The organism is Monashia sp. NPDC004114, from assembly GCF_053603855.1.
The window spans coordinates 56,591-106,080 of sequence record NZ_JBSGGK010000019.1; the positions used below are offsets into that span (position 1 = coordinate 56,591).

The window sequence follows — 49,490 nt, forward strand, 5'->3', positions numbered from 1 at the left end:
TGGCGATGCCGCCATCGTCGCTGTCCGGGTCGACCGGCGACTTCAACGGGGACTGGAAGAACGACGTCCTCGCGCGGTGGACCTCCTCCGGCGTGCTCAAGCTGTATGCCGGGAACGGCGCAGGCAGTCTCTCGCTCGGCACCCAGATCGGCACCGGGTGGGGTGGCTTCAGCGCGATCGACACGGTCGGCGACTTCAGCGGCGACGGGGCGCTCGACCTGCTGGCCCGAGAGGCCTCGACCGGGGACCTGTGGCTGTACCGCGGCAACGGCAAGGGCGGCTGGATCCTGCCGCGGGTGCGGGCCGGCACCGGCTGGCAGGTCATGAACGCCATCGTCGGCGTGGGCGACTTCGACGGCGACGGCCGGGCTGACACCGTCGCGCGCGTCGCCTCGAACGGCGACCTCTACCTCTACGCGGGCAACGGCACCGGTGGCTTCCTTCCGCGGGTGCGGATCGCGACCGGCTGGAACCGCTACGACATCGTGCTCGGCGCCGGCGACGTCAACGGCGACGGGCGGTCGGACCTGGTCGCCCGGGAGCGGTCGACCGGACGGCTCTGGCTGCATACCGGCAACGGCGCGGGCCGGATCGCGACGTCGACTGCGATCGGATCGGGCTGGAACGGGATGACGGCGATCATGGCCCCCGGCGACTTCACCGGCGACCGCGTGCCCGACATCCTGGCGCGTGATGGGGCCGGCAACCTCTGGCTCTACCCGCGGACGGCGACCGGCGGCTGGTCCGCCCGCTCGCGCGTCAGCACCGGCTGGAACATCGTCAACGCGATCTTCTGACAATGCCTCGCGCTCCGATCTGCGTGCACTCTCCCGCGAGATCACCAGCCTTCACGTAGCGCACTCCCAGTGCGACCGGGCAGGATCCGACTGTGAGGACCTTGGTCCGGCTCGGGGTGATGGCTGCCGTGCTCGTGACCAGCACGGCCCTCGCGGCCTGCACGCCGAGCGCTCCGGTCGCCGGTCCGATGGCACGGCCGACCGCGACGCCCTCCGCCGCCACGGGCACGCCGACCACGACAGGCCCCGGGACGGCATACAGCCCCACACCGGGCACGCTGCCCTACGCGCACGACGGCGTGAACGACCTCACCGGTGCAGCCGTGCACGCCCGCCACCTCGTCTACGTGCCGAACCAGGTGTCCGGCACTGTGCAGGTCATCGACCCCCGGAGCTACCGGGTCGTGGCGACCTATCGCGTCCCGGCCTCTCCCGAGCACGTCGTGCCGTCGTGGGACTTCACCCGGCTGTGGGTCAACTCCGACAAAGGCAACGCCCTGACGCCCATCGACCCGCGCACCGGCCGGGTCGGGCGCCCGGTGGCCGTCGCCGACCCCTACAACCTCTACTACACCCCGGACGGCAGGTACGCCCTCGCGATGGCCTCACGCGACCGGGCCATCAACGCCCTCGACCCGCGCACGATGAAGCGCGTCCGCTCGCTCGAGGTGCCGATGTGCGCCGGCGTCAACCATGCGGACTTCACCGCCGACCTGACCACGTTCGTCGCCAGCTGCGAGTTCAGCGGACGCCTCCTCGTCGTCGACGCCCAGGCGACGCACGTCCAGAAGGTCATCGATCTCAACGCCGTGAAGACCCCGGGCGCGACGACACCGGGGATGGGCTCGATGAGCGGCCCTCGAGCCGGACTCGTCCGCGGCGCGTCCTCCATGCCCCAGGACGTCCGGCTCACGCCTGACGGTCGCTGGTTCATGGTGGCGGACATGCTGCGCAACGGCGTGTGGTTCATCGACGCGTCGACCTTCACCGTCGACCACTTCGTGCACACCGGCCTCGGGGCGCACGGGATCTACCCCAGCCGCGACGCCAGACGGGTCTTCGTCAGCAACCGGGACGCGGGGACGATCACCGTCTTCGACGCGACGTCCAACCGGCCCGTCGCCCTCTGGCGCCTCCCGGGCCACGCCACGCCCGACATGGGCGGCGTCACGGCCGACGGGTCGCAGCTGTGGCTGAGCGGGCGGTACAGCTCCGAGGTCTACGTCATCGACACAAGGACCGGCCGCCTTCTGCACCGGATCCGCACCGCGGCCGGGCCGCACGGCCTGCTCGTGTGGCCCCAGCCGGGGCGGTTCTCGCTCGGACACACCGGCAACACCCGCTGAGCGGCATACGGCTGGGTCCTACCGCCGGGCCGACGCGTTCGGCGCACTCTCATCGGACATCCAGGCAGCGGCGGCACGATCGGCCCCATGCCGTTCGAGCCGACGGACCTCCTCACATCGTGGACGGCCGACCCGCTGGGCCTGGCACTCGTCGGCCTGGCCGCCGGCTGGTACCTCTGGCAGGTCTGGCGCGCGCACCGGAGCGGCCTGCGCTGGCCCGCGTGGCGCGTCGCGCTGTACCTCGGCTTCGGGGTCGGCACGCTGGCGTATGCCGTGTGCGGCCCCCTGGCCGTGTACCGGGGCGACCTCTTCTGGGTCGGCGCCCTTCAGGTGGCCACGCTCGCAGCCCTGACGCCCGTCGGTCTCGCGCTCGGCGACCCGGTCACGCTGCTGCGCCGCCTGCACCCGGACCATCCGCACTGGCTCGTACGCGCCCTCGAGGGCGGCGTCGCTCGCGTGCTGATGTTCCCGGTCGTCAGCACGGTCCTTGCCGTCGGGACCCTGCTCGCCGTCTTCTACACGCCGGTCTTCGTCGACTCGACCCGGTCCCGGCTCGTCGAGGCGGGTCTCGACGTGGCCCTGCTCGTCACCGGGCTGCTCTTCGTGCTGCCGCTCATGACCGACGAGCTGCTACCTGCCTGGGCCGGCCCCGGGGTCCGAACGTTCCTGGCCTTTGCCGACGGCCTGTTCGACGCCATCCCGGGAATCCTCATCATGACCTCGGGTGTCGTGGTGGCCAAGGGGTATGCCGGATTCGCCGGCGCGTCCGACCCGCTCCAGGACACCCATCTCGGCGGGGGCGCGCTCCTTGCCGTCGCCGAGTCGGTCGGGCTTCCGGTCATCGCCGTGACGTTCGTGCAGTGGACCCGCAGCGACGACCGAGAGGCGCGTGAGGTCGACGCCCTGCTCGACATCGAGGCGGCCCGACGAACGGCCGCGCAGACCACCCCCACGACCAGGACCGCAGCGCCCGAGGCCGGCACCGGCGCCGGGGCCGGCGCCGAGGCTCGGGCCGAGGCAGGGGCCGAGGCGAGCGGCCTGTGGTGGGAGACGGACCCGCGCTTCGCAGGTCGGTACGGTCCACGTCACGAATGAGTCGACAAAAAGGTCGAGTGGTCACTTCGTTGCGAAGTGACCACTCGACCTGAGTGCGTCGGTCAGGCCTCGACCGGCGCCTCGGACTTCTCACCGGACGCGCCGTCGGTGCCGGCCGCGTCACCCTCCGGGAGGACCGCCGCGAGGCTGAGCTTGCCGCGCGGGTCGATCTCCTTGAGCTCGACCTGAACCTTCTGGCCGACCTTGACGACGTCGTCGACGCTGTCGATCCGCTTGCCGCCGACGAGCTTGCGCACCTCGGAGATGTGCAGCAGGCCGTCCTTGCCCGGCAGGAGCGAGACGAACGCACCGAACGTCGTCGTCTTGACGACAGTGCCGAGGAAGCGCTCGCCGACCTCGGGCATCTGCGGGTTCGCGATGGCGTTGATCGCGGCGCGGGCCGCCTCGGCCGACGGACCGTCGGTCGCGCCGATGAACACGGTGCCGTCGTCCTCGATCGAGATCTCGGCGCCCGTGTCGTCCTGGATCTGGTTGATCATCTTGCCCTTCGGGCCGATGACCTCACCGATCTTGTCGACGGGGACCTTGACCGTGATGATGCGCGGAGCGTACGGGCTCATCTCGTCCGGGACGTCGATGGCCTCAGCCATGACGTCGAGGATGTGCAGACGAGCGTCGCGGGCCTGGGTCAGCGCACCGGCCAGGACCGACGCCGGGATGCCGTCGAGCTTGGTGTCCAGCTGGATCGCCGTGACGAACTCGCGGGTGCCGGCGACCTTGAAGTCCATGTCGCCGAATGCGTCCTCGGCGCCCAGGATGTCGGTCAGCGCGGCGTACTGCGTCTGGCCGTCGACCTCGTCGGAGACCAGACCCATGGCGATGCCGGCGACCGGGGCGCGCAGCGGCACACCGGCGTTCAGCAGCGACAGGGTCGAGGCGCAGACCGAGCCCATCGAGGTCGAGCCGTTGGAGCCGAGAGCCTCGGACACCTGGCGGATCGCGTAGGGGAACTCCTCGCGCGTCGGCAGCACCGGCATCAGGGCACGCTCGGCGAGCGCACCGTGGCCGATCTCGCGACGCTTCGGCGACCCGACGCGACCGGTCTCACCGGTGCTGTAGGGCGGGAAGTTGTAGTTGTGCATGTAGCGCTTGCGCGTCACCGGGGACAGCGTGTCGAGCTGCTGCTCCATCTTGAGCATGTTCAGCGTCGTCACACCCATGATCTGGGTCTCGCCGCGCTCGAAGATCGCCGAGCCGTGCACGCGCGGCAGCACCTCGACCTCGGCACCCAGGGCGCGGATGTCGGCCAGGCCACGGCCGTCGATGCGGACCTTGTCGCGCAGGATGCGCTGGCGCACGAGCTTCTTCTGAACCGACCGGAACGCGGCCGACAGCTCCTTCTCGCGTCCCTCGAACTGCTCGGCGAGCTGAGCCTTCATGGACTCCTTGATCGCGTCGAGGCGGTCCTCGCGCTCCTGCTTGCCCGCGATCGTCAGGGCCGCTGCGGTCTCCTGCGAGACGGCGCCCTCGACGGCGGCATACGCGTCGTCCTCGTAGTCGAGGAAGATCGGGAACTCCTCGACGGGCTTGGCCGCCTTCGCGGCGAGCTCGGCCTGCGCCTCGCAGAGGACGCGGATGAACTTCTTGCTCGCCTCGAGGCCCTCGGCGACGACCTCCTCGGTCGGCGCCTGCTTGCCCTGGCTCTTCACGAGGTCCCACGTCGACTCGGTGGACTCCGCCTCGACCATCATGATCGCGACGTCGTCACCGACCACGCGGCCGGCCACCACCATGTCGAAGACGGACTTCTCGATGTCGGAGAAGTTCGGGAAGGCGACCCACTGGCCGTCGATGAGCGAGACGCGCACGCCGCCGATGGGGCCGGAGAACGGCAGGCCCGAGATCTGCGTCGAGGCGCTCGCGGCGTTGATGGCGAGCACGTCGTACTGGTGGTCGGGGTTCAGCGAGAACACCGAGATGATGACCTGCACCTCGTTGCGCAGGCCCTTCTTGAAGGTCGGGCGCAGCGGGCGGTCGATGAGGCGGCAGGTGAGGATGGCCTCGGTCGACGGCCGCCCCTCGCGGCGGAAGAACGAGCCGGGGATCTTGCCGATGGCGTACATCCGCTCCTCGACGTCGACCGTGAGGGGGAAGAAGTCGAACTGGTCCTTCGGCGTCTTGCCGGCCGACGTGGTCGACAGCAGCATCGTGTCGTCGTCGAGGTAGGCCGTGACGGCGCCGCCGGCCTGCCTGGCCAGGCGTCCGGTCTCGAAGCGGACCGTTCGGGTGCCGTAGCTGCCGTTGTCGATGACGGCTTCGGCGAAGGTGATGTCTGGACCCTCCATGTGGGCCCTCGCTTTCTTTTCTCTCTTGTGCCCACACACATCGTCGTTGTGTGCGTGGTTTCTCTTCTGCCCGTCGAGTGGCCGCTCCGTCACAGCATCCCGAAGGTCATGACCACTGCGCTGCGAGTGCTGTGACGGAGCGGCCACTCGACGGAAAAAAGGCGGTCGCCGCGTCTCGCGGGGACCGCCTTTCGTCACGTGTTCATCGACGCAGGCCGAGTCGCTTGATCAGCGAGCGGTAGCGCTCGATGTCCGTCGCCTCGAGGTAGCGCAGCATGCGCTTGCGGCGACCGACCAGCAGCAGCAGGCCCCGCCGGCTGTGGTGGTCGTGCTTGTGGGCCCGAGCGTGCTCGGTGAGGTCACGGATGCGCTGCGTGAGCAGGGCGATCTGGACCTCCGGGGAGCCGGTGTCGCCCTCGGTCGTGGCGTACTCGGCGATGATCTGCTTCTTCACGTCAGTTTCCAACGGCATGGATGACCGACTCCTTCTTGAATCGTTGCGCGGTGCTCCAGGGCATGTCCACCTGGGCGCTGTATGGTCCGCGGCCGATCGACGGCACCCCCAAGACTAACAGCGGCGTGTCTGCCGCCCTAATCGACGAGCACGGGGTCCGTGCGTCGCTGGCTCCCGTCACCCCACCCTGCGGTCGCATCGCAGCCCGCGCGGACGTCCGGAATGTCCAACAGCCCCACGCGTATGCCGGTGCACTCGGTCCCCGTCGCCCGTTAACTCATGGGTTCGGCGGGGTATGCCCCCTGTGCTCAGGGAAATTCCATCGAAGGAGCCAAACAACACCATGATCATTCTCGGCATCATCCTGCTGCTGATCGGATGGCTGGCCAACATCGGCATCCTCACCACCATCGGCATCATCCTCGTGGTGATCGGCGCGGTCCTGTTCCTCCTCGGCGCCACCGGGCGTGCCGTCGGCGGCCGGAAGCACTGGTACTGATGCGCTCCGGTCAGGGCTCGATCCTCGCCTGACGAGCAAGCCCCTCGCGCGACGCGCGAGGGGCTTGCTCGTGTCCGGGGCCGCCCGGCGACCTGAGGGGCGAACCTGACCGGCGACCTGGGCGGGACCGGTGGTCCGCTCGGTCAGAGGTTGATCATGTGGCCGGCGATGCCTTCGATGGCTTCCTTCATCGCCTCGCTGAGCGTGGGGTGGGCGAAGATGTTGCGTGCTACCTCGTCGGCGGTGAGGTCCCACTGCTGGGCGAGCGTCAGCGCGGGCAGCAGCTCGGTCACCTCGGGGCCGATCATGTGCGCACCGAGGAGCTCGTTGTGCGTCGCGTCCGCGACGATCTTGACGAAGCCGACGCCCTCGGCCATGCCGCGTGCCTTTCCGTTGGCGGAGAAGGGGAAGCTCGCGGTCTTGACGTCGTAGCCCAGCTCCTTGGCCTGCTCCTCGGAGTACCCGAACGACGCGATCTGCGGCTGGCAGAAGGTCGCCCGCGGGATCATGTCGAAGTTGATCTCCATCGTCTCGGCGTCCGCGATGGTCTCGGCGGCGACCACGCCCATCGCCTCGGCCGTGTGCGCGAGCATGAGCTTGCCGGTGACGTCTCCGATGGCGTAGATGCCCGGCACGTTGGTGCGTCCACGGGCGTCGACCGCGATCGCACCGCGCTCGGTGACGCCGACGCCGCTGTTCTCCAGCCCGAAGCCGTCGACGCGCGGGGCAAAGCCGATGGCGGACAGCAGCCGGTCGGCCTCGAGCACCTGCTGGTCGCCACCGGCGGCGGGGCTGACGGTCACACGCACGCCGGAGCCGGTGTCCTCCACACCCTCGACCTTGGTGCTGAGCAGGACGTTGACGCCGAGCTTGCGGTACTGCCGGAAGAGCTCCTTGGACACGTCGGCGTCCTCGGTCGGAACCATGCGGTCGAGGAACTCGACGATGGTCACGTCGACCCCGAAGTTCTTCATGACATAAGCGAACTCGACGCCGATCGCACCCGACCCGGCGATGATGACCGAGCCCGGGAGGTTCGGGTCGAGGATCTGCTCCTCGTAGGTCACGACGTTGGTGCTCACCTTCACGCCGGGCAGCATCCGCGTCACAGAGCCGGTCGCGATGATGAGGTTGTCGAACGAGACGTCACGCGTCGAGCCGTCGTTGAGAGCCACGCGGAGGGCGGTCGGCGAGGTGATCGTGCCCCACCCGTCAATCTCCTCGATTTTGTTTTTCTTCATGAGGTAGTGGACGCCCTTGGCGCTGGCGTCGGCGACGCTGCGGCTGCGCGAGTGAGTCGTGGCGTACGACATCGTCGCGTCGCCCTCGATGCCGAAGGTCTTCTTCTCCTGCGTGATGATGTGGGCGATCTCGGCGTTGCGCAGCAGCGCCTTGCTCGGGATGCATCCGATGTTCAGGCACACGCCGCCCCAGTACTGCTTCTCGACCACGGCGACCTTCTTGCCGAGCTGCGCCGCGCGGATCGCCGCGACGTAGCCACCGGGACCGGCACCGAGCACAACGACATCGAAATCAGCCATGGGCGACAGCCTATCTGGGCGCGAGCGGCCGCCGAGACCACGCCCACGCACGGGTGACACGCGTGCAGAACGGGTATGTCTCACGGTGCGGACCGGCGTCGAAGTCGCTGGCCCACTCGCCCCAATTTCCCGCTTTGCGAGAGTAAGTTTCCGCGACGCACGGCTGGATCAGTCCAGCCCGACCAATGGAGGTCATTGCGTGAGTACAGCTCCGCATCGCCACGACGCACCACCAGCGAACAAGGGCCTCCTGGCCTTCGCCGGCGTGCTCCTGGCCATCCCGATCATCGCGCTCCTGCTCGTCAGCACGTACGCCAAGGACGAGCCGCGCCTCGGGGGGTTCCCCTTCTTCATCTGGTACCAGTTCCTGTGGGTCTTCATCACCGCGGCGTTCACCTACAGCGCGTACCGCGTGGTGCTCAAGGCCCGGCCACACCGGCCGATGAACCCCGAGGGCGACACGTACCTCGACGACTACCCGACCGGGCCGGGAGGTGAGGACCGATGAACACCGGCATCGACTGGGTCGCCCTCACCGTCCTCGTCTTCTTCTTCGTCGTCGTCGCGTGTGCCGGCTTCTGGGCGGCCCGATGGCGACGCCCGGCCAGCATGGAGAGTCTCGAGGAGTGGGGTCTCGGCGGCCGCTCGTTCGGCACCTGGATCACATGGTTCCTGCTCGGAGGCGACCTCTACACGGCATACACGTTCATCGCGGTGCCCGCCGCGATGTTCTCCGCCGGCGCCGTGAGCGGCTTTTTCGCCGTGCCCTACACGATCATCCTCTACCCGATCATCTTCATCTTCATGTCGCGGCTGTGGTCGGTCTCGCACCGCCATGGCTACGTCACGCCGGCCGACTTCGTGCACGGCCGTTCGGGCTCGCGTGGCCTGTCGCTGGCCGTTGCGATCACCGGGTTCATCGCGACGATGCCCTACATCGCGCTCCAGCTCGTCGGCATCCAGGCGGTCCTCGAGGTCGTCGGTGTGGGCAGCGGCGGCAACTGGTTCGCCAAGGACCTTCCGCTCTTCGTCGCGTTCCTCGTGCTCGCTCTCTACACGTACACCTCGGGCCTGCGCGCGCCGGCGATCATCGCGTTCGTCAAGGACATCCTCATCTACATCGTCATCCTCGTGGCGATCATCTACCTGCCCAGCAAGGTCGGCGGGTGGACCCACGTCTTCGACGCCGCGCAGGAGAAGATGGCCAAGCCGACCGCCGCTACCGGCAAGCCCGGCGTCTTCATCCCGGCCAGCGGGCAGTACTGGGCGTACGCGACGCTGGCCCTCGGCTCCGCGATGGCACTGTTCATGTACCCGCACTCGGTGACGGCGAGCCTGTCCGCCAAGAGCCGCAACACGATCCGCAAGAACGCTTCGATCCTGCCGGCATACTCCTTCCTGCTCGGCCTGCTGGCCCTGCTCGGATGGGTCGCCATCGCCGCAGGAACCAAGCCGATCGGGCTCGACGGCAAGCCGAACCCGCAGCTGGTCGTGCCGCAGCTGTTCGAGGACTTCTTCCCGTCGTGGTTCGCGGGAGTCGCCTACGCGGCCATCGCGATCGGCGCCCTCGTGCCCGCCGCCATCATGTCCATCGCCGCGGCGAACACCTTCACGCGCAACATCTACAAGGCCTGGCTGAAACCGCAGGCGACCGTCGAGCAGGAGGCCAAGGTCAGCAAGGTGACCTCGCTCGTGGTCAAGGCGTTCGCGCTGCTGTTCGTCCTCGTCCTCGACAAGCAGAACGCGATCAACTTCCAGCTTCTCGGTGGCATCTGGATTCTCCAGACGTTCCCGTCGGTGGTCTTCTACCTCTACACCAAGTGGTTCCACCGCTGGGCCCTGCTCGTCGGCTGGGCTGTCGGCATGGTCTACGGCACGGTCGCGGCCTACAACGTATCGAACCTGACGACAGCGCATTTCGCAGGATCGACGGCCAACATCCCGGGCATCGACCAGATGGGCTACATCGCCGTCACCGCGTTCGTCATCAACATCGTCGTCGCGGCCGTCCTCACGCTCATCCTCCGTGCGGTCAAGGCGCCTGCCGGCAAGGACGAGACGATCCCGGCCGACTACTTCGCCGATGCGGGGGACCCCCGCGTGCAGAAGATGCCGGTCATGGTGCACGAGACGACGCCCTCCGCCTGACGGGCTGTCGAGCACCACTCCAGGTATGCCGGAGGGCCGGGTCAGCGTGGACCTGGCCCTCCGGTCATGCCAGGACGATCCCCGAGATGTGCGCGCGAGGCAGGTTTGCCAGTGCGACCTCAGCCTCGTGGTCGCTCGCGTGGCAGCGCGGCGACCGCGGCGTCGACGTCCATGCCCGCCACCTGGAGCAGGTCGACGACCGCCGAGCGGATCTGTGCCAGAACGGTCTCCGTAGCCAGACTGTCGGTCCGCGGCACCTCGCCCGTCGCGGTCGCCACCCGCAGCAGCGCGGGCCGGCCGACCTCGGGTGAGGCATTCTCGGCGAGCGCCCGGCCCATGACGTCCGTCGCGTCCGCGAGCTCGAGGATGAGCCGGTCGTACCCCTCGGGCAGCTCCTCCCCACGCCCGACCGCCACGGTGACGCGGCGAACCAGCACCCGAACGCTGCGCATCGCCCGGTCGAGCGGCTCCACGAGGTCGACCATCCGGCGCACCCCAGCGGCGTGCTGCCGCGAGAACGGCGACGACGCGATGACCGAGAGCCCCTCGTCCGCGGCCGAACGGAGCTCGCGCAGAAGGGACTCCGTGCCGCGGGCTGACGCGAGCACCTCCGCGGCGGCCTCGACGTCGCCGTCCTGCGCGCTCGCTGCGGCTCGGCGCAGCAGCTCGCTGATCTTGCGGGTCACCTCCGAGGCCACGACGCGCGGGCGGCGCAGCGGCGCCTGCGGCACGACGGTCGCTGCGACCAGCGCCACGGCGCCGCCCAGCAGTGCGTCGGTCCACCGGGTGAATGCCTGGCCAGGGGTGGGTGCCAGCGCCGCGATGACGATGCTCTGCACGGCCGCCTGCGTGACGAGCACCGGACCGCCGTCGAGGAGGGTTGCCAGCCCCATGGAGACGAGAACGACCAGGGCGATCTGCCAGGGGCCGGTCCCGGCGACGTGGACGAAGAGGTCGGCGGTGAAGACACCGACCGCCACTCCGACGGCCACCTCGAAGACCCTTCGCAGCCGTTGGCCATACGACATCCCGAGGCAGACGACAGCCACGATCGGGGCGAAGAACGGCGTCTTGTGGCCGATGACGTCGGCGGCCAGCCACCAGGCCACACCGGCTGCCACCGCACACTGGGCGAGCTGGAAGTTGCGCGACCAGAGCCGCTGGAACCGGGTCCGGACGCTGAGCCTGCTTCGGTCCCAGGCGCGGTCGAGCGCGTCCACAACGGGCGCGTCACTCCTCAGGTAGTCGTCCACGCGTCGTGCCCTCTCCCAGTCGGACCGCTCTCAGCCGCAAACCCTCGAAGCCTCAGTGCCTCAGTGCCTCAGAGCCCCCAGCGCCGTCAATGCCGTCAATGCCTCGGATCCCTCAGAGGCCCAGAGCCAGGATGGCATCGAAGATCCGGCGGACTGCAGGCGCTGCCACCTTCGATCCACTGCCACCCTGGCTCACGACGACGACCACGGCATACTTCGGCCGCGTCGTCGGTCCGTAGCCGACGAACCACGCCGTGGCTGCCTTGCCGAACACCTCACCCGTGCCGGTCTTCCCCGCGACTGGGTAGCGGTCCTGCGGGAAGCCCGCGAAGGCGCTTCCCGCCGATCCGCCAGGACGCGTGACATCGCCGAGAGCCGCACGGACGTAGGCGAGCACGTCGTGGCGCAGCGGGACGCTCCCGGTCTTGGTCGGTGCGATCGGCGTGGTGGTGCCGTCCGCGGCGCGGTATGCCGCGGCGACCTGGGGCTGCCAGAGGGTGCCGCCGTTGGCGATGGCCGCGTAGACGGTCGCCATCTGAAGCGGCGTCACAGCGGTGTCGCCCTGGCCGATGGCGAAGTTCACCGCGTCGCCGGCGCGGTACTGGTAGCCGGACGTGCAGCTATCCCGGGCGAGCTGGCTCAGGTATGCCGCTCGGTCCGGGTCGGTGCGCGCCACCTCGGGATAGCCGGTCTGGGCCCGACGGCAGCTCTGGTCCTTCGTGGCGAGCCAGTACTGCTCCTTCCAGGCCCGGTCCGGCACCCGCCCCGCCGCCTCGCCCGGGAGGTCGACACCGGTGCGGCGCCCCAGTCCGAACGCCTTCGCCATGGCGGCGAACGGGTCCCTCGCGCCGGCGGGTGCGGCCAGGCCGCCCTGCGCCAGCCACGCGGCATACGCGAGTCGGTAGAAGACGGTGTCGCACGAGACGACCAGCGTCTTGTGGAGGTCGATGAGGCCATAGCCGCGCGACTCGAAGTTGTGGAACACCCGCCCGCCGATGATCAGGCTGGGCGAGCACTCGTAGCGGCCGTCGAGGCGGGCTCCGGCGTCGACCGCCGCCGGCACCGAGACGACCTTGAAGGTCGAGGCCGGTGGAAACGTCTCCGCGGTGAGGCGCGACCGCAGGGGCGTGCCGGCAGCCGGGTCGCTGAGGTGCGCCAGCTCGGCGCTGCTGATGCCCCCGCTGAACACCCCTGGGTCGTATGCCGGGTAGCTCGCCGCCGCTACGACCGCGCCGTTGGTGACATCGACGACGACCGCGGCGCCGGCGTCGGCGGGCTCGTGCTGCGCGCGGGCGCGCTCCACCGCGTCCGCGAGTGCCGCCTCGGTGCGAGCCTGGAGCCGGGCGTCGATGTGGGTCACCACGTCGCGGCCCGGGACCGGCGGTGTCGTCGACACGGTGCGGGTGACGATCCCGCGCGGGTCGACCGCCACGACCGTTCGGCCGTTGGTGCCGCGCAGGACGCTGTCGTACTGCGCCTCGAGTCCGGAGCGCCCGACGCTGTCCTCTGCGTCGACTCGCCCGCCGCTCGATGCGACCTCGTCGGCGTTGGCTCGGGCGACCCAGCCGAGCACGTGAGGCATTCGCACGCCGTCGGGCGCCGGGTAGCTGCGCACAGGCTCCGGCGACACGCCGACGCCCGGGAACTTCTCGGGCTGCTCCACGAGGGTCAGAGCATGCTGTGGGTCGACGCCGCTCGCGACGGGGATCGGGACGTACGGTGACCCGTTGAAGCAGGCCGGCGACGGGGCTGCTCCCGCCGTGCCGCAGAGCGTGGTTTTCGCCCAGACCCAGTCGAACGGCAGGTCGAGGGCGGATGCGACCGACCTGATCAACGCCTGGCCGCCGTCGTCGGCGTCGGCCAGGACCCGACGCTCGACGGTGACGACCGTGGTGGCGGCGTTGTCGACGAGTGGCGTGCCGAACCGGTCGAGGATCCGGCCGCGCAGCGCGTGCTCGGTGATGGTGCGCGTGTCGAGTGCCCGAGCAGCCTCCGCGAGCTGCGGACCCTCGATGACCTGAAGCTGGCCGAGGCGCCCGACCAGCAGCCCGAACAGCGTCACGAGAAGGAGGACGACGATGCCGATCACCCCACCGCGGCGCGGCATCATCCGAGCCTCCGACGCACCAGGGCGCGGTCGACCGCGAGAAACGCGGGGATCGCGAGCAGGCCCACGGCGATGGTCGAGCCGAGACGCCCGAGCCCGTCCGCGAGGTCGACGCTCCCCCCGGCGATGATGGCTGAGGCAAGCCGGACCGCCAGCACGACGACCCCCGCCGCGAGAAGCGCGATCACCGGGCGAGATGTCGAGCGCGACGAGACCTGGCGGAAGAGGCCGGCGACCGCTCCCCCGGCCATCAGGACGAGCGGCGTGAGCCCAAGGGGGCTGCCGACGGGTGGCACGAGCTCGACGACCCAGCCGGCCACCAGCCCCACGAGCGCCCCGTGCACCGGTCCGCGCAGCACGGCGGTGGCCACGACGCCCACGAGGACGAGGTCAGGCACCCACCGAGCGGGTACGCCCAGGCGCGGCAGCAGCGTGGCAGACGCGAGCGCTGCGACCAGCACGTATGCCGTCCGCGTGAGTCCCAGCAGCGTCGGCCTCACGGCATAGCCCCGTCGCTCGGAGCTGTGGAGGGCGAGCGCGGCTGGGTGCGCGGTCCTGGGACGAGCACGGCGACGAGGTCGATGGCGTCGGCGTCGATCGCCGGCCTGACCGTCGCCGTCCGGGTCAGCTGCCCGCGGTCCGGGTCGACCGCGGTGACGGTCCCGACGAGGATGCCTGCGGCATACGGTGAGCCGTTCGTGCTGCCGAGCGTGCGTACGTCGTCGCCGACGACGGGTGTCCCGGGCTGGACGAACGTCAGCGTCAGGGTGCCGCGCGGCCTCGGGTCCCGGTCGCCCGGGCGGGGGGTCGAGACCGTGCCGAGGGTGCCGGCCGGACCGGTCCGCACCCCGACCACCGACCCACCGCTGCCGAGGACCTGGACGTCACTCGTCCACGGCGCCGCGGACACGACGCGGCCCACGAGCCCCTCACTGCTGACGACGGTGGAGTCGACCTGGATGCCGTCTCGCGAGCCGGCGTCGATCGTGACTCCGCGGCCGCCGAGAACGCTGACCGAGGTGGCGACGACGCGTGCGGCGACGACCGAGTGGCCAGACGTCGTCGACGCGTCGAGCAGCTCCGACATCCCGGCGAGCTCGTCGAGCCGGTTGGCCTGGTCGGCGAGCACGGCTCGGAGCCGGACGTTCTCGGCTTCCAGCCCGGCGAGGTCGTCCGGCGGGGCGCCCGAGAGCGCCCTCTGGACCGGCCCGAGGACGACGCCCGCGGCTTCCCGCACGCCGCGCGCCACGCCCGAGCCGGCGAGGTCCGCGGCCAGCAGGGCGACGGTCGCGCAGACGAGGACCACGAGGAGCCGGCGCTGCGCGGTGGCGTTCATCGCGGCTGTCGGTGGTCGCGGACGAGGACCTGCTCGAGACTCGCGAAGTCGTCGACGCACCGGCCCGCGCCGCGGGCGACCGCGCGCAACGGGTCGTCAGCGACCTGGACCGGGACACCGAGCTCGTGCCTCATCCGCTCGTCGAGCCCACGCAGCAGCGCCCCTCCGCCGGTCAGCGTGATCCCGCGGTCGATCACGTCTCCGGCGAGCTCGGGCGGGCACACGTCCAAGGTGGCGCGCACCAGCTCGATGATCTGCAGGACCGGTCCCTCGATGGCGCGCCGCACCTCGGCGGAGCCGACGTGCACCGTCTTCGGCAGGCCGGTCGCAAGGTCGCGGCCCCGGACGCGGGTCGTCAGCTCCTCGCGGAGCGGAAAGACCGAGCCGACCGCGACCTTGATGTCCTCAGCCGACCGCTCGCCGAGCAGGAGCGAGTACTCCCGCTTCACGTGGCTGACGAGCGCGTCGTCGATCTCGTCGCCCGCGACGCGCAGCGTCTTCGACGTGACGATGCCGCCCAGGCTGATGACGGCGACGTCCGTCGTGCCGCCGCCGATATCGACGACCATGCTCGCCGCCGTCTCGTGGACGGGCAGGCCGGCGCCGACGGCCGCGGCCATGGGCTCCTCGATGAGATAGACCCGGCGGGCGCCGCTTCGGGTCGCCGCGTCCTCGAGAGCGCGGCGCTCGACCCCGGTGACCTCGCTCGGTATGCACAGGACCATGCGTGGGCGCACCAGGCGCGACGGGCGGACCTGGTCGATGAACCAGCGGAGCATCCGCTCCGCCTCGTCGGCGTCCGACACGACGCCGTCGCGCAGGGGACGCACGGCTCGGATCGTGCCCGGCGCCCGTCCGAGCATCTCCTTGGCCCGCGACCCCGCCGCCACGAGCCGGCCGGTCGCCACCTCCACCGCGACGAGCGACGGCTCCGCGAGCACCACACCGCGGCCCCTGGCATGGATCAGGGTGTTCGCGGTCCCGAGGTCGATCGCGAGGTCACGGCCCGGAGGTCGCAGTCGCGGGCCGGGGCTCATGCGGAGATTGTGCCCCCGCTAGCCCTGCAGATCGGGGAACCAGATGGCGATCTCGCGTGCCGCGGACCCCGGCGAGTCGGAGCCGTGCACGATGTTCTGTTGCACCGCGAGACCCCAGTCACGCCCGAAGTCGCCGCGGATCGTTCCCGGGAGCGCCTCGGTGGGGTTCGTCGCTCCCGCGAGCGCCCGGAACCCCTTGACGCAGTCGTGGCCCTCGATGACCACAGCAGTGACCGGACCCGAGCTCATGAAGTCGACGAGCGGGCTGTAGAAGGGCTTGCCCTCGTGCTCCGCGTAGTGCGCCGCGAGCATGTCGCGGTCCGGCGTGAGCACGGAGAGGCTCACGAGGACGTACCCCTTGGCCTCGATGCGGCGCAGCACCTCTCCGGTGAGGCCGCGCTGGAATCCGTCGGGCTTGACGAGGACGAGTGAGCGTTCGGTGGTCACGCGGTCACCCTATCGGCCTGCCGGCGACCGGCTGACCGGCCTGGCGCGCTCCGGCCGATCAGGCTTCCGGGGCGCTCTGCGCGGCCTCGCGCCGGGCGACCTCGGCGTCGATCTTGCCGCCCTGGAGCAGGCAGGTCACCCACAGGGCGAGGAAGAACAGGCCGACCACGAGCATCATCGGCACGATGAAGGCGCTGAGGAGCACAAGGGCCTGGACGACCCAGCCCAGCGTGAGCCCCCAGGGGCGCCGCATCATTCCGGCGGCGATGATCGCGAGGAGCGCGAGGCCGAAGCCCACGCTGAGGTATGCCGTGCTCCGGCCCGCGTCGTCGCCCGCCGCCGTGATGCCCCGGGCGACGAGCGCCCCGAGCAGGACGCAGATCGACTCGCCGGCAAGCACCGTGGCGAGCATCCGCCACGTGAACTTGCCGGTCTGGCCGTAGAACCTGATGCGGCGCATGAGTCTGTCGTGTCCCTTGCTGCTCAGTAGTGCTGGGAGGTGTCCCAGGTGCGGATGATGGCCTGCGCCTCGGAGCTGCTGGCGCCGGTGGCCTCGGCATAGAGCGACATGGCGTCCTCACGGCGACCCGCGAGGATCAGCTCGGAGATCCGTGCCCGGCCCTCGTCGGTGAGGCGCCCCGCGGAGAAGGAGGCCGCCGCGTCGCGCACACCCGGCCCGCGCCCGGGCACGAACCACGCGTCGACGGCCTTCTTCGCGTCGGCGAGCGGCGCGCCCGTCGCCTCGCGGTAGATCTTGATCGCGTTGATCTTGTGGCCCGCACTGATCTCTCGGCTGACCTTGGCGCGGACCTCGTCGGTGAGCCCGACGAGGGTCCGCTCGGGGTCGCGACGTCCGACGACGCGTCCCCAGATCACCACGATGACGAGGATGACCGCGAGGATGAGGACGAGTTTCACCAGCGGGTGCATGGGTCTCAGCCTAGAGGCGATCCGGACAGGGTCAGACGTCGGTGACGCCGAGCAGCATGCGCACCTCGCCCGCGGTGATGACCGAGCCCGTGGCGATGACGCCACCGCCCATGCCTTCCGACTCGGCCAGCGTCACGGCCTGCTCGAGCGCGTCAGGCAGGTTGGGCACGACGGTCACCCGGGACTCCCCGAAGATGTCGACCGCGAGACGGCCGAGCTCCTCAGGCTTCATGGCCCGCGGGGACGAGCTGCGGGAGACGACGACGTGGTCGAGAGCGGGCTCGAGCACCTCCAGCATCCCGGCGGCGTCCTTGTCGGCGACGATCCCGACCAGGCCGACGAGCCTGGTGAAGGTGAAGGCCTCTTCCAGCGCGGCCACGAGCGAGCGGGCCCCGTGCGGGTTGTGCGCCGCGTCGACGAGAACTGTCGGCGACCGCCGGACGATCTCGAGCCGGCCCGGTGAGGTCATCGACGCGCAGGCGGCGGCGAGCACGTCGGCGTCGATGGCCTGCTCACCTCCCCCGACGAAGGACTCGACCGCGGCCACCGCCGTCGCGAGGTTGCTGGCCTGGTGGGCACCGTGCAGCGGGAGGAAGAGGCCGGCATACTCCCCGGCGAGCCCACGAAGAGCAACCTGCTGGCCGCCGACGGCGACCTCCCGGGCGAGCACGCCGAAGTCGTTGCCCTCGAAGACGATTCGACCGCCGACCTCTTCAACGCGCTCGATGAGGACGCGGGCGACATCCTCGTCCTGGACTCCGGAGACGGTCACGGAGCCCGGCTTGATGATGCCGCTCTTCTCCTCCGCGATCGACACGACGTCATCGCCGAGCAGGTGGGTGTGGTCGAGGTCGACCGGGGTGACGACCGCGACCTGGGCGTCGACGACGTTCGTCGCGTCCCACGAGCCGCCCAGCCCCACCTCGACGATGGCCACGTCGACCGGCGCGTCTGCGAAGGCGGCATACGCGACAGCGACGAGGACCTCGAAGAAGTTCATCCGACGCCCACCGGTCTCGAGCGACCGCGCGTCGACGATCTCTACGAGTGGTGCGACGTCGTCGTAGGCCGCGATGAACTTCTCGCGCGGGATCGGCTTGCCGGACAACGTGATCCGCTCGCGGATGTCGTGCAGGTGCGGCGAGGTGAATCGGCCCGTGGACAGACCCATCTCGCGCAGGATCGCGTCGATCATCCGGCTCGTCGAGGTCTTGCCGTTGGTGCCGGTGAGGTGGATCACGGGGTAGGCGCGCTGGGGGTCACCGGCGAGGTCCATGACGGACTGGATGCGTTCGAGCGAAGGGCCGATGTCGTTCTCCGGGGCGCGGGCGAGGATCTCCTCCTCGATCTCGCGCATCCGCTTGAGCTCCTCGAGGTTGCGAGCCGCCTCCTGCTGCGCGGCGTCGGGCCGGCCGCTCATGCGGGGTCCTCGACCTGCTCCGCGCCGGCCAGCTCGCGAGGGTCGGCAGCATCCGCCTCGCTGTCGAGGTCACGGCTCATCCACACGCTCACCGGCAGCCCGGATCCCCCGGACTCCCGGTGGGTCTCCACGAAGCCGTGACGGGCGTAGAACCCAGCAGCCTGCTTGTTTCCCTCGATGTGCGACAGGACGATCCGTGAGTGCCCGGCCTCGCGGGCGCGGTCGGCGACGGCGTCCATGAGCCGGGACCCGATGCCGTGGCCGTGGTGGCCGGGGAGGACATAGAGCTTCCACAGGACGAAGTCGCCGCCCTGGGTGCCGAACGTCGCGACGCCGACGACCTCGTCGTCGGCCACCGCGACGAGGGTGCGTCCCTTGCGGATCGAGTCCGTGACGACGTCGCTGGTCCACCACTTGGCCAGGCCCATCGCGACGTACTCCGGACCGGTGATCGGCTCGTAGGTGGCCAGCCAGGTGCGATGCCCCACCGACAGCACTCCGGCGAGGTCGTTGCCCGTGGCGAGGCGGACCACGAGAGCGTCACTCATCGCTTCACCACCACGATGCGCGCCGCGTGGTTGTCGCCGACGACCACGTCGGTGCCCGAGCCGTCCGGCAGCGGGTGGTCCGGGCCGGCCGACGCGAACTGGGAGGCGAGGGTCTCGGCGACGATGAGCTCGCGGTGTGTGACGGTCGCCTCGAAGACCTGCGGGTCGCCGGAGATGGTGAGGCTGATCCGGTCGCTCACGTGCAGGCCGGTGTCGCGCCGGGCCTGCTGGACGGCGCGGACCAGGTCGCGGGCGACGCCCTCGGTCGAGAGCTCCGGGGTCACGTGCGTGTCGAGCACGACGAAGCCACCGGAGGGCAGCATCGCCGTGGCAACCGACCCGTCGGCGTCACCCGCGACTACCGTCTCGACGACGTACTCGCCCTCGACGAGCTCGAGCCCGCCGGCGGTGACGATGCCGTCCGGACCGACCGACCAGTCGCCCGACTTGCTCCCCTTGATCGCCTGCTGGACGTCCTTGCCGAGGCGCGGACCGGCCGCCCGGGCGTTGACGGTGAGGCGCTGGGCCACGCCGAAGTCAGCCTCGCTCGCGGTCGCGAGGTCGACGAGCGTCAGGGTCTTGACGTTGAGCTCGTCCTGGATGATCGACCGGAACTGCTCGAGCGCCTCCGCGTCACGGACGACGACGGTGAGCTGGGCGAGAGGCAGCCGGGCGCGCAGGGCACGGGCCTTGCGCAGGCTGGATGCGACCGAGCAGACCTCGCGGGCGCGGTCCATCGCCGCGACCAGCCCGTGGTCGGCCGGCAGGTCCTCGGCCCGGGGGTAGTCGGTCAGGTGCACCGACCGCTCGCCGGTGAGCCCTCGCCAGATCTCCTCCGTGACGAGCGGGAGCAGCGGCGCGATCGCGCGGGTCACGGTCTCCAGGGCCGTCCACAGCGTGTCGTATGCCGCGAGCGACTCCTTGCTCTCGCCGCCCCAGAAGCGGTCGCGTGAGCGCCGGATGTACCAGTTGGTCAGGACGTCGAGGAAGCTGCGCATCGTGTCGCAGGCGGCGGCGATCTCATAGCTGTCCAGCTGCTCCTGCATGTCCGCGACGAACTCGCCGAGCTTGGCGAGCAGGTAGCGGTCGAGAACGTCGGACGAGGAGGTCGAGTGCTTGGCGTCGTATCCCTGGCCGCCGCGCGCGGTGTTGGCGTAGAGCGCGAAGAAGGACCAGGCGTTCCACAGCGGGATCATCACCTGGCGCACGCCGTCCCGGATGCCTTGCTCGGTGACGATGAGGTTGCCACCGCGCAGGATCGGGCTGCTCATGAGGAACCAGCGCATCGCGTCGGCACCATCACGGTCGAAGACCTCGGTGACGTCGGGGTAGTTGCGCAGCGACTTGCTCATCTTCTGGCCGTCGGACCCGAGGACGATGCCGTGGCTGACGCAGCTCTTGAACGCCGGCCGGTCGAACAGAGCGGTCGCGAGGATGTGCATGGTGTAGAACCAGCCGCGGGTCTGCCCGATGTACTCGACGATGAAGTCGCCCGGGAAGTGGTGCTCGAACCAGGCGGCGTTGTCGAACGGGTAGTGCACCTGGGCGAAGCTCATCGAGCCGGAGTCGAACCACACGTCGAGCACGTCCTCGACGCGGCGCATGGTCGAGCGGCCGCTCGGGTCGTCAGGGTTCGGGCGCGTCAGCGAGTCGATGAACGGCCGGTGCAGGTCGGTCACGGGGACGCCGAAGTCGCGCTCGAGCTCCTCGAACGAGCCGTACACGTCGATCCGCGGGAACTCGGGATTGTCCGACCTCCACACCGGGATCGGGCTGCCCCAGAAGCGGTTTCGCGAGATCGACCAGTCACGCGCGTTGGCCAGCCACTTGCCGAACTGTCCGTCCTTGATGTGCGCCGGCGTCCACTCGATCTCCTGGTTGAGCTCGAGCATCCGCTCCTTGATCTTGGTGACCTCGACGAACCAGCTCGACACCGCCATGTAGATCAGCGGCTGCCGGCAGCGCCAGCAGTGCGGATAGCTGTGGTCGTAGGTCTCCCGGCGCAGCAGCACGGTGCCGGTCGTGACCGAGCCCTGGTCGCCTTCGCCCCGGGTGGCGGCCTTGAGGTGGTCGATGATGTGGAGGTTGGCGTCGAAGACGTGCATGCCTTCGTAGTCGACGACCGGGAAGGTGAAGCGGCCCTCGGCGTTGACCGGCACGACGGGCGCGATGCCCTCGCGGTCGGTGACGAGCTTGTCCTCCTCACCGAAGGCGCCGGCGCTGTGCACGAGGCCCGTGCCGTCGGTCGTCGTGACGAAGTCGGCCTCGACCACGCGGTGGGCGTGCTCGTGACCTTCGTAGTACGAGAAGGGCGGCGTGTAGGAGCGCCCGATGAGCTCGGATCCCTTGAGCCGCTGGACGATCCGGTCGCGCGCGTCCTGGCCGAACTCTCGCTGGTAGGCCGCCAGGCGGGCGTCGGCCACGATGTACCGCTCGAGCGTGCCGGTGTGGTCCGACTCGACGACGACGTAGTCGATGTCGGGGTGGACCATGATCGCGAGGTTGGCGGGCAGGGTCCACGGTGTGGTCGTCCAGACGAGCGCCAGCTCACCGGTCTCGAGTCGCAGCCCCACCGTGACGGCGGGGTCCTGCCGCATCTTGTAGACGTCGTCGTCCATGCGCAGCTCGTGGTTGGACAGCGGCGTCTGGTCGTTCCAGCAGTAGGGCAGCACGCGGAAGCCCTCGTAGACCAGGCCCTTGTCGTACAGGGTCTTGAAGGCCCAGATCACCGACTCCATGTATCCCGGCTCGAGGGTCTTGTAGTCGTTGTCGAAGTCGACCCAGCGGGCCTGCCTGGTGACGTACTCGCGCCACTCCCCGGTGTACTTCAGCACCGAGCTGCGGCAGGCCTCGTTGAAGGTGTCGATGCCGAGGTCGATGATGTCCTGCTTGGTCTTGAGGCCGAGCTGGCGCTGCGCTTCGAGCTCGGCTGGCAGCCCGTGGGTGTCCCAGCCGAACCGGCGCTCGACGCGGCGGCCGCGCATCGTCTGGTAGCGGGGGACGATGTCCTTGACGTAGCCGGTGAGCAGGTGGCCGTAGTGCGGCAGGCCGTTGGCAAAGGGCGGCCCGTCGTAGAAGACGAACTCGTTGTCGCCGTCGACGCCGGGGTCGCGGCCCTCGACGGACGCCATGAAGGTGCCGTCCTGGTCCCAGTACGCCAGGACCCGCTCCTCGATCTCGGGGAAGCGAGGGTTCGACGGGACGCCGGCACCTGCACCGGTGGCGGACGGGTCGGTGGTGACCTTCGGGTAGGCCATGGGTCGTGGTCTCCTGGCAGCTGGCGGGACGTGGATGTGTTCCGTTGTCACGAGGACGACGTCGCCCCTGAGCTCCGCCGCGGTGCCACCCCGCTTGCCGCACCCTGTCGACGGAAGCCCGCCGGCCGGCATACGACCACTCTTGCCGAAGGCTGTGACGGGCCCACCCGTCCGGTTCTAGTGAGCACCCACCCAGCGGAGGCGTGGGTGCCGTTCTTCCGGAGGCTCGCCGCTGATGACGGCTCGAACGCCTGTGCGTCCAGTCTAGCCTGACGGTGTGCCCCACCTGCCCGAGCGCGCCGCGCGACGCGAGGTGGTCGATGCCGACGTCAAGCGGACCTATGCCGTCGACGCGACCGCGGCGGTGACGCCTCCGCCGACGGACTTCGCCGTCGTGCGGGCACGCGACCTGGGCGACGTCGTCGACGTCCTCGAGCACGCGCAGCGCACGCGCAGCCCTGTCGTTCCCCAGGGTGCCCGCACCTCCCGCGCCGGCGGGGCGGCCGCCTCAGAGGGCTGCATCGTGCTCAACGTCGAGGCCCTCGACGCGATCCACGACATCGACCCGCTCGAGGGGTATGCCGTTGTCGGCCCCGGCGTCGTCAACGCCGACCTCAAGCGTGCGGCCGCCGACCTGGGCCTCTTCTACGGGCCCGATCCGGCCTCGTCCGAGACGTGCACGATCGGTGGCAACGTCGCGACGAACGCAGGCGGCCTGTGCTGCGTGAAGTACGGCGTGACCTCCGACTGGGTCAACGCGCTTCAGGTCGTGCTGCCCGGCGGGGAGGTGATGCGCACCGGCCATCGCACCGTCAAGGGTGTGGCCGGCTATGACCTGACTGGGCTGTTCGTCGGCTCGGAGGGCACGCTCGGGGTGGTCACCGAGGTGATGGTCCGGCTCGAGCCCGCACCCGACCCCGCGCTGACGGCACTTGCCGTGTTCGACTCGCTCGACGGCGCGGTGGCCGGCATCGTGGCACTGCGGAGCGACCGCCATCGGCCGTGCCTCCTCGAGATCATCGACCGCACGAGCGTGCACGCGATCCAGTCCTTCGGCGACTTCGGCTTTCCCGCTGACTGCGAGGCCGTGCTGCTCGTCCAGTCGGACCGCCCTGAACATGTGGCCGAGGACGTCGCCCGGTATGCGGCTCTCCTCGAGGCTGCCGGGGCCGTCGAGGTCGCGGTCGCGGACGACGCGCAGGAGTCCGACGCGCTGCTGGCCGGGCGGCGCGTCATGAGCACCGCCTTCGAGGCGATGGGCGCCCGGCTGGCCGAGGACGTGTGCGTGCCGATCGCAAGGCTGGCGGAGTTCGTCCGCGGCGTGGAGTCCGTGGCTGAGCATCGCTCCGTGCTCATCCCCGTTAGTGGTCACGGCGGTGACGGCAACCTGCACCCGTCGATCGTCTACCCGCGAGACGACCCTGACGCCTCGGCGCGCGCATGGGCGGCGTTCGACGACGTCATCCGGCTCGGCCTCTCGCTCGGCGGGACGATCACCGGCGAGCACGGCATCGGCACCGTCAAGGTGCCCTGGCTCGAGCTCGAGCTCGGAAGCGCCGAGGTGGCCCGCCAGCGCCGCCTCAAGGCGGTCTTCGACCCGCTCGGCGTCATGAACCCCGGCAAGGTCTTCGCCGCACCGCACCCCCCCGTCGAGTGAGCGCCCAGCCCCACCAGCATCACCAGCCCCACCCAAGCCCCGCACCCCGTGGTCGAGTGGGCGCCCCGTCCCACCGGCCCCACCAGCCCACCCAAGCCCCGCACCCCGTCGTCGAGTGGGCGCCCCGTCCCACCGGCCCCACCCACCCCACCCAACCCCCGCACCCCGTCGTCGAGTGGGCGCCCCGTCCCACCGGCTCCACCCGCCCCACCCAACCCCCGCACCCCGTCGTCGAGTGGGCGCCCCGTCCCACCAGCCCCACCCGCCCCCGAATGACCCCGGTGGTCGAGTGGGCGCCCCGTCCCACCGGCCCCACTGGCCCCGCACGACCCTCCGGTCGATTTGAATGCACCGTCCCACTGGTCTCACCAGGCCCACCGCCCCCAGTGGCGCGGTTGGCAGGGCGCTCACTCGACTGAAGGGGCAGGGCCGGTCGGGATCACCGTGACGGGTGTGACAGAGCGCCCACTCGACTGAAGGGGCTGGGTCGGTCGGGTTAGCGTGGGTGATGGCTCGGAGGGCTCGGACGGGTGGCTTTGTGATCGCGCTGTCTGCCGCGTGGGCCATGGTCGCCGCGGTCGCGGGCTGCACGCCGTCGCTCGACGCAGCGCAGGCGCGGACCTCGGCCCAGGCCGCATCACCGTCGCCGGCGACGAGCAACGCCGGCCCGTCCTCGTTGCCACTCCCGAGAGCGACCGCGCCACCTACACCGCTCGCGGGTCCGTCACACCCGGCGCCGTCGCGCACGGCGCAGGTCGCGGCACCGTTCGACGCGGACCACGTCGTCGCCGGCATACGGGACCTGGCGAGCATCGGGCCTCGCGACGCGGCGAGCCGCACCCACGACGAGGCAGCGGCATACGTGGCGGCGCGGCTGCGGGCTGCCGGCTACCACGTGACGCTCCAGCAGTTCCGGGTGCCTGCGGGCGTGTCATGGGGCGTGCGCGTGCCCGCCGGCACTGCGGTCAACGTCCTCGCCGACCCGCCGGGGTTCGACTCCAGACGACCGCACCTGGTGGTGGGTGCCCATCTCGACACGGTGCCCCAGTCGCCCGGCGCCGAGGACAACGCATCGGGGCTCATGGTCATGGCCGAGGTGGCCCGCATGGCTCGACAGCAGCCAGCTGCACTTCCGGTGCGGTTCGTCGCCTTCGGCGCCGAGGAGGCCCGAGGCGGAACCGGCACGCTCTATGCCTTCGGCTCCCGCCACTACGTCTCGGCCCTCGACCCGGAAGAGCGTCGCGCGACGCGCGGCATGGTGGCGCTCGACCGGGTCGGGGTGCGCACCAGTCGGGTGCCAGTGTGCTCCGGTGGGCGGGGCACTCCCGCTCTGGCACAGGCCGTCCGCGGCGCAGCCGGTCCCGTCAGGACCCGCTCGTGCACGAACCGAGCCAGCGACCACGTGTCCTTCGAGGCCGTCGGCATCCCGGCGGCCCGGCTCGGGAGCGTGCCGTATGCCGCGTACCACTCCTCGCGGGACGTGCCCTCGGTCGTCGACCGCGGACAGCTGGAACGCACCGGCGCGGTGCTCTGGTCGTGGCTGCAGTCGGCGCGACCCTGACTCTGGGACCCTCCGGTCCACACGTTGCCCCGCCCGGACCCGGACCGCACCCCAGGGCGCCGTCGGATGACGCCGGGTTTGGCAGGATGAGGGCCATGAGCGAAACGGAGACGGCGAGTGCCTGGCTGAGCCGCGACGACCTCGAGAGCGCACGCGACCGGCTGCCCATCCTCTACGTGCACGCGATCCCGGTCCGGGTCGACGACAAGGGCGTCGTGACGCACATCGGGCTGCTCCTTCGGGCCGACAGCGACGGCGGCATCGGCCAGGAGGTCGTCGGCGGCCGAGTCCTCTACACCGAGAAGATCCGCGACGCCCTGGCCCGGCACATCGAGAACGACCTCGGACCCGTGGCGCTACCGCGAATCCCCTTGTCACCACAGCCGTTCACCGTCGCAGAGTTCTTCCCGACCCCGGGCGTGACGCCCTTCCATGACCCCCGGCAGCACGCAGTTTCGCTCGCCTTCGTCGTCGCGGTGATGGGCGACTGCCGCCCGCAGCAGGATGCCCTAGACCTTTCCTGGGTGACGCCCGAAGAAGCCGCCGTCATCTCGCGCACAGGCGAGATGTCCGGGTCGCATGGCGTTCTGGTGCGCCAGGCGCTGGCCCATGTCGGCTATCCCGTCTGATCGGTACTCCGAGGCAGGAGTGGGCCCCGGTCGGTGACCGGGGCCCCTCCTTGAGCGTCAGTCGTCAAGCGACACGGATCACGGGAACAGCGTCCCCGGCCCGCTGTCGTTGTTGAACGTGAACACCGTGTTCTCGGTGCAGTTGCTCTGGCGGCCGGTGTGGGCCTGGTCGCCGGTCGCGTACGTGACCTTCCAGTACACGGTCGTGTTGGTGTCGACCGCCACCGAGGTGTTGGCCGTACCGACAGTCACCGAGTTCTGGCCGCCGACGTTGGACTTCGTCTCCGTGTAGAGCCGGCCGGTGGTGCCGCCCGCCTGGCAGTTGGCCAGGTTGTTGTACAGGCTGAACACCACGGTGCCGCCGGACGGAAGGTTGTCACCCGCGACGGACGACGAGATGGTCGCCGAGTCGTTCGGGAACGCCTTCTGAGCGGTGGAGATCGTGGTCGGGATCTGGCGGACGACGACGTCCTCGTTGGTGTCGTCGCAGGCCGCGTTGTGCGTCGTACCCAAGGTGTTGGGCGAGTCGCCGCCGTACGAGGCGACCCAGTGGTACGTGCCGGGAGCGTCAGGGGTGAAGCTGACCGGTCCGTACGTGTTGTCGCCACTGACAGACACCGTCTGCGGGTTGGTGCCGGTGCCGGTCGCGACCGTGGTGCAGTCCGCCTTGTACAGCGTGAAGGTGATCGTGCCGCCCGCCTTGCCACCAGGCGTGGTCGGGTTGATCGAGCCGTCAGTGCCCTTGCCGCCGCTGCCCTGGTGGTCGGCCGTGTTGGTCAGGGTCGCCGTGTCGGTGACCGGGTTGCCGAAGTCGACCGGGCTCGAGCCTGCCTGCGTGACAAGCGCAGACTGGCGCGGTGTGACGGTGAAGCACTCACCCGTGGTGGCGTCACTCGACGGCGGGACACCGGCAGTCGAGTCGCCACTGAACTCCGCCCTCCAGCAGTACCGTCCGACCTCGGTGATCGTCGCAGCGCTGGATGCGTACGTGCCGTTGGCGATGATCGTCTGCGTGCTGCCGATCTGGTCGCCGCCAGACGCGCAGCCGGTGCCGGCCGGGACGCTGGGACCACAGATGAAGAACTTCAGCGTCCCACTGAAGGCGCTGATGCCCGTCACCGTGATGACCGCACTGTCGGTGTTCGTCAGGGCGGTCCCCCCGGAGGCCGGGATCTGAGCCGTGGTGAAGCTCGGCGTCGTGACCGTCGTCGACGTGCACTCGCCAAGCGTGCCGAGCGAGAAGTCGAACAGCGTCGCGGTCAGCGACTGCGAGGACCGCGTGTCAGCCATGAACGTGTTGAAGCACTTGCCGCCGAGACCCGTCTGGGTGAGGTTCAGACCACCCTCGAAGAACTCAGTGGAGCGCAGCGAGTGCCCGACGCCGTCCTGCTTGTTCGAGGTGCTCCACGGTGTGGTGATCGTCGCCGTGTTGACCGTTGCACACGCGTTGTCATTGGCAGCGGTGTTCTTGCAGTCGGCGCCGTGGGCCGAGGCGATCGGGGTCGTGCCCAGAGTGCCGTTGGCGCCGCCATTCCATCGGTAGGCGTCGATGTTGCTCACGACACCGCCGTTGGTGAAGGCAGAGACGACGAGCAGGTCGCCATCGGTGTGCTGGCCGGTGAACGTTGCCGTGCCACCGTTGTCGGTACAGCCGACGTTCGGGTCCTGCAGGAACCAGAACGCGACGTTGGCGTCACCGGTGTTCGCGTTGCGCTCGAGGGCGAAGTAGAGGATCTGGTCGCCGTTCGGCGCGGTGTAGGCCGTCGCGTAGGAGTTCATCACGTCGATCTTGCTGTTGACGTTCGAGGAGAAGGTGCACTGCCACCCGCTGATGGGCAGAGTGTCCTTGCTACCTGTGGTGAACGTCGTGGCATCGCTCGTGTTGAACGTCCCATTCGCGTTTGTGGTGAAGTCGTTGTCGAAGACCGCGGCCGTGAAGCCGGCCGGGAGCGGGTTCTTCTTCGCTCCGGCAGCGGTGAAGATGCTGTCCCAGTCGACCGTCTGCGTGGTGCCCCCGACGGTGGTCGTCGTGGACGCGAGGACGTCGCCGTCGAGCTGGAACGTGTTGTCGTGGACTGCGAAAGCCGGCGGCACGTTGCCGGCGAGGAACATGGCCGCACCGACCGCTATAGCGGCGGTGACGGCCTTGAGCGTCCGCCTGCGCGGACTCTTCTTGGGAGTACCCATATCTGCCTGCCCCTTCGGGGAACTGAGCCCGATGTTCTGCGACCGCGCGGACCCCTCGCCGCACTGCGGTCGCGTACCAGCCCCCCGAAGACTGATGCAGTGCGCCGGTCCCCCGCCCCGGCGTGTCTCCTCGGCGCCCCCGAGCGCCGTAGATGTACGTGCTGGGGCCGCTCCGCGCCCGACATGCAAGCACGTGGCCGCCCATCCCCGACGACATCCAGTAAAGATGCTATGGAGCCCTATTGCGCCGCACAGGCAAATGCGGAATAGTCACGGACTTCCTTCAAAATTTCCCTCTCATGGGGCCACAGTCCCCACGGCGCGACGTTAGTTAATGGCCTTCTTTCGGGATTCATCAGCACTTGTCGCCATAGGGAACGATTATCCGGATCAGTTGCCTTGCAGTGGGTTTGCGCACGGCCTGGGCGTCTGCCATCCCGCACCTACGCAGCCGCACCGCCCATTGGCGCAGGTTCTGCATTTCGCCTCGCCATTCCTGAGGCCGACCTACGCTCTTTAGTGGATGTGTCGGGATCGCCGGACCGGTCGTATTGGCGAGTTCGTCCCTACAAGGTCGGGTTGATCCAGGTTGGTCCACGGACCTTCCCGACATATGCCACCACCTTCGCGCCGCGCGTATCGAGGGGACGCGTTACGCCTCTGACCCGTCGACGTGGTCGATCCGACCACGCACGCAGGCCCGAGTCGGGGTTCGGGACAGCACCATCCAGGAAAGTAGGAAGCACATGAAGGGCACCAGGTCCCTCCTCATCGCGATCGTCGCGTGTATCGCTGCGATCGTTCTCGGCGCCAACTCCGCATCCGCGGCCGTCAACGTCAAGTCACAGCCCACCGCCGTCTTCAGCGGCGCGTCCGTGACCGTCTCCGGCGGCAACTTCAGCGGACTCGGCAACATCCCGGCCTTCGGGCAGGTCACCGCGACCGGCCAGGCCAACTACGACTGCGAGAACCCCTCGGGCAAGGTCGTCCCGGGCCAGAACCCGGTCCAAGCTCAGGCCGGCGTCTCGCCGCTCGTCCAGCTCGCGACGGACAAGAACGGCCGCGCGACGGTGCCGCCGATCACCGCGACCATCACCGCTCCTCCGACCCCGACCGCCCAGCAGGTCGGGTGTGGCGGCGTCGGTAACACCCAGTGGACCGTCGTGCTCCGCAGCCTCGAGGCGACCGGCGCACAGCTCGTCGTCACGCAGGACGGCCAGCTGGTCCTCTGCCGCAACTACAGCAGCACCGGCCCAGCCGCAGGCAGCGCCTGCTGAGCGACGCCCATACCCGTATGCCGCTCGGCCCTCCTACCCGGCCGGGCGGCATACGTATGTCCGGGCGACGGATGGGCAACGGATGGGCAACGGGTGGACGAGCGACGGCTCAGTGCGCGTGCTCGAGCAGCTCCTGGCGCCCTGAGCCCAGCACGGTGAGCGGGAGCAGCTTCTTGCCCGTCGGTCCGATCTCGATCTCCGTGCCCATCTGGGGGCACACGCCACAGTCGAAGCACGGCGTCCACCGGCAGTCGTCGACCTCGGTCTCGTCGATGGCGTCCTGCCAGTCCTCCCACAGCCAGTCCTTGTCCAGGCCCGAGTCGAGGTGGTCCCAGGGCAGCACCTCGGACTGGGCCCGCTCCCGCGTGGTGTACCACGCCACGTCGACCGGCTCGTCGGCAAGGGCGGTCTCGGCGGCCCGCATCCAGCGGTCGTAGGAGAAGTGCTCCGACCAGCCGTCGAAGCGGCCGCCGTCGCGCCAGACCTGCTCGATGACGCGTCCCACCCGCCGGTCGCCACGGGAGAGCAGCCCCTCGACGATGCCGGGCTGGCCGTCGTGGTAGCGGAACCCGATCGACGAGCCGTAGCGCCGGTCGGCGCGGATCGCCTCGCGCAGCTTGAGGAGCCGCGCGTCGGTGTCCTCGGCGCCGAGCTGAGCCGCCCACTGGAAGGGCGTGTGCGGCTTGGGGACGAACCCGCCGATCGACACAGTGCAGCGAATGTCGCGGCGGCCGGACACCTGGCGCCCGGTCTCGATGACCTTCTTGGCGAGCTCGGCTATCTGCAGCACGTCATCGTCGGTCTCGGTGGGCAGGCCGCACATGAAGTAGAGCTTGACCTGCCGCCAGCCGGCGCCGTATGCCGCGGCGACAGTCTTGATGAGGTCGTCCTCGCTGACCATCTTGTTGATGACCTTGCGGATCCGCTCCGAGCCGCCCTCCGGGGCGAACGTGAGCCCCGACCGTCGGCCGTTGCGGGTCAGCTCGTTGGCGAGGTCGATGTTGAAGGCGTCGACGCGGGTGGACGGCAGGGACAGCCCGGTCTGGGTGCCCTCGTAGCGGTCCGCGAGGCCCTTGGTGATGTCCGCGATCTCGCTGTGGTCGGCGGAGCTGAGCGAGAGGAGGCCGACCTCCTCGAACCCGGTCGCGGCCAAGCCGCGCTCGACCATCTCGCCGATGCCGGTGATCGACCGCTCGCGCACGGGACGGGTGATCATGCCCGCCTGGCAGAACCGGCACCCTCGGGTACAGCCACGGAAGATCTCGACCGACATCCGCTCGTGCACCGACTCCGCCAGAGGCACGAGCGGCTGCTTCGGGTAAGGCCAGGCGTCGAGGTCCATGACCGTGTGCTTCGAGACGCGCCAGGGCACGCCGTGCGCGTTCGGTGCCGGAGCGACGCGCTTGATGCGGCCGTCGGGCAGGTAGGACACGTCGTAGAACGCGGGGACGTACACGCCACCGGTGCGAGCCAGGCGCAGCAGCAGCTCGCGCCGCCCACCGGGACGGCCCGCCGCCTTCCACTCCCCCACGATGTCCGTCACCGCGAGCACCGCCTGCTCACCGTCGCCGACCACCGCGCAGTCGATGAACTGCGCGATCGGCTCGGGATTGAACGCGGCGTGGCCACCCGCCATGACGAGCGGGTCATCCTCGCCGCGGTCGGCGGCGTGCAGGGGGATGCCGGCCAGGTCGAGCGCGGTCAGCAGGTTGGTGTAGCCCAGCTCGGTCGAGAACGAGACGCCGAAGACGTCGAAGTCGCGCACCGAGCGATGACCGTCCACGGTGAACTGCGGGAGGGCCGCCGACCTCAGCTGCGCCTCCATGTCGGGCCACACGGCATACGTCCGCTCGGCGAGGGCGTCGGGCCGCTCGTTGATGACCTCGTAGAGGATCATGACGCCCTGGTTGGGCACGCCGACCTCGTAGGCGTCGGGGTACATGAGCGCCCAGCGGGTGGTCAGCTCCTCCCCGTCGGGGCCGAAGCCGCCGACGTGCCAGTCCTTGACCGTGGAGTTGAGCTCACCACCGACGTACTGGATGGGCTTGTTGACCCGCTCCAGCAGGGGCTCGAGGGCGTTGAACAGGGACTCTCCGGGCATCGGACCATGATAAGGGTCCCCGAGTTCGGCGCGCGTCACGCCTGGACCGACGAGCGAAGCGAGCGCAGCGAGCGAGCCGAGGAGGGAAGGCGTGACGTCAAGGCGCGCCGAACACGGCGAGCGGAGCGAGCCCATGTCATTGTTCGGCGCGCGTCACGCCTGGACCGACGAGCGAAGCGAGCGCAGCGAGCCCACGTAATGACCTCAGTCGGAGTACATCGCGTCGAGCTCCACCTGGTGCTTCTCGGTGACCGCCTTGCGCCGCAGCTTCATGCTCGGCGTCAGGTCACCCTCCTCGATCGTCAGGTCCTTGTCGAGGATGGTGAACTTCTTGATCGTCTCCCAGCGGTTGAGCCCGTCGTTGAGCTGGTCGACGTAGCCCTGCACGAGCGCCCGGGCCTGGTCGGAGGTCACGATCTCGGCGTACGACGTGCCCGCAAGACCCGCCTTCGCGGCCCAGGCGGTGATCGCGTCGGGGTCGAGGGTGACCAGGGCTGTGGCGTAGTTGTGGCCGGCGCCGTGCACGAGGAACTGGCTCACGAAGGGGCACAGGCCCTTGAACTTCGCCTCGATCTCGGCCGGCGCGATGAACTTGCCGCCCGAGGTCTTGAAGACGTCCTTCTTGCGGTCCGTGACGTAAAGGAAGCCCCGCTCGTCGACGCGGCCGATGTCGCCGGTGTGGAACCACCCGTCGTCGGTGAGCACCTGCGCCGTGGCTTCGGCGTTGTTGTGGTAGCCGCGCATCACGCCCGGTCCCTTGATGAGGATCTCGCCGTCCTCCTGCGCGATCTTCACCTCCGTGCCGGGCAGCGGCCAGCCGACGGAGCCGTAGAGGTACGCCCCCGACTCGGGCTTGTTCACCGTCGTGCCCGACGAGCTCTCGGTGAGGCCGTAGCCCTCGAGGACGAGCAGGCCCACGGCGCCGAACCAGCGCGCGACGTCGGCGTTGAGCGGTGCCGAGCCGCTGATCATGAACCGGACCCTCCCGCCGAACCGCTCCTGCACCTTGGACAGCACGAGCCTCGTCGCGAGCTGGTGCTGCACCGACAGCACCGTCGACGGCTGCTCGCCACGGGTCCGGACGTCGCGCATCTGACCGCCGACGCCGAGCGCCCAGTCGATGAGCTTCTTCTTCACGCCCTGCTCGCCCGCGAACATCAGCATGATCCGGCCGTGCGCCTTCTCGAAGATGCGCGGTGGTCCGGCCATGAAGGTCGGCCGGATGACCGCCATGTTCTCGACGATCTTGTCGACCCGGCCGTCCACGGCGGTGGGGAAGCCGATCTGGAGGCCGGTCGCGACGAGCATCTTGCCGAAGACATGGGACAGCGGCAGCCAGAGGAACTGCAGGTCGTCGTTGGTCAGCGTTCCGATCGCGTCGATGACGGCGCCCTCGTAGACGACGCTGTCCTGGACGAGGCGCACACCCTTGGGCCGGCCGGTCGTGCCGGAGGTGTAGATGACGACCGCGAGGTGCTCGGGCCGGAGCTGGTCGATGCGGCTGTCGACGGCGTCCGGGGTCTGCGCCAGCAGCTCGCGACCCTTGGCCGCGAGCTCGTCGGTCGTGATGACCCAGCCGTCCTCGCTGCCGGACCCGGTCATCGTGATGACGTGGCGCACCCCCGGGACCTCAGAGCGGATGTGCTCCAGCTTGGCGACCTGCTCGTCGTCCTCGGCGAAGACGATCCCGCTGCCGGAGTCGGACAGGATGTACGCCACGTCCTCGGCGATGGTCGTCGGGTACACCGTCGTGGTCGCGCCGCCCGCGCAGATGATGGCGAGGTCGGCCAGGATCCACTCGACCCTGGTGGTCGACGCGATCGCGACGCGGTCCTCCAGCCCGACGCCGAGGCCGACGAGCCCGGCAGCCCACTCCGTGACGATGTCGTACGTCTGCCGCCACGTCAGCGTCGTCAGCTCAGTGCCGCCGTCCTTGAAGTAGAGGTATGCCGGCTGGTCGGGGGTCGCCTCGACCCGGGACCGGAAGAGCGCACCCACGCTCGAGGCCCGGTGGTCGAGGATGTCCTGCCTGACGTCCTGGTCGGCAAGAGACTGCAGGGGCATGGGGACTCCTTCGTCGCTGCGGAGCCCGTCATCGGCGTCTGCGGGCACCCGCCATGGCGGGATGATGTCAAGTTAGCGCGGTCCAGTCACGCGTTGGGAGGCGTTCGACACCGCACCGTGACGTGCGAGACGTCTGGGTGACACCGCAACACACCCGGATGGTGGAGCCGGCGCTCTGCGCCGGACCGGCGCTCTGCGCCGGACAGTGAGTCAGACCCGTTGCAACCATGGCGCGCTGTCGGGTTTCCGGGCGTGTTGCGGTGTCACTGCCGTCAGCCGGCGGCGCGGGGCGTGCTCGACGCCACGGCTCCGACGAGCCCGACGGCGATCCATGACGCGACCATCGACGAGCCGCCGTTGGAGACGAACGGCAGTGGCAGCCCGGTCACCGGTGCCAGCCCGAGGTTCATGCCGATGTTCTCGAAGGCCTGCACGCCGAACCACGCGGCGACCCCGATGGCGACGAGCCGACCGAACGCGTCCGCGCGCCGGGCCACGACAGCGGCACGCACGACGATGAAACCGATGAGCAGGATGACGCCCGCCGCCCCGAGGAACCCGAGCTCCTCCCCCGCCACCGAGAAGATGAAGTCGGAGGCCTGGAAAGGCACCAGGCCGCCCTGCGTCTGGTGTCCCTGGAAGAGGCCCTGCCCCGTGAGGCCACCCGAGCCGATCGCGATCCGCACCTGACGGGTCTGGTAGCCGATTCCTTCCGGGTCCAGGGTCGGGTCGAGGAAGGCCCGCAGCCGGTCTCTCTGGTAGACGCTGAGCACGGACGTCGAGAAGGCGCAGGCGACCACGCCGACGCCGGCGAGCACCACCCCTACGGTCCACACGAGCGGGGCGCCGGCTGCCGCGATGACCACGACCGACATCGCGACGAGGACCAGGGCCGAGCCGAGGTCAGGCTGGGCCAGCACCAGGACGATGGGAAGCCCGGCCACGACCCAGGCGAGGGCCACGTCGCGGTGCCGCTGCCGCAGGTCCCGCTCCGCCCGGTCGGCGAGCAGCATCGCGAGCCCGACCGCGAGCGCCACCTTCATGAGCTCCGACGGCTGCAGCGTGAGGCCGCCGGGCAGACGGATCCACGACCGGGACCCGTTGACGGTAGCCCCGAGCGGGGTGAGCACGAGCACGAGGCCGGTCACGGCGACGATGTACACGACCGGGGCGAGTGCCCTGGTCGTGCGCACGTCCAGACGCGTCACGCCGACAGCGCACGCCATCCCGGCCAGCACGGCGACGAGCTGCTTGAGCGCCATGCTGCTGCCGTGAGCGCCGCGGGTGGCCGACCAGACGAGGACCACGCCGACGAGCGACAGCCCGGCGGCACCGATGAACAGACCGAGGTCGACCCGAAGCCAGCCGCGGGGCCGGCTCGCGGCTACGACGGGACGATCGCGGACAGGATCGCCCGGCACCGGTCCACGTCCTGCGTCATCTGGCCGATGAGCGCGTCGACCGAGTCGAACCTCAGGGTCGGACGCAGGTGCGAGACGAACTCGATGGCGACGCGCTCGCCGTAGAGCTCGAGGTCGGTGCGGTCGAGGACGTAGGCCTCCACGCGCCGCTGGTGCCCGTCGAAGGTCGGGTTCGTGCCGACGGAGACCGCTGCGGGCAGCGTCCGGTCGTGGGCACCCGGGTCGAGGTCGAGACGGACGAGCCAGCCGGCATACACCCCGTCAGCGGGCACGAGGCCCTCGTGGTCCTGGGAGAGGTTCGCGGTCGGGAAGCCGAGCTCGCGCCCGCGGTGGTCGCCGTGCACGACGGTGCCGGTGACACGGTGTGGGCGCCCGAGGATCTGCGAGGCGTGCGTGACATTGCCCGCGAGCAGCTCGGCTCGCAGCTGGGTCGAGCTCCAGCGGGCGCCGTGCGCCTCGCCTTCCCCGATGTCGTCGAGGGCGACGACATCGAAGCCGTGGACGGTGCCGAGGTCACGAAGGGTCTCGACGTCACCGGAGTTGCGCACGCCGAACCGCGTGTCCTTGCCCACGACGACGGCCACGGCGCCGAGGGCGTCGACGAAGGTCGCTTTGACGAACTCCTCCGGCGTCTGCTGGGCGAACTCGTGCGTGAACTCCAGCACGAGCACGGCCCCGAGGCCGACGATCTCGAGCGCGTCGAGCCGTTGCTGGAGCGACATGACGGCGGCCGGCGCGCGGTCCGGGTAGAGCACGGCGATGGGGTGCGGCTCGAAGGTCACCGCCACGGGCGTCGCGCCCCGGTCCGCGGCCTCGCGGACGACGCGGGTGAGCACCTCGCGATGGCCCCGGTGGACCCCGTCGAAGTTTCCGAGGGTGACGACGGTGGTCCCGAGGTCGCCCGGGATGTCGTCGAGTCCGTACCAGCGGTGCACGGCGACCACTGTAGTGGCCGCTCCGGAACCGCCGCGCACGCCCGTCAGCGCGAGCCGGCGGAGGTGGCGAAGACCACCTTGGAACGGGCCATCGCGGTGGTCTCGTCGAGCACCGCGACGAGGCGACCGCCCGGGTCGATCGCGGCGACCGCCGCGGCCCCGCCGATGGTGCTCGCGATGCGCTGTCCGTGCCCGAGCCGCACGGCCTCCTCGACGGAGACCTCGTGGACGGGCAGCTGAGCGCGAGCAGCAGCTGCGATGGGGATGAGCGGTATGCCGTCCCGACCGTCCCGCTCGACCGTGGCCGCGAGCGCGTCGAGGGACACCGCCGAGTCGAGGCCGAACGTCCCGACGCGGGTGCGCCGCAGTGCCGTGAGATGGCCTCCGACGCCGAGCGCCGCACCGAGGTCGCGGGCGAGCGCCCGGACGTACGTGCCGGACGAGACGTCCACCTCGACATCGACGTCGACGACGTCGAGCTCCGGACCGACCTCGACGGTGGCCTGGCGCGGACGCACGGACAGGACGGCGAAGCGGCTGACGGTCACCGGCCGCGCGGCCAGCTCGACGGCGTCGCCCTGGCGCACCCGCGCGTAGCTGCGCACACCGTCGATCTTGATGGCACTCACGGCGCTCGGCACCTGCTGGATCTCGCCGGTGAGGCGGGCCACGGCCGCCGGCAGGGCCGCCTCGAGTGCGGGGATGTCGTCGACGCCGAGCGCCTCGACGGTCTCGCCCTCCGCGTCGTCGGTGAGGGTCGCCATGCCGAGTCGAATGGTCGCTGCATACGACTTGTCACAGCCGACGAGGAAGGTGAGCAGCTTGGTGCCGCGGCCGACGCCGAGGACGAGCACCCCGGTCGCCATCGGGTCGAGCGTGCCGGCGTGGCCGACGCGGCGCGTGCCACACAGCCGGCGTGCGCGGGCGACGACGTCGTGGCTGGTCCACCCTGCTGGCTTGTCGACGACGAGCAGGCCCCCGAGCTCGTCGCTCATAGCATGTCGAGGTCGTCGGGGTCCCCGTCGAGCAGGTCGGACTCGGCATGGTCGGCCGGCTTGCGGTACGGATCGGCATCGCCGGCATGGGTCGCGCCCGCGGAGGCTCGGGCGAGCTCCGCGTCCCGGGCCCGAGCCCGGGCCATGACGTCCTCGAGGTGCGCCGCGCCCTCGGGGATCGCGTCGGCGATGAACTCCAGCGACGGCGTGAGCCGGATACCGATGCCCTTGCCGACCGCGGAGCGGATCCGGCCCTTGTTCAGCTCCAGCACGTCGGCGGTGGCCTGCCGCTCCTCGTCGGAGCCGAACACGGTGTAGAACACGGTGGCGTGCTGGAGGTCACCGGTGACGCGGCAGTCGGTGATGGTGACGAACCCGAGACGCTCGTCCTTGAGCCGGAACTCGAGGTACTCGGCGACGATGACCTTGATCCGGTCGGCGATCTTGCGGGCGCGGGCGGGGTCGGCCATGGCTACCTCTTCCTGATGGTGACGGGCGCCCGGCGTGCCACGGGCGGGCAGCTCGAGCTCTTCAACCCTAACGGGCGGACGGCGCCGGCTCCCTGACCGGGAGACGGCGCCGTCTGTTGGGACGCGCTGTACGTCGGGGCCTCAGGCCCGCGGCTTCTCGCGCATCTCGTAGGTGGCGATGAGGTCACCGAGCTGCAGGTCGTTGAACGACCCGAGGTTGATACCACACTCGTAGCCCTCGCGGACCTCGGTGACGTCGTCCTTGAACCGGCGCAGGCCGGCGATCTCGACGTTCTCGGAGATGACCACACCGTTGCGGGTGATCCGAGCCTTCGAGCCACGCTTGATCTCGCCGCTGCGGACGATCGACCCGGCGATGTTGCCGAACTTGCTCGAGCGGAAGATCTCGCGGATCTCGGCCGTGCCGAGCTCGACCTCTTCGTACTCGGGCTTGAGCATGCCCTTGAGAGCCGCCTCGACCTCCTCGATGGCCTGGTAGATCACCGAGTAGTAGCGGATCTCGACACCCTCGCGCTCGGCGTAGTCGGCGTTCTGACCCTCGGCTCGCACGTTGTAGCCGATGATGATCGCGTTGGAGGCCATCGCGAGGTTGATGTTGTTCATCGTGATGGCACCGACACCGCGGTCGATGATGCGCAGGTCGACCTCGTCGCCGACGTCGATCTTGAGCAGCGCATCCTCGAGGGCCTCGACCGAACCCGACACGTCACCCTTGAGGATGAGGTTGAGGGTCTCGACCTTGCCGGCCGCGAGCGCCTCGTTGAGGTCCTCCAGGGAGATCCGCTTGCGGGCCTTGGCCAGCGAGGCCTGACGGTCGGCCGCCTCACGCTTCTCGGCGATCTGGCGAGCCGTGCGGTCATCGGGCGCGACCACGAACGTGTCGCCGGCGCGGGGCACGGACGACAGGCCGAGCACCTGGACGGGACGGGACGGGCCCGCCTCGTCGACGTGCTGGCCGTGCTCGTCGAGCATCGCCCGGACGCGGCCGTAGGCCGAGCCGGTGACGATCGCGTCGCCCACCTGGAGCGTGCCCGTCTGCACGAGCACGGTCGCGGTGGCACCGCGGCCGCGGTCGAGGTTGGCCTCGATGGCGACACCCTTGGCGTCACGGTCGGGGTTGGCGCGCAGGTCGAGCGCCGCGTCGGCCGTCAGCAGGACCGCCTCGAGCAGGCCGTCGATGTTGATGCCCTGCTTGGCCGAGACGTCGACGAACATCGTGTCGCCGCCGTACTCCTCGGCCACCAGGTTGTACTCGGTGAGCTGCTGGCGGATCTTGGCGGGGTTGGCGCCCTCGACGTCGATCTTGTTGACGGCGACGACGATCGGCACATCCGCGGCCTGGGCGTGGTTGAGCGCCTCGATGGTCTGCGGCATGACGCCGTCGTCGGCGGCGATGACGAGGATCGCGATGTCGGTCACCTTGGCACCACGGGCACGCATGGCGGTGAACGCCTCGTGGCCCGGGGTGTCGATGAAGGTGATCGCGCGCTCGATGCCCTCGTGCTCCTTGCGGACCTGGTAGGCACCGATGTGCTGGGTGATGCCACCCGCCTCGCCCGCAGCCACGTCGGCGTTGCGGATCGCATCCAGCAGTCGCGTCTTGCCGTGGTCGACGTGGCCCATGACGGTCACGACCGGCGGACGTGCCTCGAGGTCCTCTTCGTCCTCGGACTCGATGCTCGCGTCGAGGTCGATGTTGAACGACTCGAAGAGCTCGCGCTCCTCCTCCTCGGGCGAGACGACCTGGACGTCGTAGCCGAGCTCGGCGCCGAGGAGCTTGAAGGTGTCCTCGTCGAGCGACTGCGTCGCCGTGGCCATCTCACCGAGGTGGAACAGCACGGTGACCAGCGATGCCGGGTTGGCGTTGATCTTGTCCGCGAAGTCGGTCAGCGACGACCCGCGACGCACGCGGATGACCGTCGAGCCGTCGCCGCGCGGGACGGTGACGCCACCGATCGACGGCGCCTGCATCTGCTCGAACTCCTGGCGCTTCGCGCGCTTGGACTTGCGTCCACGCACGGGACGGCCGCCACCGCGGCCGAAGGCACCCTGCGTGCCGCCACGGCCACCGGGACCGCCACCACGCGGGCCGCCACCGAAACCGCCACGGCCACCGCCGCCGCCGGGACCGCCACCAGGGCCGCCGCCGAAACCGCCGCGGCCGCCAGCGCCGCCGCCGGGACCACCACGGCCCGGAGCAGGACGCTGGCCGGGACGGCCGACCGTGCTGCGCTCCGGCATCATGCCGGGGCTCGGACGAGGACCGCCGGGACGCGGCGCACCACCGGGTGCACCGGGCCGACCGGCACCGGGGCCACCGGGTCGCGGAGCGCCGCCGGGACCCGCGGGACGCGGGCCGCCCGGGCGCTGCTGCGGACGCGGCATACCCTGGCTCGAGCTGAACGGGTTGTTGCCCGGGCGCGGGCCGGCGTCGCTGGGACGCGGGCCACGGCTCTGGCCCATGCCCTGGCTGGAGGCGAACGGGTTGTTGCCGGGTCGCGGCTGCCCCGGACGGGGAGCCGGACGCGGCCCCGACGAGCCGGAGCCGCCCTGGCCACCGTCACGGCGCGGCTGCGCCGGGGCGGGGGTGGGCGTCGCCGCGCGGGCTGCGGGTGCAGCAGGCACCGACGGCGCCGGAGCGGACGGCGCAGCAGCCGCCGGTGCCTTCGGCGCCGGAGCGGGGGGTGCTGCGGGTGCCGGTGCGGCCTTGGCGGCCGGTGCCGGTGCAGCGGCGCGAGCCGCCGGCGCGGGCGCTGCAGGTGCAGCAGCCGCCGGTGCCGCCGCCCGGGCGGCAGCTGGCGCGGCAGGAGCTGCCGCGGCAGGCGCCGGGGCAGCCTGCTTCGGCGCGGCGGGCGCCGCGCTGGGGGTCGCAACCTTCACGGCTGCGGGCTTGGTGTCGTCCTTCTTGTCGTTGCCGCCGGCGCGCAGCTCAGCGGGGAACGTCTCCTTGATCTTGCGGACGACGGGGGGCTCGATCGTCGACGATGCCGACCGGACGAACTCCCCCTGGCTCTTCAAATGTGCGAGCAGGGTCTTGCTCTCGACTCCGAGCTCCTTCGCGAGCTCGTAGACCCGGACCTTAGCCACATCTCTCCTGTCTCGGTCCGACCTGACAGGAGTGGCCGAACCGTGGTTATTGCTGGGGCTTGCTCATCGCTGAGTACTCATCGGGTGCTCATAGCGTTTCAACCCGCCTTGGTTCTTTTGACTGATCTATTGACTGATCCAACTCGCGTGGCCACCGCATCTGGCTGCGGCCACACGTCGTGCTACGGGCGCTGGATGCCGAGGTGTTGTGCGACCGCGCTCACGTCGACCGCAGCCTGCAGGCACAGGGCACGTCCGAACGCCTTGCGGCGCACTGCCAGCTCGAAACACTCGGGCGTCGGGTGCAGCCATGCACCACGTCCCGGCATCCGGTGTCTCGGGTCAGGATGGAGAGGAACGGGGGTGATCCCGGCATCTCTGTCCGTCGCCGCGACGACTCGCAGCAGTGCCGACCAGCTATCCGTCCCTCGACATCCCACACACGTGCGGGATGGCTCGGCACGGAGTCCAGTCCGGTCGGCCACAGACAAGTCTACCGCGTGCACGACGCTCCCCGCTCCACGGGGTGTGGCGCCGTCAAGGGTTCAACAGCTGGACACCTCTGGGTATGCCGCCCGCCACGTGAGGGGGCGAAGAGTCGGTCGGCGTGGGCTGCGGAGTCGATGCTCACTCGTCGTCGGGGGCGGCCTGGACACCGCCGCCCGGCGCGTTGGCCGGCTCGGTGTCGGGCCGGATGTCGATGCGCCAGCCGGTCAGCTTCGCGGCCAGGCGGGCGTTCTGCCCCTCCTTGCCGATGGCGAGGCTGAGCTGGTAGTCCGGCACGACGACGCGGGCGGCGCGGGCCGAGCTGTCGACGATCTCCACGGACTGCACCCGGGCAGGCGACAGGGCCGCGGCCACGAAGACCGCGGGGTCCTCGGAGTAGTCGACGATGTCGATCTTCTCGCCGCGCAGCTCGGTCATGACGGCCCGGACGCGGGCGCCCATCGGCCCGATGCAGGCACCCTTGGCGTTGACGCCGGGCACCTTGCTGTGGACGGCGATCTTGGTGCGGTGCCCGGCTTCGCGGGCGAGCGCGGCGATCTCGACGGTGCCGTCGGCGATCTCGGGGACCTCGAACTTGAAGAGCGTGCGCACCAGGTTGGGGTGGGTGCGGCTGAGGCCGACCTGAGGGCCCTTGGGGCCACGCTTGACACTGACGACGTAGCAGCGCAGGCGCTCCCCGTGGACATAGCGCTCCCCCGGCACCTGCTCCGCGAGCGGCAGGATCCCCTCGACCGTGCCGAAGTCGACCAGCACGTTCCGGGGGTCCTGGCTCTGCTGGATGATGCCCGAGATGACATCGCCCTCGCGGCCCTTGAAGTCGCCGAGGATGGCCTCGTCCTCGAGGTCGCGCAGCCGCTGGACGATGACCTGCCGGGCGGTCGAGGCGGCGATCCGCCCGAAACCTTCAGGCGTGTCGTCGAACTCGGGACCGGGCTCGGCTCGCACCGGCCGCTCACCGTCGTCCGAATCGAGCAGCTCACCCTCCTCACGTGCCCAGACCACGACGTGGCCCGTCTTGCGGTCGAGCTCGACCCGGGCGATCTTGTAGCTTCCCTCGGTGCGGTGGTAGGCGACGAGCATGGCCTGCTCGATGGCCGGGATCAGCACGTCCAGACTGATGTCGCGTTCCCTCTCCAGGGCTCGCAGGGCGGCCAGGTCGATGTCCATCAGAGGTCCCCTTCCACGGCGGACGCCACGTCCGCGTCATCGTCAGTCACGTCAGTGACGTCGTCGGTCACGTCGCTGCTCGCCCCGGCCGGCTCGGCGCGCTTGAACTCCACCTGCACCACGCCGCGCTGGACCGTGTCGAGGTCGAGCGTCACCTCGCGCGCGGGCGTCTTGCGGGTCGCCTCGACCGACAGCGTGAGGCGGTCGGCGCCGACATCGACGAGGCGACCGGTGTCCGTGCCGTCGGTGTGAACGACCTCGACGAGGCGGCCGACCTGCCGACGGAGCTGGTCGCGCGAGGTCAGCGGCCGGCCCACGCCGGGAGACGACACCTCGAGGACGTACGGACTCTGGCCCATGACGTCTCCGGCGTCGAGCTCGTCGCTGACCGCCCGCGTCGCGTCGGCCACCGTGTCGAGGCTCATGGGCGGGACGGCGCTCGTCGTGTCGGCCGCGTCGAGGTTGCTGATGTCCGTGTCCACGAGCACGCGGACCACCCGGCGCTTGCCGGCCGGAGACACCGAGACCTCCTCGACGACCAGCCCGAGGGGCGCGAGCACCGGCTCGAGCGCCGCCTTGATCTGCTGGGCCGTGGTCATGCCCGACGCCTCCCTTTTTCTCGAATGCCGCGACGACGCGCCGCCGGGTGCCGGAAGCGCGGAACCCCGCGGTGCCCTCCACTCTATCGGCGGTGGGGTGTCCTCGCAGACCGCCCAGCCCGTGCGAAGATCACCGCATGGACGGCGACACCCGTGGACTCGGGTCACGGGTGCTGAACCACCTCGGCAACCCGCCCCGCCGTCTCTTCGTCGTCGGTGGGGCCGCCGCAGTCCTTGCCGTCCTCGTCGACGGCGGTCTGCGGCTCGACCTGCCCCAGCCGACGCCACCACCGCCGACCCGCAAGAAAGCGCCCGACGAGGCGCTCCTGCTCGACGTCGTCGGCGACCTGCAGGTGCTCGTCGACGGCGAGACCGCCGTGCTGGCGGGGTCCGGTGCGAGCGCAACCGTGCGACGGCTGCGCGCCGTGCAGACAGAGCAGCTCCGAGTCCTCAAGGGACGGCTCACCAACGCCGGGGTGCCGACCGCCGTCATCAACGCCGCGGTGGCGAGGGCGCGCGCCGGGAAGGCGGCCTCGACGGCTCCGACGACAGCGACCGGCACACCCACCCCCGCCGGCACGCCGAGCACCACGACCACGAACCACGCGGCCCCACGGACCATCCGCACGCGCGCCCAGCTCGCCGCCGCCCTCGACTCCCTCACGGCCTCCGACTGGGACCAGGTCGCCAAGGCGACACCGCAGACCCGAGAGCTGGTGGCGGCGGCATACGGCGTCCGTCTCGCGGGAGCGGTCCTGCTCGGGCGCGATGTCGAGCCCGGCCCGGCCAGCCCCGCACGGACCGAGATCATCGACCGCACCCAGCCGCTCGTGTACGCGTTCGAGGTGGCGGCGGCACAGAGCCGCGGCGACGAGCAGTCACGAGCCGCCGACACGCTCACCTCGCTGGGCCGCCTCGGGGTCAGCCTCTCCAGCGCCACCGGCTCGGAGCCGAGCGGCTGGGCCCTGCCCTTTCCCGTCACCACGCCCGAGGACGCCGCCCGCCTGGCCACGGACGTGCTGCGCACGGCCGTCGACGCGGCCACCGACGCAGCCGGGTCGAACCCGACCGGTGCGGCGCTCGAGGACGTCGGTCGCTGGACCGCACACGTGCAGGCCCTGGCAACGAGGTGGGACGTGCCCCTCACGCCCTTCCCCGGGGCCTCGGCGTGAGCATCGACCTGGTCCCCGCCCACTTCGCACACGCAGTGAGCGGGTACGCCGCCGACGGCTACATCTCGGGCGAGGACTGGCTCGCCTCACTGCCGGCCCTGCTCGTCGACCTGCTCGACGAGTGGGAGCTCGAGCCCGTCGGCCGGAGCATGAGCGGCGCCTGCTCTGTGGTCGTGCCGGTGCGGCTGATGGGTGGCGGACGCGAGGTCGTGGGCGCGAGTGGCGAGGGAGTGCTCAAGGTGACCTGGCCGCACCCCGAGGCGGCGACCGAGAGCATCGCGCTGCAGAGCTGGAACGGCCACGGCTCGGTGCGGCTCGTGCGGGCCGACCCGACCCGCTTCGCGCTGCTGCTCGAGCGGCTCAACCCACGCGACCTGACCAGGGTCGAGATCGACGAGGCGTGCGGCGTCATCGGCGACCTCCTGCACACCCTGCGCCGGCCTCCCCACCCACGCGTGCCGGCGCTCACGGCATACGCGCAGCGACAGGCGCGTGAGCTGCGCGACGCACCGGCGCTGCTCCCCCGGCGCTATCTCGACCAGGCGGCCGCCTTGGCCGGCGAGCTCGTCGCGCGGCCGCCGGCCGAGGACCGGCTGCTGCACACCGACCTGCACTTCGCGAACGTCCTTGCGGGATACCGCACCCCGTGGCTGGCCATCGACCCCAAGCCGATGGCCGGCGACCCGGCGTTCGAGGTGGCGCCGGCGCTGTGGAACCGCTCCGACGAGCTCGGGACCGGCTCGCAGATCCGGTGGTCGCTGCGCCGCCGGCTGGAGATCATCTGCGAGCGCGCCGGCATCGACGAGGGACGTGCGCGCGCCTGGACGATCGTGCGTGAGGCCGACAACGGCCTCGACGCGGCGATGTCGGCACGGTCCGGCGCCGACCGGGACACCCAGGCGTGGGCGCGGGAGAGGGTCAGCCTCGCGGTCATGATCATCAAGGCGATGAACGACTGAGGCTGCTCCGACCACCTCGTGGGACGCGGGATCAAATCGTTTCGATATCGAACGCTTGAACCCTTAACCTTGTCCGGCACCCCCAACACTTCGATGTCGAAAGGCACTCGCATGCCTCGCCTTGCCATGCCCACCTTCCGTGAACCGCGCTCGGCCATGCCGTCGCCGGCTCGCGAGATCGCACGCATCGCCGTGCCGGTGAGCATGGAGTTCGTCCTCATGCTGGTGCTCAACTTCGTCAACCAGATCGTCGTGGGCGGCCTCGGCGCGACCGCGATCGCCGCCGTCGGCTTCTCCAACAGCCTCACCTTCATCCTCGGAGTCACCCTCGGCGCGCTCGGGACGTCGGTGGCCATCCTCGTGGCGCGCGCTCACGGCGGTGGCCGGCACGAGACGCTCGACCACACCGTCACCGCGGCCGTCGTTGCCGCGCTCGTCCTCGGTGCCGTCGTGTCGTTCGTGCCGTGGCTGGTCTCGGACCACCTGCTCGGGCTCGTGGGAGCGTCTCCGTCGGTCGCGGCCGCCGGCACCGACTACTTCCGGCTGACGGTGCTGGCCACGCTGCCCGTCGTGCTCAGCGCGGTCATGTCGGGGGTGCTGCGCTCGGTCGGCCGCGCCACGAGCCCGATGATCGCCACGATGATCACCGTCGTCGCGAACTCGGTCATCGCCTACTCCCTCGTCACCGGAGTCGGCCCGCTGCCCGCGCTCGGCGTCGCCGGAGCCGGCTGGGCGACCCTCGTCACGGCGACCGCGAAAGCGCTCATCCTCGCTTGGATGGCGTTCGGCCCGCGACGTGTCGTGCGCTGGAGCCTTCCGGACGACCTGCGCGGATGGCGCACGGTCATCGTGCCCCTCTTCGTGCTCGCCCTGCCCCTCGGTGTCACCGAGCTCTTCTGGACCGTCGGGACATTCCTCTACAACGTCGTCTTCCAGCAGCTCGGCGACGAGGCGCTCGCGGCGGCGCAGATCGTCACCACCCTCGAAGGCATCTTCGTCGTCGGCAGCATCGGCCTCATGGCGGCGACGACGGCACTGGTCGGCCGATCGGTCGGTCGCGGTGACATCACCGATGCCGTGGCGTGGGTGCGGCGGGTCAAGAAGGCGGGCGTCGGCACAGCGATCGCCTTCGGCCTGCTCTTCGCCGTGTCGGTGCTGCTGCTCGACCCGCTGTACGGCGAGGCCGGCCCGAACGTGCGGCTCATGGCCGGGGTCGGCATCCTGCTCAACGCCGCCTTCCAGGTCGTCAAGGTCCGCAACATGATCGTCGGTGCCGGGGTGCTGCCCAGCGGGAACGACGTGCGCGGCGTCATCCTCGGCGACGTCGTCGGCGCGTTCGGGGTCGGCCTGCCCCTCGCGGTCCTGCTAGGCCTGCACACGCCGCTCGGCTTCGTGGGGATCATCGCCGCCCGCATCGTCGAGGAGCTCGTCAAGCTGGCGATCTTCAGCTACCGCGCCCGCCGGATCAAGTGGGAGCAGCTCGTCGCCACCGCTGCCTGATCCCCGTGCGTCGCCTAGCGTGAGGGGATGAGCAACCGCCTCGGCGAGGCCACCAGCCCGTACCTGCTGCAGCACAAGGACAACCCCGTCCACTGGCAGGAGTGGGGCCAGGAGGCGTTCGCCGAGGCGCGGCAGCGCAACGTGCCGGTGCTGCTGTCGGTCGGGTATGCCGCGTGCCACTGGTGCCACGTCATGGCGCACGAGTCGTTCGAGGACGAGACAGTCGCAGCGGCCGTCAACGAACGCTTCGTCGCCGTGAAGGTGGACCGCGAGGAGCGTCCTGACATCGACGCGGCATACATGTCAGCCGTGCAGGCCACGACCGGTCAGGGAGGCTGGCCGATGACGGTCTTCCTCACACCCGAGGGCGAGCCCTTCTTCGGCGGGACCTACTTCAACCGCACCCAGTTCATGCGCATCCTCGCGGCGCTCGACGACGCGTGGCGCACGAGGGAGCAGGAGGTGCGCGCCTCCGCCACCCACATCGCGTCCACCCTGGCCGGGGCGTTGCGGCCACCCGAGCCGTATGCCGTCGAGCCGGACGCCTTGTCCCGCGCTGTCACCGTGCTGTCCCGCCAGTTCGACGCTCGCGCAGGCGGTTTCGGTGGCGCCCCCAAGTTCCCGCCGTCGATGGTGCTCGAGTTCCTGCTACGGCACCACCACCGCACTGGGGACCAACTGGCGCTGGAGATGGCCGAGCGGACCCTGGAGAAGATGGCGCGCAGCGGCATGTACGACCAGGTGGGTGGCGGGTTCGCCCGGTATGCCGTAGACGCGGACTGGGTGGTGCCGCACTTCGAGAAGATGCTCTACGACAACGCCCTGCTGCTTCGCGCCTACACGTCATGGTGGAAGGTGAGCCGAAACCCGCTGGCGGAGAGGGTCGTTCGTGAGACTGCCACATTCGTCATCGACGAGCTCGGCACGCCCGAAGGTGCTTTTGCGTCGTCGCTCGACGCCGACACCGACGGCCAGGAGGGGCTCACCTACGTCTGGACGCCGGGCCAGCTGCGCGACGCCCTCGGTGCGGATGCGGACGCCGCCGCCCGGCTCTTCGCGGTGACAGCCACCGGCACGTTCGAGCACGGCAGCTCGACGCTCCAGCTCCCAGCCGACCCCGCCGACCCCGCCTGGTTCGCCGACGTGCGCGAGCGCCTGGCGGCCGCGCGCTCAGCACGCCCCCAGCCGGGGCGGGACGACAAGGTCGTCTGCTCCTGGAACGGCCTGGCCATCGGCGCCCTCGCCCAGGCCGGCGCGGCCCTGGGTGTCGACGAGTGGGTAGCAGCCGCCCGCCGATGCGCCGGCTTCGTGGTCGACACGCATCTGGTGGACGGGGTGCTCTACCGTGCGTCCCGCGGCGGCCTCGTCGGCACCGCGCGCGCCGTCGCCGACGACCACGGGAACCTCGCGGAGGGACTGCTCGCGCTGCACCAGGCAACGGCCGAGACCCAGTGGCTCGACGTCGCCCGATCCATCCTCGGCGCCGCCACCCGTGACTTCGCCGCCGGCGACGGCGGCTTCCACGACACCGCCGACAACGCCGAGTCGCTCTACCTGCGCCCACGAAGCGCCGCCGACAACGCCGAGCCGTCCGGCCAGTCGGCGCTCGCGGGTGCGCTCGTGACCCTGGGCGCGCTCACCGGGGACCCGGCAGCGCTGGATGCCGGGATGGCCGCGACCGCGGCCGGCCTCGGGCTCGCTGTCCACGAGCCGAGGTTCGGCGGGTGGTCCCTGGCGGTGGCCGAGGCCGTCGTCAGCGGGCCGCTCCAGGTCGCAGTCGTCGGAGACGGACCGACAGCGGACGCCCTCGAGAGGGTGGCGCGGGAGTCGGCCAGCCCCGGCCTCGTGGTGGTCCGAGGAGAGCCCGACGCTCCCGACGTGCCGCTGCTCGCGGACCGGACCCTCGTGGCCGGGCGGCCTGCGGCCTACGTCTGCCGCGGTATGGTCTGCGACCTGCCGACGACCGACCCCGACGTCCTGGTCCGCCAGCTTTCGGGCCGAGTCCGGATGGGCTGATACACCGGGCGAAGACGCGTATGGGCCACGGCAGGTCACAGTCCTCAGTGGGTGCCCGCGCCCGTTCGGCTCGGCCTGATGCACCGGGCGCCCCTTCGCCCGTGCATACCGTTGGCAGCGGGCTCGGGTCCCGCCCCAGTCCCGCGTCGACTCTCATCTGCGCGCCTACCGCCGCCGGGGCATCCGGGCGCGCCGGGTTGTCCACATCATTTACCTAGTGTGAAGCACGTTTGCGTTCGGTTGTCAGTGGTCACTTCTATCCTTGAGACATGCACACCGGCACCCCGACCCAACGCGACACGCCACCCCACGGCGCGCCCGTCACCGGTGCCCCCGCGACCGGCGCGCGCGGGACCGGTGCGAGGGGGTCTGGCGACTCGGGTGGGCCCGACCCAGCCAGCCGCCGCTGGCAGGCGCCCGGTCCCAACGGGGGTGTCGGGGGTGTCGGGGGTGTCGGGGGTGGCGCGCCCGGGCTGGTCGGGACCCTCGGGTCGCTGCTGGCCACGATGCAGCACGCGTTGGGGGTCTCGCCCTGGTCGCTGTCCGAGGCCGACATCGGCCAGGCCCTGGGCCAGGCCCAACAGCTGCGCGCGCTGGCCGACACCCTGACCGCGGTCCTGGCCGCCGAGGCCGACACCCGCGGC

The 49,490-nt window shown here is 70.4% G+C and carries 39 protein-coding genes and 1 pseudogene (1 of these 40 cut by a window edge); 15 read left to right on the forward strand and 25 right to left on the reverse strand.

Annotation, left to right across the window (positions count from 1 at the left end; all coding sequences use genetic code 11):
* The 3 genes from ACWEOW_RS20545 to ACWEOW_RS20555 form a co-directional block, all read left to right on the forward strand.
* A protein-coding gene (locus ACWEOW_RS20545; RefSeq protein WP_452271106.1) for an FG-GAP-like repeat-containing protein crosses the window boundary here: on the forward strand, window positions 1–797 show its 3' portion. 817 nt of this gene lie to the left of the window's left edge; 797 of the gene's 1,614 nt are visible here — the last part of the coding sequence; its start codon lies beyond the left edge, outside the window; its stop codon occupies window positions 795–797.
* A gap of 92 nt (window positions 798–889) precedes the next feature.
* Window positions 890–2,143: a YVTN family beta-propeller repeat protein gene (locus tag ACWEOW_RS20550; RefSeq protein ID WP_452271107.1), complete on the forward strand. Its 1,254-nt coding sequence runs from the start codon at window positions 890–892 to the stop codon at window positions 2,141–2,143.
* An 87-nt stretch (window positions 2,144–2,230) separates the two neighbouring features.
* Window positions 2,231–3,238, forward strand: coding sequence for a cytochrome c oxidase assembly protein (locus ACWEOW_RS20555; RefSeq protein ID WP_452271108.1), 1,008 nt, complete (start codon window positions 2,231–2,233; stop codon window positions 3,236–3,238).
* A 62-nt stretch (window positions 3,239–3,300) separates the two neighbouring features.
* On the opposite strand, the gene ACWEOW_RS20560 is transcribed toward ACWEOW_RS20555, so the two are convergent.
* Window positions 3,301–5,544, reverse strand: coding sequence for a polyribonucleotide nucleotidyltransferase (locus ACWEOW_RS20560; protein ID WP_452271109.1), 2,244 nt, complete (start codon window positions 5,542–5,544; stop codon window positions 3,301–3,303).
* A 202-nt stretch (window positions 5,545–5,746) separates the two neighbouring features.
* Entirely contained in the window at window positions 5,747–6,016 is a 270-nt protein-coding gene (rpsO, locus tag ACWEOW_RS20565) for a 30S ribosomal protein S15 (RefSeq protein ID WP_452271110.1), read from the reverse strand.
* Window positions 6,017–6,341: 325 nt separating this feature from the next.
* Between rpsO and ACWEOW_RS20570 the strand changes: the two genes are divergently transcribed.
* Entirely contained in the window at window positions 6,342–6,497 is a 156-nt protein-coding gene (locus ACWEOW_RS20570; protein ID WP_452271111.1) for a DUF6131 family protein, read from the forward strand.
* 143 nt (window positions 6,498–6,640) lie between these two features.
* Here the strand turns inward: ACWEOW_RS20570 and lpdA are convergent, their stop codons facing one another.
* Entirely contained in the window at window positions 6,641–8,038 is a 1,398-nt protein-coding gene (lpdA, locus tag ACWEOW_RS20575) for a dihydrolipoyl dehydrogenase (RefSeq protein WP_452271112.1), read from the reverse strand.
* Window positions 8,039–8,237: 199 nt separating this feature from the next.
* On the opposite strand from lpdA, the gene ACWEOW_RS20580 reads away from it, so the two are divergent.
* Together ACWEOW_RS20580 and mctP are read left to right on the forward strand one after the other, a co-directional pair.
* The gene (locus ACWEOW_RS20580; protein ID WP_452271113.1) at window positions 8,238–8,546 is read left to right on the forward strand and encodes a DUF3311 domain-containing protein; all 309 of its coding nucleotides are present in this window, start codon (window positions 8,238–8,240) and stop codon (window positions 8,544–8,546) included.
* A complete protein-coding gene (gene mctP, locus ACWEOW_RS20585) occupies window positions 8,543–10,186 on the forward strand; it encodes a monocarboxylate uptake permease MctP (RefSeq protein ID WP_452271114.1) in 1,644 nt (547 codons plus the stop codon). The genes ACWEOW_RS20580 and mctP overlap by 4 nt, the downstream gene beginning before the upstream one ends.
* A 119-nt stretch (window positions 10,187–10,305) precedes the next feature.
* Here the strand turns inward: mctP and ACWEOW_RS20590 are convergent, their stop codons facing one another.
* From ACWEOW_RS20590 to ileS, 11 genes are all read right to left on the reverse strand, one after another.
* Entirely contained in the window at window positions 10,306–11,439 is a 1,134-nt protein-coding gene (locus ACWEOW_RS20590) for an FUSC family protein (protein WP_452271115.1), read from the reverse strand.
* 112 nt (window positions 11,440–11,551) lie between these two features.
* Window positions 11,552–13,549: a penicillin-binding protein 2 gene (gene mrdA, locus ACWEOW_RS20595; protein WP_452271116.1), complete on the reverse strand. Its 1,998-nt coding sequence runs from the start codon at window positions 13,547–13,549 to the stop codon at window positions 11,552–11,554.
* Window positions 13,546–14,046: a rod shape-determining protein MreD gene (locus ACWEOW_RS20600; RefSeq protein WP_452271117.1), complete on the reverse strand. Its 501-nt coding sequence runs from the start codon at window positions 14,044–14,046 to the stop codon at window positions 13,546–13,548. The genes mrdA and ACWEOW_RS20600 overlap by 4 nt, the downstream gene beginning before the upstream one ends.
* Window positions 14,043–14,882 carry a rod shape-determining protein MreC gene (gene mreC / locus ACWEOW_RS20605; protein ID WP_452271118.1) on the reverse strand — a complete coding sequence of 280 codons (840 nt, stop codon included), beginning with the start codon at window positions 14,880–14,882 and terminating at the stop codon, window positions 14,043–14,045. The genes ACWEOW_RS20600 and mreC overlap by 4 nt, the downstream gene beginning before the upstream one ends.
* Window positions 14,879–15,919, reverse strand: a complete 1,041-nt coding sequence (gene mreB, locus ACWEOW_RS20610; RefSeq protein ID WP_452271119.1) for a rod shape-determining protein MreB — start codon at window positions 15,917–15,919, stop codon at window positions 14,879–14,881. The genes mreC and mreB overlap by 4 nt, the downstream gene beginning before the upstream one ends.
* 18 nt (window positions 15,920–15,937) lie before the next feature.
* Window positions 15,938–16,366, reverse strand: a complete 429-nt coding sequence (ndk, locus tag ACWEOW_RS20615) for a nucleoside-diphosphate kinase (RefSeq protein ID WP_452271120.1) — start codon at window positions 16,364–16,366, stop codon at window positions 15,938–15,940.
* 58 nt (window positions 16,367–16,424) lie between these two features.
* A complete protein-coding gene (locus ACWEOW_RS20620) occupies window positions 16,425–16,826 on the reverse strand; it encodes a DUF4233 domain-containing protein (protein WP_452271121.1) in 402 nt (133 codons plus the stop codon).
* 23 nt (window positions 16,827–16,849) lie between these two features.
* On the reverse strand, window positions 16,850–17,296 hold the full coding sequence (locus tag ACWEOW_RS20625; protein ID WP_452271122.1) for a hypothetical protein: 447 nt from the start codon (window positions 17,294–17,296) through the stop codon (window positions 16,850–16,852).
* Window positions 17,297–17,327: 31 nt separating this feature from the next.
* Window positions 17,328–18,716, reverse strand: coding sequence for a bifunctional folylpolyglutamate synthase/dihydrofolate synthase (locus tag ACWEOW_RS20630; protein WP_452271123.1), 1,389 nt, complete (start codon window positions 18,714–18,716; stop codon window positions 17,328–17,330).
* Window positions 18,713–19,264, reverse strand: coding sequence for an N-acetyltransferase family protein (locus tag ACWEOW_RS20635; RefSeq protein WP_452271124.1), 552 nt, complete (start codon window positions 19,262–19,264; stop codon window positions 18,713–18,715). The genes ACWEOW_RS20630 and ACWEOW_RS20635 overlap by 4 nt, the downstream gene beginning before the upstream one ends.
* Window positions 19,261–22,521, reverse strand: coding sequence for an isoleucine--tRNA ligase (gene ileS, locus ACWEOW_RS20640; RefSeq protein WP_452271125.1), 3,261 nt, complete (start codon window positions 22,519–22,521; stop codon window positions 19,261–19,263). Before ileS ends, ACWEOW_RS20635 begins: the two co-directional genes overlap by 4 nt.
* A 277-nt stretch (window positions 22,522–22,798) precedes the next feature.
* Between ileS and ACWEOW_RS20645 the strand changes: the two genes are divergently transcribed.
* The 3 genes from ACWEOW_RS20645 (at window position 22,799) to ACWEOW_RS20655 (ending at window position 26,368) form a co-directional block, all read left to right on the forward strand.
* Entirely contained in the window at window positions 22,799–24,178 is a 1,380-nt protein-coding gene (locus ACWEOW_RS20645) for an FAD-binding oxidoreductase (protein ID WP_452271126.1), read from the forward strand.
* 538 nt (window positions 24,179–24,716) lie between these two features.
* Window positions 24,717–25,739, forward strand: a complete 1,023-nt coding sequence (locus ACWEOW_RS20650) for a M20/M25/M40 family metallo-hydrolase (RefSeq protein WP_452271127.1) — start codon at window positions 24,717–24,719, stop codon at window positions 25,737–25,739.
* A 95-nt stretch (window positions 25,740–25,834) separates the two neighbouring features.
* The gene (locus tag ACWEOW_RS20655) at window positions 25,835–26,368 is read left to right on the forward strand and encodes an NUDIX hydrolase family protein (RefSeq protein ID WP_452271128.1); all 534 of its coding nucleotides are present in this window, start codon (window positions 25,835–25,837) and stop codon (window positions 26,366–26,368) included.
* 78 nt (window positions 26,369–26,446) lie between these two features.
* Here the strand turns inward: ACWEOW_RS20655 and ACWEOW_RS20660 are convergent, their stop codons facing one another.
* A complete protein-coding gene (locus ACWEOW_RS20660; RefSeq protein WP_452271129.1) occupies window positions 26,447–28,555 on the reverse strand; it encodes a hypothetical protein in 2,109 nt (702 codons plus the stop codon).
* A 746-nt stretch (window positions 28,556–29,301) separates the two neighbouring features.
* On the opposite strand from ACWEOW_RS20660, the gene ACWEOW_RS20665 reads away from it, so the two are divergent.
* Window positions 29,302–29,832: a hypothetical protein gene (locus ACWEOW_RS20665; protein ID WP_452271130.1), complete on the forward strand. Its 531-nt coding sequence runs from the start codon at window positions 29,302–29,304 to the stop codon at window positions 29,830–29,832.
* Between the two features lie 109 nt (window positions 29,833–29,941).
* Here the strand turns inward: ACWEOW_RS20665 and ACWEOW_RS20670 are convergent, their stop codons facing one another.
* The 10 genes from ACWEOW_RS20670 to ACWEOW_RS20715 form a co-directional block, all read right to left on the reverse strand.
* Window positions 29,942–31,933 carry a TIGR03960 family B12-binding radical SAM protein gene (locus tag ACWEOW_RS20670; RefSeq protein ID WP_452271131.1) on the reverse strand — a complete coding sequence of 664 codons (1,992 nt, stop codon included), beginning with the start codon at window positions 31,931–31,933 and terminating at the stop codon, window positions 29,942–29,944.
* A gap of 204 nt (window positions 31,934–32,137) precedes the next feature.
* Complete coding sequence (locus ACWEOW_RS20675; RefSeq protein ID WP_452271132.1) at window positions 32,138–33,997, reverse strand: AMP-dependent synthetase/ligase; 1,860 nt, start codon at window positions 33,995–33,997, stop codon at window positions 32,138–32,140.
* Window positions 33,998–34,269: 272 nt separating this feature from the next.
* Window positions 34,270–35,418: an FtsW/RodA/SpoVE family cell cycle protein gene (locus ACWEOW_RS20680; RefSeq protein WP_452271133.1), complete on the reverse strand. Its 1,149-nt coding sequence runs from the start codon at window positions 35,416–35,418 to the stop codon at window positions 34,270–34,272.
* Complete coding sequence (locus ACWEOW_RS20685; protein WP_452271134.1) at window positions 35,382–36,353, reverse strand: bifunctional riboflavin kinase/FAD synthetase; 972 nt, start codon at window positions 36,351–36,353, stop codon at window positions 35,382–35,384. Before ACWEOW_RS20685 ends, ACWEOW_RS20680 begins: the two co-directional genes overlap by 37 nt.
* A gap of 44 nt (window positions 36,354–36,397) precedes the next feature.
* Entirely contained in the window at window positions 36,398–37,348 is a 951-nt protein-coding gene (gene truB, locus ACWEOW_RS20690) for a tRNA pseudouridine(55) synthase TruB (RefSeq protein WP_452271135.1), read from the reverse strand.
* Window positions 37,345–37,818, reverse strand: coding sequence for a 30S ribosome-binding factor RbfA (gene rbfA / locus ACWEOW_RS20695; RefSeq protein ID WP_452271136.1), 474 nt, complete (start codon window positions 37,816–37,818; stop codon window positions 37,345–37,347). The genes truB and rbfA overlap by 4 nt, the downstream gene beginning before the upstream one ends.
* Before the next feature lie 141 nt (window positions 37,819–37,959).
* Window positions 37,960–40,926 carry a translation initiation factor IF-2 gene (gene infB / locus ACWEOW_RS20700; protein WP_452271137.1) on the reverse strand — a complete coding sequence of 989 codons (2,967 nt, stop codon included), beginning with the start codon at window positions 40,924–40,926 and terminating at the stop codon, window positions 37,960–37,962.
* 182 nt (window positions 40,927–41,108) lie between these two features.
* Window positions 41,109–41,432, reverse strand: coding sequence for a YlxR family protein (locus ACWEOW_RS20705; RefSeq protein ID WP_452271138.1), 324 nt, complete (start codon window positions 41,430–41,432; stop codon window positions 41,109–41,111).
* A gap of 121 nt (window positions 41,433–41,553) precedes the next feature.
* Window positions 41,554–42,600: a transcription termination factor NusA gene (gene nusA / locus ACWEOW_RS20710; protein WP_452271139.1), complete on the reverse strand. Its 1,047-nt coding sequence runs from the start codon at window positions 42,598–42,600 to the stop codon at window positions 41,554–41,556.
* Window positions 42,600–43,199: a ribosome maturation factor RimP gene (locus ACWEOW_RS20715; RefSeq protein WP_452271140.1), complete on the reverse strand. Its 600-nt coding sequence runs from the start codon at window positions 43,197–43,199 to the stop codon at window positions 42,600–42,602. The genes nusA and ACWEOW_RS20715 overlap by 1 nt, the downstream gene beginning before the upstream one ends.
* Window positions 43,200–43,336: 137 nt before the next feature.
* Between ACWEOW_RS20715 and ACWEOW_RS20720 the strand changes: the two genes are divergently transcribed.
* From ACWEOW_RS20720 to ACWEOW_RS20740, 5 genes and pseudogenes are all read left to right on the forward strand, one after another.
* Window positions 43,337–44,371: a hypothetical protein gene (locus ACWEOW_RS20720; protein WP_452271141.1), complete on the forward strand. Its 1,035-nt coding sequence runs from the start codon at window positions 43,337–43,339 to the stop codon at window positions 44,369–44,371.
* Window positions 44,368–45,330, forward strand: a complete 963-nt coding sequence (locus ACWEOW_RS20725) for an aminoglycoside phosphotransferase family protein (protein WP_452271142.1) — start codon at window positions 44,368–44,370, stop codon at window positions 45,328–45,330. The genes ACWEOW_RS20720 and ACWEOW_RS20725 overlap by 4 nt, the downstream gene beginning before the upstream one ends.
* 111 nt (window positions 45,331–45,441) lie before the next feature.
* On the forward strand, window positions 45,442–46,830 hold the full coding sequence (locus ACWEOW_RS20730) for an MATE family efflux transporter (RefSeq protein ID WP_452271143.1): 1,389 nt from the start codon (window positions 45,442–45,444) through the stop codon (window positions 46,828–46,830).
* Between the two features lie 27 nt (window positions 46,831–46,857).
* Window positions 46,858–48,846 (forward strand): thioredoxin domain-containing protein, encoded by a 1,989-nt coding sequence (locus ACWEOW_RS20735; RefSeq protein WP_452271144.1) that lies wholly within the window; start codon window positions 46,858–46,860, stop codon window positions 48,844–48,846.
* Window positions 48,847–49,115: 269 nt separating this feature from the next.
* Window positions 49,116–49,490 (forward strand): annotated as a pseudogene (locus tag ACWEOW_RS20740) (hypothetical protein); the annotation flags it as partial.

Coding starts and splice junctions, on each gene's coding strand:
- ACWEOW_RS20620 (WP_452271121.1), bottom strand. CDS start 16,826: ATGCGCCGCATCAGGTTCTACGGCCAGACCGGCAAGTTCACGTGGCGG.
- nusA (WP_452271139.1), bottom strand. CDS start 42,600: ATGGACATCGACCTGGCCGCCCTGCGAGCCCTGGAGAGGGAACGCGAC.
- ACWEOW_RS20735 (WP_452271144.1), top strand. CDS start 46,858: ATGAGCAACCGCCTCGGCGAGGCCACCAGCCCGTACCTGCTGCAGCAC.
- ACWEOW_RS20660 (WP_452271129.1), bottom strand. CDS start 28,555: ATGGGTACTCCCAAGAAGAGTCCGCGCAGGCGGACGCTCAAGGCCGTC.
- ACWEOW_RS20625 (WP_452271122.1), bottom strand. CDS start 17,296: ATGCACCCGCTGGTGAAACTCGTCCTCATCCTCGCGGTCATCCTCGTC.
- ACWEOW_RS20720 (WP_452271141.1), top strand. CDS start 43,337: ATGGACGGCGACACCCGTGGACTCGGGTCACGGGTGCTGAACCACCTC.
- ACWEOW_RS20670 (WP_452271131.1), bottom strand. CDS start 31,933: ATGCCCGGAGAGTCCCTGTTCAACGCCCTCGAGCCCCTGCTGGAGCGG.
- ACWEOW_RS20555 (WP_452271108.1), top strand. CDS start 2,231: ATGCCGTTCGAGCCGACGGACCTCCTCACATCGTGGACGGCCGACCCG.
- mrdA (WP_452271116.1), bottom strand. CDS start 13,549: ATGATGCCGCGCCGCGGTGGGGTGATCGGCATCGTCGTCCTCCTTCTC.
- ACWEOW_RS20715 (WP_452271140.1), bottom strand. CDS start 43,199: ATGACCACGGCCCAGCAGATCAAGGCGGCGCTCGAGCCGGTGCTCGCG.
- truB (WP_452271135.1), bottom strand. CDS start 37,348: ATGAGCGACGAGCTCGGGGGCCTGCTCGTCGTCGACAAGCCAGCAGGG.
- ACWEOW_RS20675 (WP_452271132.1), bottom strand. CDS start 33,997: ATGCCCCTGCAGTCTCTTGCCGACCAGGACGTCAGGCAGGACATCCTC.
- ACWEOW_RS20570 (WP_452271111.1), top strand. CDS start 6,342: ATGATCATTCTCGGCATCATCCTGCTGCTGATCGGATGGCTGGCCAAC.
- ACWEOW_RS20665 (WP_452271130.1), top strand. CDS start 29,302: ATGAAGGGCACCAGGTCCCTCCTCATCGCGATCGTCGCGTGTATCGCT.
- ACWEOW_RS20730 (WP_452271143.1), top strand. CDS start 45,442: ATGCCTCGCCTTGCCATGCCCACCTTCCGTGAACCGCGCTCGGCCATG.
- rpsO (WP_452271110.1), bottom strand. CDS start 6,016: ATGCCGTTGGAAACTGACGTGAAGAAGCAGATCATCGCCGAGTACGCC.
- ACWEOW_RS20560 (WP_452271109.1), bottom strand. CDS start 5,544: ATGGAGGGTCCAGACATCACCTTCGCCGAAGCCGTCATCGACAACGGC.
- ACWEOW_RS20630 (WP_452271123.1), bottom strand. CDS start 18,716: ATGAGCGGCCGGCCCGACGCCGCGCAGCAGGAGGCGGCTCGCAACCTC.
- lpdA (WP_452271112.1), bottom strand. CDS start 8,038: ATGGCTGATTTCGATGTCGTTGTGCTCGGTGCCGGTCCCGGTGGCTAC.
- ACWEOW_RS20655 (WP_452271128.1), top strand. CDS start 25,835: ATGAGCGAAACGGAGACGGCGAGTGCCTGGCTGAGCCGCGACGACCTC.
- mreC (WP_452271118.1), bottom strand. CDS start 14,882: ATGAACGCCACCGCGCAGCGCCGGCTCCTCGTGGTCCTCGTCTGCGCG.
- rbfA (WP_452271136.1), bottom strand. CDS start 37,818: ATGGCCGACCCCGCCCGCGCCCGCAAGATCGCCGACCGGATCAAGGTC.
- ACWEOW_RS20635 (WP_452271124.1), bottom strand. CDS start 19,264: ATGAGTGACGCTCTCGTGGTCCGCCTCGCCACGGGCAACGACCTCGCC.
- ileS (WP_452271125.1), bottom strand. CDS start 22,521: ATGGCCTACCCGAAGGTCACCACCGACCCGTCCGCCACCGGTGCAGGT.
- mreB (WP_452271119.1), bottom strand. CDS start 15,919: ATGAGCCCCGGCCCGCGACTGCGACCTCCGGGCCGTGACCTCGCGATC.
- mctP (WP_452271114.1), top strand. CDS start 8,543: ATGAACACCGGCATCGACTGGGTCGCCCTCACCGTCCTCGTCTTCTTC.